The 52,276-nt window shown below is 68.1% G+C and carries 53 protein-coding genes and 2 pseudogenes (1 of these 55 running past the window's edge); 37 read left to right on the plus strand and 18 right to left on the minus strand.

What is annotated here, in order from left to right; translation table 11 throughout:
* Positions 1-611 carry the 5' portion of a glycosyltransferase family 9 protein gene (locus J2728_RS20875; protein ID WP_310002100.1) on the minus strand. Its footprint begins 556 nt before the window's first position, so 611 of the gene's 1,167 nt are visible here — the first part of the coding sequence; the start codon lies at positions 609-611; its stop codon lies beyond the left edge, outside the window.
* 109 nt (positions 612-720) lie between these two features.
* Between J2728_RS20875 and ygfZ the strand changes: the two genes are divergently transcribed.
* A complete protein-coding gene (gene ygfZ, locus J2728_RS20880) occupies positions 721-1,515 on the plus strand; it encodes a CAF17-like 4Fe-4S cluster assembly/insertion protein YgfZ (RefSeq protein WP_310002101.1) in 795 nt (264 codons plus the stop codon).
* Here ygfZ and J2728_RS20885 read toward each other — a convergent pair.
* On the minus strand, positions 1,512-1,934 hold the full coding sequence (locus J2728_RS20885; protein WP_310002102.1) for a hypothetical protein: 423 nt from the start codon (positions 1,932-1,934) through the stop codon (positions 1,512-1,514). The genes ygfZ and J2728_RS20885 overlap by 4 nt on opposite strands.
* Positions 1,935-2,061: 127 nt before the next feature.
* Here J2728_RS20885 and J2728_RS20890 point away from each other — a divergent pair, with 127 nt between their 5' ends.
* Positions 2,062-2,655 (plus strand): DNA-3-methyladenine glycosylase I, encoded by a 594-nt coding sequence (locus J2728_RS20890; protein WP_310002104.1) that lies wholly within the window; start codon positions 2,062-2,064, stop codon positions 2,653-2,655.
* Between the two features lie 31 nt (positions 2,656-2,686).
* Here the strand turns inward: J2728_RS20890 and J2728_RS20895 are convergent, their stop codons facing one another.
* From J2728_RS20895 to J2728_RS20920, 6 genes are all read right to left on the minus strand, one after another.
* Complete coding sequence (locus J2728_RS20895; protein WP_310002105.1) at positions 2,687-4,066, minus strand: MFS transporter; 1,380 nt, start codon at positions 4,064-4,066, stop codon at positions 2,687-2,689.
* A 63-nt stretch (positions 4,067-4,129) separates the two neighbouring features.
* On the minus strand, positions 4,130-4,639 hold the full coding sequence (locus J2728_RS20900) for a helix-turn-helix transcriptional regulator (RefSeq protein ID WP_310002106.1): 510 nt from the start codon (positions 4,637-4,639) through the stop codon (positions 4,130-4,132).
* A 10-nt stretch (positions 4,640-4,649) separates the two neighbouring features.
* Positions 4,650-5,276, minus strand: coding sequence for a cytochrome b/b6 domain-containing protein (locus J2728_RS20905; protein WP_310002107.1), 627 nt, complete (start codon positions 5,274-5,276; stop codon positions 4,650-4,652).
* Complete coding sequence (locus tag J2728_RS20910; RefSeq protein ID WP_310002108.1) at positions 5,263-5,499, minus strand: hypothetical protein; 237 nt, start codon at positions 5,497-5,499, stop codon at positions 5,263-5,265. Before J2728_RS20910 ends, J2728_RS20905 begins: the two co-directional genes overlap by 14 nt.
* 98 nt (positions 5,500-5,597) lie before the next feature.
* Positions 5,598-6,182 (minus strand): hypothetical protein, encoded by a 585-nt coding sequence (locus tag J2728_RS20915; protein WP_310002110.1) that lies wholly within the window; start codon positions 6,180-6,182, stop codon positions 5,598-5,600.
* Between the two features lie 57 nt (positions 6,183-6,239).
* Positions 6,240-7,142, minus strand: coding sequence for a glycoside hydrolase family 16 protein (locus J2728_RS20920; RefSeq protein WP_310002111.1), 903 nt, complete (start codon positions 7,140-7,142; stop codon positions 6,240-6,242).
* 65 nt (positions 7,143-7,207) lie between these two features.
* On the opposite strand from J2728_RS20920, the gene J2728_RS20925 reads away from it, so the two are divergent.
* Positions 7,208-7,855 carry a ribonuclease HII gene (locus J2728_RS20925; protein ID WP_310002112.1) on the plus strand — a complete coding sequence of 216 codons (648 nt, stop codon included), beginning with the start codon at positions 7,208-7,210 and terminating at the stop codon, positions 7,853-7,855.
* Between the two features lie 167 nt (positions 7,856-8,022).
* Positions 8,023-9,099, plus strand: coding sequence for a site-specific DNA-methyltransferase (locus J2728_RS20930; RefSeq protein ID WP_310002113.1), 1,077 nt, complete (start codon positions 8,023-8,025; stop codon positions 9,097-9,099).
* 99 nt (positions 9,100-9,198) lie between these two features.
* Here the strand turns inward: J2728_RS20930 and mutY are convergent, their stop codons facing one another.
* Complete coding sequence (gene mutY, locus J2728_RS20935; protein WP_310002115.1) at positions 9,199-10,278, minus strand: A/G-specific adenine glycosylase; 1,080 nt, start codon at positions 10,276-10,278, stop codon at positions 9,199-9,201.
* A gap of 48 nt (positions 10,279-10,326) precedes the next feature.
* Here mutY and J2728_RS20940 point away from each other — a divergent pair, with 48 nt between their 5' ends.
* The 5 genes and pseudogenes from J2728_RS20940 to J2728_RS20960 all read left to right on the plus strand — a co-directional run.
* Positions 10,327-10,869: a DUF721 domain-containing protein gene (locus tag J2728_RS20940; protein WP_310002116.1), complete on the plus strand. Its 543-nt coding sequence runs from the start codon at positions 10,327-10,329 to the stop codon at positions 10,867-10,869.
* 136 nt (positions 10,870-11,005) lie between these two features.
* The gene (locus J2728_RS20945; protein ID WP_310002117.1) at positions 11,006-11,623 is read left to right on the plus strand and encodes a DsbA family protein; all 618 of its coding nucleotides are present in this window, start codon (positions 11,006-11,008) and stop codon (positions 11,621-11,623) included.
* Complete coding sequence (locus J2728_RS20950) at positions 11,623-12,246, plus strand: thioredoxin domain-containing protein (RefSeq protein WP_310002118.1); 624 nt, start codon at positions 11,623-11,625, stop codon at positions 12,244-12,246. The genes J2728_RS20945 and J2728_RS20950 overlap by 1 nt, the downstream gene beginning before the upstream one ends.
* Positions 12,247-12,264: 18 nt before the next feature.
* Positions 12,265-15,708 (plus strand): chromosome segregation protein SMC, encoded by a 3,444-nt coding sequence (gene smc / locus J2728_RS20955; protein WP_310002119.1) that lies wholly within the window; start codon positions 12,265-12,267, stop codon positions 15,706-15,708.
* Positions 15,680-15,846: pseudogene (locus J2728_RS20960) on the plus strand (hypothetical protein); the annotation flags it as partial. The gene smc and the pseudogene J2728_RS20960, both read left to right, overlap by 29 nt.
* Positions 15,847-15,852: 6 nt before the next feature.
* Here the strand turns inward: J2728_RS20960 and J2728_RS20965 are convergent.
* Positions 15,853-16,632, minus strand: a complete 780-nt coding sequence (locus J2728_RS20965; protein ID WP_310002120.1) for a TSUP family transporter — start codon at positions 16,630-16,632, stop codon at positions 15,853-15,855.
* Positions 16,633-16,699: 67 nt separating this feature from the next.
* Positions 16,700-17,089: a DUF6481 family protein gene (locus tag J2728_RS20970; protein WP_013077538.1), complete on the minus strand. Its 390-nt coding sequence runs from the start codon at positions 17,087-17,089 to the stop codon at positions 16,700-16,702.
* A gap of 359 nt (positions 17,090-17,448) precedes the next feature.
* Here J2728_RS20970 and J2728_RS20975 point away from each other — a divergent pair, with 359 nt between their 5' ends.
* The 5 genes from J2728_RS20975 to J2728_RS20995 all read left to right on the plus strand — a co-directional run bounded on the left by J2728_RS20975 (position 17,449) and on the right by J2728_RS20995 (position 20,056).
* Positions 17,449-17,832, plus strand: coding sequence for an AtpZ/AtpI family protein (locus tag J2728_RS20975; protein WP_310002121.1), 384 nt, complete (start codon positions 17,449-17,451; stop codon positions 17,830-17,832).
* Positions 17,833-17,837: 5 nt separating this feature from the next.
* Positions 17,838-18,599 carry a F0F1 ATP synthase subunit A gene (locus J2728_RS20980; RefSeq protein ID WP_310002122.1) on the plus strand — a complete coding sequence of 254 codons (762 nt, stop codon included), beginning with the start codon at positions 17,838-17,840 and terminating at the stop codon, positions 18,597-18,599.
* 47 nt (positions 18,600-18,646) lie between these two features.
* Entirely contained in the window at positions 18,647-18,871 is a 225-nt protein-coding gene (locus J2728_RS20985; RefSeq protein WP_004615714.1) for a F0F1 ATP synthase subunit C, read from the plus strand.
* 125 nt (positions 18,872-18,996) lie between these two features.
* Complete coding sequence (locus J2728_RS20990; RefSeq protein WP_310002123.1) at positions 18,997-19,536, plus strand: F0F1 ATP synthase subunit B family protein; 540 nt, start codon at positions 18,997-18,999, stop codon at positions 19,534-19,536.
* A 10-nt stretch (positions 19,537-19,546) separates the two neighbouring features.
* Positions 19,547-20,056: a F0F1 ATP synthase subunit B gene (locus J2728_RS20995; protein WP_310002125.1), complete on the plus strand. Its 510-nt coding sequence runs from the start codon at positions 19,547-19,549 to the stop codon at positions 20,054-20,056.
* A gap of 129 nt (positions 20,057-20,185) precedes the next feature.
* Here the strand turns inward: J2728_RS20995 and J2728_RS21000 are convergent, their stop codons facing one another.
* Entirely contained in the window at positions 20,186-21,277 is a 1,092-nt protein-coding gene (locus J2728_RS21000) for a glycosyltransferase family 4 protein (RefSeq protein ID WP_310002126.1), read from the minus strand.
* Positions 21,277-22,107, minus strand: a complete 831-nt coding sequence (locus J2728_RS21005; RefSeq protein ID WP_310002127.1) for a UDP-2,3-diacylglucosamine diphosphatase — start codon at positions 22,105-22,107, stop codon at positions 21,277-21,279. Before J2728_RS21005 ends, J2728_RS21000 begins: the two co-directional genes overlap by 1 nt.
* A gap of 274 nt (positions 22,108-22,381) precedes the next feature.
* Between J2728_RS21005 and J2728_RS21010 the strand changes: the two genes are divergently transcribed.
* Together J2728_RS21010 and J2728_RS21015 are read left to right on the plus strand one after the other, a co-directional pair.
* Positions 22,382-23,011 carry a TetR/AcrR family transcriptional regulator gene (locus J2728_RS21010; protein WP_310002128.1) on the plus strand — a complete coding sequence of 210 codons (630 nt, stop codon included), beginning with the start codon at positions 22,382-22,384 and terminating at the stop codon, positions 23,009-23,011.
* 53 nt (positions 23,012-23,064) lie between these two features.
* A complete protein-coding gene (locus tag J2728_RS21015) occupies positions 23,065-23,220 on the plus strand; it encodes a hypothetical protein (RefSeq protein WP_310002129.1) in 156 nt (51 codons plus the stop codon).
* Here J2728_RS21015 and J2728_RS21020 read toward each other — a convergent pair.
* On the minus strand, positions 23,217-24,317 hold the full coding sequence (locus J2728_RS21020) for a pyridoxal phosphate-dependent aminotransferase (protein ID WP_310002130.1): 1,101 nt from the start codon (positions 24,315-24,317) through the stop codon (positions 23,217-23,219). The genes J2728_RS21015 and J2728_RS21020 overlap by 4 nt on opposite strands.
* Before the next feature lie 63 nt (positions 24,318-24,380).
* Positions 24,381-24,848: an Lrp/AsnC family transcriptional regulator gene (locus J2728_RS21025; RefSeq protein WP_310002131.1), complete on the minus strand. Its 468-nt coding sequence runs from the start codon at positions 24,846-24,848 to the stop codon at positions 24,381-24,383.
* Between the two features lie 122 nt (positions 24,849-24,970).
* Here J2728_RS21025 and J2728_RS21030 point away from each other — a divergent pair, with 122 nt between their 5' ends.
* The 5 genes from J2728_RS21030 to J2728_RS21050 all read left to right on the plus strand — a co-directional run bounded on the left by J2728_RS21030 (position 24,971) and on the right by J2728_RS21050 (position 30,830).
* Positions 24,971-25,228 carry a DUF6356 family protein gene (locus tag J2728_RS21030; RefSeq protein WP_310002132.1) on the plus strand — a complete coding sequence of 86 codons (258 nt, stop codon included), beginning with the start codon at positions 24,971-24,973 and terminating at the stop codon, positions 25,226-25,228.
* Entirely contained in the window at positions 25,225-26,226 is a 1,002-nt protein-coding gene (locus J2728_RS21035) for a putative sulfate exporter family transporter (RefSeq protein WP_310002133.1), read from the plus strand. The genes J2728_RS21030 and J2728_RS21035 overlap by 4 nt, the downstream gene beginning before the upstream one ends.
* A 66-nt stretch (positions 26,227-26,292) precedes the next feature.
* Positions 26,293-27,723, plus strand: coding sequence for an amino acid permease (locus J2728_RS21040; RefSeq protein WP_310002134.1), 1,431 nt, complete (start codon positions 26,293-26,295; stop codon positions 27,721-27,723).
* A 105-nt stretch (positions 27,724-27,828) separates the two neighbouring features.
* Positions 27,829-28,977: an acyl-CoA dehydrogenase family protein gene (locus J2728_RS21045; RefSeq protein ID WP_310002135.1), complete on the plus strand. Its 1,149-nt coding sequence runs from the start codon at positions 27,829-27,831 to the stop codon at positions 28,975-28,977.
* A 197-nt stretch (positions 28,978-29,174) separates the two neighbouring features.
* Entirely contained in the window at positions 29,175-30,830 is a 1,656-nt protein-coding gene (locus tag J2728_RS21050) for a globin-coupled sensor protein (RefSeq protein ID WP_310002136.1), read from the plus strand.
* 149 nt (positions 30,831-30,979) lie between these two features.
* Here J2728_RS21050 and J2728_RS21055 read toward each other — a convergent pair whose 3' ends face one another.
* Positions 30,980-31,291, minus strand: a complete 312-nt coding sequence (locus tag J2728_RS21055; RefSeq protein WP_013080820.1) for a hypothetical protein — start codon at positions 31,289-31,291, stop codon at positions 30,980-30,982.
* Positions 31,292-31,591: 300 nt separating this feature from the next.
* Here J2728_RS21055 and J2728_RS21060 point away from each other — a divergent pair.
* The 13 genes and pseudogenes from J2728_RS21060 to J2728_RS21120 all read left to right on the plus strand — a co-directional run bounded on the left by J2728_RS21060 (position 31,592) and on the right by J2728_RS21120 (position 44,526).
* Positions 31,592-33,609, plus strand: a pseudogene (locus J2728_RS21060) (methyl-accepting chemotaxis protein).
* Positions 33,609-33,893: an STAS domain-containing protein gene (locus J2728_RS21065; RefSeq protein WP_310002137.1), complete on the plus strand. Its 285-nt coding sequence runs from the start codon at positions 33,609-33,611 to the stop codon at positions 33,891-33,893. The pseudogene J2728_RS21060 and the gene J2728_RS21065 overlap by 1 nt, the downstream one beginning before the upstream one ends.
* A complete protein-coding gene (locus J2728_RS21070) occupies positions 33,890-34,255 on the plus strand; it encodes a response regulator (protein ID WP_013080817.1) in 366 nt (121 codons plus the stop codon). The genes J2728_RS21065 and J2728_RS21070 overlap by 4 nt, the downstream gene beginning before the upstream one ends.
* A 67-nt stretch (positions 34,256-34,322) precedes the next feature.
* Positions 34,323-36,641 (plus strand): chemotaxis protein CheA, encoded by a 2,319-nt coding sequence (locus J2728_RS21075; protein ID WP_310002138.1) that lies wholly within the window; start codon positions 34,323-34,325, stop codon positions 36,639-36,641.
* A gap of 3 nt (positions 36,642-36,644) precedes the next feature.
* On the plus strand, positions 36,645-37,112 hold the full coding sequence (locus J2728_RS21080; RefSeq protein ID WP_310002139.1) for a chemotaxis protein CheW: 468 nt from the start codon (positions 36,645-36,647) through the stop codon (positions 37,110-37,112).
* Positions 37,112-37,984, plus strand: coding sequence for a CheR family methyltransferase (locus tag J2728_RS21085; RefSeq protein ID WP_310002140.1), 873 nt, complete (start codon positions 37,112-37,114; stop codon positions 37,982-37,984). The genes J2728_RS21080 and J2728_RS21085 overlap by 1 nt, the downstream gene beginning before the upstream one ends.
* On the plus strand, positions 37,984-39,012 hold the full coding sequence (locus J2728_RS21090) for a protein-glutamate methylesterase/protein-glutamine glutaminase (protein WP_310002141.1): 1,029 nt from the start codon (positions 37,984-37,986) through the stop codon (positions 39,010-39,012). The genes J2728_RS21085 and J2728_RS21090 overlap by 1 nt, the downstream gene beginning before the upstream one ends.
* A gap of 4 nt (positions 39,013-39,016) precedes the next feature.
* Positions 39,017-39,406 carry a response regulator gene (locus J2728_RS21095; RefSeq protein WP_007675655.1) on the plus strand — a complete coding sequence of 130 codons (390 nt, stop codon included), beginning with the start codon at positions 39,017-39,019 and terminating at the stop codon, positions 39,404-39,406.
* On the plus strand, positions 39,403-39,972 hold the full coding sequence (locus J2728_RS21100) for a chemotaxis protein CheD (protein ID WP_310002142.1): 570 nt from the start codon (positions 39,403-39,405) through the stop codon (positions 39,970-39,972). The genes J2728_RS21095 and J2728_RS21100 overlap by 4 nt, the downstream gene beginning before the upstream one ends.
* 4 nt (positions 39,973-39,976) lie before the next feature.
* On the plus strand, positions 39,977-40,357 hold the full coding sequence (locus J2728_RS21105; protein WP_310002144.1) for a chemotaxis protein CheU: 381 nt from the start codon (positions 39,977-39,979) through the stop codon (positions 40,355-40,357).
* 5 nt (positions 40,358-40,362) lie between these two features.
* Positions 40,363-40,965 (plus strand): response regulator, encoded by a 603-nt coding sequence (locus J2728_RS21110; protein ID WP_310002145.1) that lies wholly within the window; start codon positions 40,363-40,365, stop codon positions 40,963-40,965.
* Positions 40,962-41,432 carry a chemotaxis protein CheE gene (locus J2728_RS21115; RefSeq protein WP_310002146.1) on the plus strand — a complete coding sequence of 157 codons (471 nt, stop codon included), beginning with the start codon at positions 40,962-40,964 and terminating at the stop codon, positions 41,430-41,432. Before J2728_RS21110 ends, J2728_RS21115 begins: the two co-directional genes overlap by 4 nt.
* A 265-nt stretch (positions 41,433-41,697) precedes the next feature.
* On the plus strand, positions 41,698-44,526 hold the full coding sequence (locus tag J2728_RS21120) for a TonB-dependent receptor (RefSeq protein ID WP_310002147.1): 2,829 nt from the start codon (positions 41,698-41,700) through the stop codon (positions 44,524-44,526).
* A 68-nt stretch (positions 44,527-44,594) separates the two neighbouring features.
* Here the strand turns inward: J2728_RS21120 and nagA are convergent, their stop codons facing one another.
* On the minus strand, positions 44,595-45,731 hold the full coding sequence (nagA, locus tag J2728_RS21125; RefSeq protein WP_310002148.1) for an N-acetylglucosamine-6-phosphate deacetylase: 1,137 nt from the start codon (positions 45,729-45,731) through the stop codon (positions 44,595-44,597).
* Positions 45,731-46,474 (minus strand): GntR family transcriptional regulator, encoded by a 744-nt coding sequence (locus tag J2728_RS21130; RefSeq protein ID WP_310002149.1) that lies wholly within the window; start codon positions 46,472-46,474, stop codon positions 45,731-45,733. The genes nagA and J2728_RS21130 overlap by 1 nt, the downstream gene beginning before the upstream one ends.
* 254 nt (positions 46,475-46,728) lie before the next feature.
* Between J2728_RS21130 and J2728_RS21135 the strand changes: the two genes are divergently transcribed.
* The 3 genes from J2728_RS21135 to J2728_RS21145 all read left to right on the plus strand — a co-directional run.
* The gene (locus J2728_RS21135; protein ID WP_310002151.1) at positions 46,729-49,395 is read left to right on the plus strand and encodes a TonB-dependent receptor; all 2,667 of its coding nucleotides are present in this window, start codon (positions 46,729-46,731) and stop codon (positions 49,393-49,395) included.
* A gap of 146 nt (positions 49,396-49,541) precedes the next feature.
* Positions 49,542-51,821 (plus strand): beta-N-acetylhexosaminidase, encoded by a 2,280-nt coding sequence (locus J2728_RS21140; RefSeq protein ID WP_310002152.1) that lies wholly within the window; start codon positions 49,542-49,544, stop codon positions 51,819-51,821.
* Between the two features lie 22 nt (positions 51,822-51,843).
* A partial coding sequence (locus J2728_RS21145; RefSeq protein ID WP_310002153.1) for a PTS sugar transporter subunit IIA occupies positions 51,844-52,276 on the plus strand: 433 nt, incomplete at its 3' end.

Genomic DNA, 52,276 nt, shown 5'->3' on the forward strand with positions numbered 1-52,276 from the left:
ATGCGGGTGTCTTCCGGCCCGCCCAGGATCAGCAGCCGGCCGCCAGCCAGCGGACCGTCCTTGTCCAGCAGCTGGGCGGCGGTCTGGGCGAAGCGCTCGATCGGCCAGACCTTGCCGATCCAGTTGGCGGCGGGGCCCACGGCCAGGATCGGACCGCCGGCGCCGAGCAGCTCGTCGGCCAAGGCCTCGACCTCGGGCGTGATGTAGAGATAGGGCGCGGGCGGCTCGCCCTCGAGCTTCAGGACGCGGGCGGTCTCGACCACCTTGTGCACCGGCTCGCCGGGTGTCTTCTTCCAGATCGCCCGCTTGTCGCGGCGTAGGAAAAGGGCGGTGGCCGAGCCTCGCAGGTCGACGACCAGGCCCCACTTCTTGTGGCGCACCTGGTTCCAGAGCTTGAACCAGTGGCCCTTGCCCTTGCCCTTCTCCATCACGATCACGCGGTCCAGGCCCGGCACGTGCGCGAACAAGGGCGCGGCCAGAGGGCCGGCGACGATGGTGAAGCGCGCGTTGGGGATTTGATCGGAGAGAAGTTTGATCAGGCCGGACGAAAGCACCGCGTCACCGATGCGGGTCGCCGTGATGAAGAGAATCGGGAAGGCCCGCTGTGTCATCGGTCCATCTATAGGGCCGTCGGCGAGTCGGCGCATCCCACGTTAACACTTCAGCTTTCCGCGAAGGTCGGGACTGGCGCGAGCGTCGCCTCGGCGCCACATCTGCGGCATGAGCAGTCCCGTTGTCGCCCGCCTGACCTCCCGCGCCGTCATCGCCGTCTCCGGCCCCGACTGGAGAAGCTTCCTGCAGGGCTTGCTGACCCAGGACGTCGAGACCCTGGCCCCGGGCGAGCTGCGGTTCGCGGGCCTGCTGACCCCGCAGGGCAAGCTGCTTCACGACCTGTTCGTGGCGGGAACCGGGGACGGCGCGCTGCTGGACGTCCAGGCCGACCAGCGCGACGCCCTGCTGCAGCGCCTCTCCATGTACCGCCTGCGCGCCAAGGTGATGCTGGAGGCCAGCGATCGCCCGGTGCTGGCGGTGTTCGGCGGCGAGGTCGCGGGCGAAGGCCTCTATGCCGATCCGCGCCTGCCGGCCCTGGGCGCTCGCGCCTATGACGATCGCGCCGCCACCGCCGATGAGGACGCCTATGACGCCCATCGTCTGGCCCTGGGCGCCCCCGGCCCTGGCGACTGGGGCCAGGAGAAGACCTATCCGATCGAGGCCAATTTCGACCTGCTGGCCGGGATCGACTTCAAGAAGGGCTGCTTCGTCGGCCAGGAGACGACCAGCCGCATGAAGCGGCGCGGGACGATCAAGAACCGCATGCTGCCGATCACCTTCGACGGCCCGCCACCGGCCTTCGGGGCCGAGGTGCTGGCGGGCGAACTGCGGGCGGGCGAGGTGCTGGGCGGGCGCGACGGCCGGGCGCTGGCCTTGCTGCGCCTGGACCGCATCGACGGCGCCGATCTGACGGTCGAAGGTCGGCCGGTCGCGGTGGACCGGCCGACCTGGATGGCGCTCTAGCGACAGCGGCGGTAGCGGTCCGGCGAGGCGCCCGGACCACCGCGCCAACCGGGCGGGTTCTCCCAGTTCGTGCCGGGGCCGCCACGGGGACCGGGCGGGTTGTTGTCATTGTCCAGCCAGCACCGGGCGGCCTGGTTCCACCAGCCGTAGCGCGGGTGATAGTAGCCGTAGGCCGGGTGGTAGTAGTAGCCGCCGCGATAGATGAACTCGATCCGCTGGCCATGCCAGTGGTAGTAGCGCCGGTCCGGCGAGGCGCCGGGGCCGCCGCGCCAGCCGGGCGGATTCTCCCAGTTCGTGCCAGGTCCGCCGCGCGGCCCAGGCGGGTTGCCGTCATGGTCGTGGCGCTGAGCCAGCACCGGCGTCGCGACGGCCACGGCGCCCGCCATCGCGAGCACGGCCAAGGTCTTGAGGCGCTTCATGGGCGTCTCCTTCAGATGGTCTAGTCCCTCGGACTATTGAACGCGACGGCGCGGCCAATCCGTCGCGAGTCCAGCAATGTTCCTGAAAAGTTCTGGTCAATCGCCGTCGTTATGCTAGCGTCACCACATGACCGAACCGATCCGATGCACCTGGCGCGGCATGAACGGCGACCCGTTCTACGAGGCCTATCACGACCGCGAATGGGGCGTGCCCGAGTGGGACAGCCGCGCCCTGTGGGAAAAACTGGTGCTGGACGGTTTCCAGGCCGGCCTGTCGTGGATCACCATCCTGCGCAAGCGCGAGGCCTTCCGCGCGGCCTTCGCGGATTTCGATCCGGAGAAGGTCGCCCGCTTCGATGAGACCGACCGCGCCCGGCTGATGGCCGACGCCGGCATCATCCGCTCGAACGGCAAGATCGACGCGGCGATTTCGGGCGCGCGGATCTATCTCGACATGCGCGAGCGCGGCGAGGATCTATCGACCTTCCTGTGGGACATCGTGGGCGGCGCGCCGATCCAGAACGCCTGGGAGAGCGGCGCGCAGGTCCCGGCCCAGACTCCGCTGGCCGTCGACATGGCCAAGGCGCTGAAGGCGAAGGGCTTCAAGTTCTGCGGCCCGGTGATCGTCTACGCCTTCATGCAGGCCACGGGCATGGTCAACGACCACTTCGTGACGTGCTTCCGTCATGAGGAATGCAAGGCGCTGGGACACCGCCATTGACCGGGCGGCGGCGGCGAAACCACCGGGAGGACTAGGCTGCCCCGGCGGCCTGACCTTGGGCGTATGCCGCCGACAGCCGCCGATAGGCGCTGGAGCCGAAGGCCAGCAGCGTCACGACGACGCCGATCACGCCCGACACGGTGAAGACCAAGGCGATGCCGCGGTCCGCGCCGCGTCCGAACCAGTCGCCGATGGCCATCGCGCCCGCGCCGTTCGTCATGAACGGGATCACGACGAACTGGGTCAACGGCCCGATCAGGAAGGCCGTCAGCGGCGAGGCGGCCTGCTCGACCGACTGGGCGAAGCCGAACACCCGGCCCTGACGCTCCAGGGGCACCACCTTCTGCAGCGTTGTTTGCTCGGCCGCCTCGGCGTAGGGGCCCAGCGCCATCCACACAAGGCAACCAAGGGTCAGCAGCACGATGGACGGCTTCAGCGTGAAGACGCAGCAGGCCGCCCAGGCGGCCAGATTGACCAGCAGCAGGGTCCGCAGCGGGTTCGCCCCCAGCCCCGTGCGGCTGATCGCGATCCCGCTGGCGATGAAGGCCACCGACAGGGCTCCGAACAGCAGTCCCCAGGTCTGGACCGAGACTAGTGACAGCCCATAGGCGTCCAGCAGCGCCATGAACACGCCGCCCAGGAAGTTGTTGAAGCAGGCGAAGAAGATCAGGGCGAACAGCCCCGGCACGGCGGCGATCACGCGAATCGTGCCGGCCAGATCGACGGTCCGGGGGGCCGCGGGCGCGTCATGGGCGGGCTCGGCGCGCGGCTCGTCCACCGACACGGTCGCCAGATCGACCAGGGCGATGGCGGTAAACGCGAGGCCGAAGATCAGGGCGTACAGCATGCCGCCCCAGGCGACCAGGAAGCCGCTGATCACCGACGTCACCAGAAAGCCGACCCCGCTGACCATGCCCACCAGGCCGTTGGCGCGGTCACGGCGATCCTCCGGGATCAGGATCGTGACGAGGGTCGGCAAGGCGATCGCGCGGACATTGCCGGCGATCACGCCAAGCATCGTGAAGCCGATCAGCGCCCACAGCCAAGGGGCGTCCACCCGGGCGAAGGCCCCCTCCGGCGCCAGCCGCTGGACCACGAACGCCAGGCTGTAGAAGCCCAGCGAGACGAGGCTCGACCCCAGCATGGCGACCTTCTTCCGGTGATGATCGACCAGGCTTCCGAACCAGATGCCGCATGCCGCCGTCAGCACCAGATTGAGGCCGGCGACCATTCCGGTGGCGAAGACCGACTTCGTCTCCAGATAGACGTAGAAGGTCACCGCGAACCACATCGTGAAGTTCGTGATGTTGGCGACCAGGTTGTTGGCCAGCAAGCGATGGAACGGGGTCACGAACGGCGTCTCGGTGAAGGGACCGGGACCCTGCCAGCCGGCGCCGACGGACGCAATCATCGGCCGGCCCGCTGACACCGGCTGATGGCCGCGCCCCGTTCGACGGATGAACCGGCCCGTCGCCTAGGGAGCGCTGGGCCTGGAGCCCGTCTCCACCAGCTCTTCCATGAACAGCGCCATCAGCGCCGATTGCGAGCGCACGCCGGCCTTGGCGTAGACGCGGGTCAGCTGAGCGCGGACGGTGCCGGCGGCGGCGCCGCGCAGGGCGGCGATCTCGGCGACGTCGCAGCCCTTGAGCGCGAAGAGGGCCACATCCGCCTCGGCCGCCGTCAGCCGCCAGTCCGAAAAGCGCAGGCGGGCGAGGTCGGCGAGCGCGCCCTTGGCGGCGGCCACGGCGGCCTCGTCCTGGCGCGCGCGCAGAACCAGCCACCGCGCCTGGGCCGCGCCGAACAGCACGCCGGCCAGCAAGGCCAGCGCCGCGCCGCCCTCGGCCAACAGGTGCGAGCCCATGCCGGCGACGCGCACGTCGCCGGTGAAATCGACCAGGAAGAACAGGGTGGCGGCGAGTTGAAGGATCACGATGATCGCGATCATCGTGATCCTGCGTTCCAGAGCTCGCCGCCGCTTGATCATCCAGGAAGACTTACCGCCGCCCCGGAAGCATCGCCAAGACAATCCGCCGACCGCCGCGCCGTGTCTCGAACACCACGCCCGCGATATGCAGGAGGATCAGGACGTAGAGCAGGTTGACGGCGGTCTCGTGCACCTCGGTCAGCGGCCCCTCCTCATGCTCTTCGCCGCCCTCGCGGCTCTCCCCCTCCTCGTGCTCTTCGCGCTCGAGGCGCTCGGCGGTCGCGGCGGGCGGCGCGGCGCCCGGCTCGGCTTGGGGCTTGGCCGGCGCGCTGGCCATCAGCACGCCCGTGACGACGATGACCGCCAGCACGCTCCAGATCGCATAGACCATCAGAGCGCCCAGCGGATTGTGCGAGGCGTGCTCGCTACGCTTGCCCGCCGCGATTTCGCGGATATGCACCAGGGCGCGGGCGGGGCTGGGCGGAAAGGCCGAGAAGCGCGCCTCGGCCGGACCGATGACGCCCCAGATCAGGCGTAGGGCCAGGGTGCCGGCCAGGGCGTAGCCGACCCAGACGTGCGCCGTCGATCCTTCCTCGGTGATCAGGGCGTTGGCGAGGACCGCCGCCACGATGGTCCAGTGGGTCAGCTTGACCACCGGGTCCCAGCGACGAGGCGGGACGGCCTCAGTCGCGGTCATGACGTCGATCCTTGTCGTGCTTGTCGCCTTCCGCCTTATCGTCGCGGTCTTCGGATGCGTGGCGCGTCTCGTGATCCTTCGTCTTGGCCGGCGGAGGCTTGGTGGCCTTCACCGACGGCGCAGCGGCCTTGGGCGGCGCCGGCTTCGCCTCGTCCGCCCAGGCGGGCGCGGCGAAGGACAGGATCAGAAGGCTGGCCCCGAGGGCGGCTGAGCGGCTGGTCATTGGCGGTTCTCCCGTGCTGATGACGGAAGAAAACCTGAGCCGGGTCCGACGACACGACCATCGGCGGGCGGCTTACGCGGCCCGCCATAAGCCGCCGCTTACGACGCCCGCGCCTCGGAGACCTGGCAGGTCCAGCTGTCCCAGGGACCGGAAGCTTGGCCAAGATTGATCGCGGCGAAGATCATCTTGCCGCCAGGGGGAATGGTTCCGGACGCGACGCCAGAGACCGTTCCGGCCTTCGCGCGCCCCTTGGTCATCCGGCAGGAGAGGCGCGGGTCGGCGATCGGCAGGCCCGAGACGTTGGTGGCGCCGCCGGTCAGCAGCACGTCGCCGGCCTTGTTCCGGAAGGCCTGAACGCCATCCAGGATCAGGAAATGTTCGGGGCGCGCGCGGACCTGGGCGGGGTCGGGCAAGGCGCGCACGGCGGGCGCGAGCCTGGGCCGCGGCGGCGGGGCCTCGGCCTTGGGACGCGAGACCGCGATCAGAGCGCCGCCGCCCAGGAAGACGACCAGGAACATCGCCAAGGCGCGCCCCGAGGTCGCGACCAGCGCCCAGCGCGCCTGAGGGCGAAACACGAAGACAAAGGCCGCGACGGAGGCCAGAAGCCAAAGAATGGGCAGGGCGCTGGTCACGAACCGCATCAACGAAAGTCCCTTCAGGCCACGCTTGGCCAAGTGAGGCATGGAGAGCGGGGCTCCGCGCCTTTTGCAAGCCCCGAGCTCCAGGCCCGCCCCGCTATTCTAGCGCTGGCTGACCCGAACCCAGTCGACTTCCATCGTCGCCGGCAAGGCCGCCTCGTCGACGCCCTTGGCGTTGACGCTTTCCGGCCAGTTCCCGCCGAACGCGAGGTTGAGGATCAGGTGGAAGGGGCGGTCGAACGGGGATGGGCCGGCTTCGGCGTCGTCGCGCTTCCAGTCCTGGGGCGTGACCCGGGCGTACTCCTGGCCGTCGACGAACCAGGCGATCGCCTCGGGCGTCCACTCGACCGCATAGACGTGGAAGCCGTCCGCCGAGGGCGGCATGACCGTGTTTCCGCCCGCGCGCCGGCGCGCGCCGGCGCCGTCGCCGGCGAAATGGATGGTCCCGAACACGCGGTTCTCGCGGCCGCCCTCGCACGCGCCGTCGACCGGCTCGCAGGGCGCTCCCAGGTTCACCGTCTCCAGGATGTCGATCTCGCCCGACCTTGGCCAGCCGCCGTAGGTCGACAGCTCCGGCATCATCCAGATCGCGGGCCACACGCCCTGGCCGCCGGGAACCCGCGCCCGCGCCTCGATCCGCCCGTAGAGCCAGTTGGCCTTGCCTTGGGTGAGGATCTTTCCCGAGGCGTAGTCGCCGGTCTTCATGGGCCCCGTGGGGCCCGCCCAGGGGTTGGCCAACCCCTTGGTCTTGCGCTTGACCACCGTCAGGCGCAGCACGCCGTCCTTGACCGAGATGGTCTCGGGACTGGCGGCGTAGCACTGGCGCTCCTCGTTGCCGCCGCCGCCGCAGTCGGTGGCCGGGGTCCAGCGGGTCTCGTCCAGCCTGTCGCCGTCGAATTCGTCGGCCCAGACCTGTCGCCAGCCGTCCGCCTGGGCGAGGACAGCGGTCGGCGCGAGGACGACGAGGAGAGCCAGGACGGCGGCGGTCGATCGGAAGGCGCGCATGCGGCCAGCCTAGTCCGGCCCGCCGGACATTCCCATCCCGCCCGAACCGGCATAAAGACCAGATCATGCGGCCCGGACCCGACATGATGCTTGAGATGGCCTGCGGACAGGGGCCTGTCTGCGGGGTGGACGAGGCTGGGCGCGGGCCCTGGGCCGGTCCGGTCAGCGCCGCGGCGGTGATCCTGGATCCCGACCGGGTGCCCAAGGGCCTCAACGATTCAAAGAAGCTCTCGGCCAAGGCCCGCGCGGCCCTGGAGGAGGAGATCAAGGCCGTCGCGATCGCCTGGTGCGTCGACATGGCCTCGATCGAGGAGATCGCCGAGTACAACATCCTTCACGCCACCGGCCGGGCGATGTGCCGGGCCATCGAGGGCCTGTCGGTGACCCCCGCCATCGCCCTGGTGGACGGCAACTACCGCTTCCCGCTGCCGTGCGAGATCAAGACGGTGGTCAAGGGCGACTCGCTGTCCTGCTCGATCGCCGCCGCCTCGATCCTGGCCAAGGAGGCCCGCGACCGGCTGATGATCGAGATGGACGCGGTCTATCCCGGCTACGGCTTCGCCAGCCACAAGGGCTATCACGCGCGGATCCACGTCGAGGGACTGGTCAAGCTGGGCCCCTCGCCGATCCACCGCCTGGGCTGGGCGCCGGTGAAGGCCGCGCTGGCGGGCGAACTGAACCTGCGGCTGCCGTTCGAGGACGCGGCCGAGTAGCGCGCTTTCCGATAAGTGTGAGCGGTTATCGGATCGAAAAGCGCGCTCATATTCAAAGCTAGAGCCCCGAGGGCTCTAGCTTCGTTTACGTCTCGCTAACCACGTCCATACACACCGCGTTTACTAGAAAGACTCATGATTCCGTTCTCTTTCTTGAGGACGCGGACATGACCTTCGGGCCGGAAACCATCATCCTGGGCGACTGCATCGAGCAGATGAACGCCCTGCCGGAGAAGTCGGTCGACCTGATCTTCGCCGATCCGCCCTACAATCTTCAGCTGGGCGGGGACCTGCTGCGTCCCGACAACTCCAAGGTCGACGCGGTCGACGACCATTGGGACCAGTTCGAGAGCTTCGCCGCCTACGACAAGTTCACCCGCGAGTGGCTGAAGGCCGCCCGCCGTGTTCTCAAGGATGATGGGGCGATCTGGGTGATCGGCAGCTACCACAACATCTTCCGCGTCGGCGTCGCCGTACAGGACCTGGGCTTCTGGATCCTGAACGACATCGTCTGGCGCAAGTCCAACCCCATGCCCAACTTCAAGGGCACCCGCTTCGCCAACGCTCACGAGACCCTGATCTGGGCCTCCAAGAGCCAGAACGCCAAGCGCTACACCTTCAACTACGACGCCCTGAAGATGGCCAATGACGAGGTGCAGATGCGCTCGGACTGGACCATCCCGCTGTGCACCGGCGAGGAGCGGATCAAGGGCGCGGACGGCAACAAGGCCCACCCGACCCAGAAACCGGAAGCCTTGCTCTACCGGGTGATCCTGTCGACCACCAAGCCGGGCGACGTGATCCTGGATCCCTTCTTCGGCGTCGGCACCACGGGCGCGGCCGCCAAGCGCCTGGGCCGCAAGTTCATCGGCATCGAGCGCGAGGCCGAGTATCTGAGCCACGCCAAGGAGCGCATCGCCAAGGTCGTTCCAATCAACCCCAATGACCTTGAGGTCATGGGCTCTAAGAGGGCCGAGCCGCGCGTGCCATTCGGCACCATCGTCGAGGCCGGCCTGCTCTCGCCCGGCGACACCCTCTACTGCGCCAAGGGCGAGCGGATCGCCAAGGTGCGCCCGGACGGTTCGATCACGGTCGGCGACCTTTCGGGCTCGATTCACAAGATCGGCGCCCTGGTCCAGTCGGCCCCGGCCTGCAACGGCTGGACCTATTGGCACTTCAAGACCGACAAGGGCTTGGCCCCGATCGATGTGCTGCGCGCCCAGGTCCGCGCGGGGATGAACTAGACCATGCTGGAGAGCAGGGCGTCGGCGTAGGTCGACGGCCAGGCGGCCCGAGAGGGTCGCCTGGCTGATCCGCGCGCGGATCGCCTCCACGTCGGGTCGCTAGAGCAGCCGCTCGGCCGCTCGCGCCGCCTTCAGGAACACGCTGGGCAACGCGCCGAGGCCCTCGCGCCGGGTCCAGACGAAGTCACCGCCGTCAGCGTCCCCATTTCCCGCCCCGTCGGCCGCGAACACCCGCAGCGTCAGCGAGAAGTGCGTGAAGACGTGCTCGACCGCGCCGAGGTCCCGCCACGCGCCGGCGACCGGCGCGGCGGCCCTCGCGTCTGTGTCGTCATAGGGGGCGGCCCGCCACTCCGAGGTCGGCAGGCCCAGCATCCCGCCCAACAGCCCTTTCGGCGGTCGGCGGACCAGCGCCACCGCGTCGCCGCGCGTCAGCACGTAGGCGACGCCATGCCGTCGCGGGCGGTCGGCCTTCTTCGTCTTCCTCGGATAGGTCTCCGGCGCGCCGGTCTTGAAGGCCTCGCACCAGGCCGAGACGGGACAGAGGTCGCACAGCGGCCCCTTCGGCTTGCAGACCGTGGCGCCCAGGTCCATCAGCGCCTGGGCCCAGTCGCCGGGGCGCTCGTCGGAGACGAGCTCGCCGGCCAGGGCCTTCAACTCCGGCTTGGCGTCGGGCAGCGGCGTCTCGACGGCGAACAGGCGCGACATCACCCGCTCGACATTGCCGTCGACGACATTGGCGGCGCGGTCGAAGGCGATCGCCGCCACCGCCGCGGCGGTATAGGCGCCGACGCCGGGCAGGGCGCGCAAGCCCTCCTCGGTGTCCGGAAAGACGCCGCCGTGCTGGTTGGCGACGGCCCGGGCGCAGGCCAGGAGGTTGCGGGCGCGGGCGTAGTAGCCCAAGCCCGCCCAGGCCGCCATCAACTCGCCGTCGTCCACGGCCGCCAGGTCCAAGACCGTGGGCCAGCGCTGGGTGAAGCTCAGAAAGTAAGGGGCCGCGTGCGGCACGGTGGTCTGCTGCAGCATCACCTCCGACAGCCAGACGCGGTAGGGGTCGGACCGCGCGCCCGCGCGGCGATCGCTCGGCGAGACCCGCCAGGCCAGTGTCCGCGCCTGACGGTCGTACCAGGCCAGCAGGCTCGAGCGGAGGGCGGCGCGATCAAGAGAGACGCTGGCTTTCATCGTCCCTTCGCCTACCGCAAGCGGGGCGCCTCGTGCTAGCTTTCCGTTATGGCCCGCCGTCCCTTGCCCTCGCCGGAAGAAGCGCTCGCGATCCTTCGCCAGAAGCGGACAAAGCCCCAGCGCCGCCCGCCGCCGCCCGCCGGCAAGAGTCTGGCGCCGCTGCTGAAGGATCTGGAGACCCGCTTCGGCCAGGGTCCCGCCGCGCTACAGACGCGCTGGCGCGAGATCGTCGGCGACACCCTGGCGAGACGCACCGAGCCCGTCCGCGTCATCAAGGGCCGCAATGGCGAAGGCGGCGCGCTGGAGCTGCGGGTCGATGGGCCCATGGCCTCGCTGATCCAGCACCAGGCGCCGCAGATCACCGCCCGGTTGGACATGTTGCTGGGCAAGGGCGTCGTCACCCGCCTGCGCATTGTCCAGGGCCCGGTCAAGGCGGCCGCCGCGCCTGTCTCCCAGCGTCCGCGCCGCAAGCCGCCGCTGGACGCGGCCTTGGAGAAAGAGCTCGCCGACAGCCTGGCCGAACAGCCCGACGGCGGGCTGAAACAGGCGCTGCTGAAGCTGGGCCGCGGGGTCCTCTCCTCGAACCGCTGAGCCCACGCGCGGCAGCGGTCCAGACCATTGACAAGCGCCGCGTGGTCGCGCTCTTGCCGTAGTCCGCGTCCAGCCCTTTTCCCTTCGAAACGAGAATCGGGCTTAAGTTTCCAACCGACCGCCGAAGGGCCATTTGATGCGTTCGCTGATCAGCAGAGTCACCCTTGTCGCCGCGCTCGCCGCCGGCCTCGCCAGCTGCGGTCCCAAGGGCGAGACCGTCACCGCCGACGACATGACCCAGGGCAATCCCAACGCCAAGGTCACCGTCGTCGAGTACGCCTCGGCCTCGTGCAGCCACTGCGCCGAATGGAACGAGGATGTATATCCGGCCTTCAAGGCCAAATACATCGACACCGGCAAGGTCAACTACGTCTATCGCGAGATTCTGACCCCGCCGCAGGAAGTGGCGGCCGCTTCGTTCCTGATGGCCCGGTGCGCTGGCAAGGATAAGTACTTCCAGGTCGTGGACTCGGTCTATCGCGCCCAGCACCAGATGTTCCAGACGGGCCAGTTCCGCGAAGGCCTGCTGAGCGTCGCCCAGTCGGCCGGCATGAGCGAAGAGCAGTTCAACGCCTGCGTGAGCGACGAGAAGGCGCTGAAGGCGCTGAACGACCGCGTCGAAAAGTACAGCAAGGAAGCCAAGATCCAGGGCACCCCGACCTTCGTCGTCAACGGCAAGAAGGTCGGTTCGGAAGAGGGCGGCGCGCGCACCCTGGCCGAGCTGGACGCGGCCATCGCGGAAGCCTCGAAGTAATGACGCTGGACCGGCGCGCGCTGTTGATCTCGGGGCTGGCCGCCCCCGGCCTCGCGCTTGGGGGCGCGCCGGCCGTCGCGCGCGCCGCGCCCCTGCCGCCCGTCCCGGGCGAGATGACGCTGGGCTCGCCTACCGCGCCGGTGCAGCTCGTGGCCTACGCCTCGGCCAGCTGCCCGCACTGCGCCCACTGGTGGACGCAGGTCCTGCCGCTGGTCCGCGAGCGCTTCGTCGACACCGGCAAGGTGCGGTTCGTGTTCCGCGAGTTCCTGACCCCGCCAACCGAGTTCGCGGCCGCCGGGTTCATCCTGGCGCGCCGGATTCCGGGCAAGTACTTCGAGGTCCTGACCACCGTCTTCCAGCGCCAGGAAGAGATCTATCGCAGCGAGAAGCTGTGGGAGGGCCTGCAGGCGATCGGCAAGCAATACGGCCTGACCGACGCCCAGTTCGCCGCCGCGATGAACGACCAGGCCGCGCTGAAAGGGGTCAATGACCGCTTCTTCCGGGCGCTGAACCAGGAGAACATCGAGGTCACCCCGACCTTCTTCGTCAACGGCGCGCCGATCGAGGGCGACACGGGCTTCGACGCCCTGGCGAAGGCCTTCGCCGTCGCGGCGAAGGGCTAAGGCCAGGGGGACCGCCTCGTGCAGTTCCAGCGCCTTCGCCTTTCGGGCTTCAAGTCCTTCGTCGAGCCGACCGAGTTTCGGATCGAGCCGGGCCTGACCGGCATCGTCGGCCCCAACGGTTGTGGCAAGTCCAACCTGCTGGAAGCCTTGCGTTGGGTGATGGGCGCCAACTCCGCCAAGGCCATGCGCGCCGGCGGCATGGACGACGTGATCTTCGCTGGCAGCGGCGCGCGCCCGCCGCGCAATCACGCAGACGTCGCCCTGACCATCGACAACGCCGACCGTACGGCGCCGGCCCAGTTCAACGACGACCCGGTGCTGGAGGTCGTGCGCCGCATCGATCGCGGCTCGGGTTCGACCTACAAGATCAACGGCCGCGAGGTGCGGGCGCGCGACGTCCAGCTGCTGTTCGCCGACGCCTCGACCGGCGCCAACTCGCCCGCCCTGGTCCGCCAGGGCCAGATCAGCGAGCTGATCGGCGCCAAGCCGCAGAACCGCCGCCGCATCCTGGAAGAGGCCGCCGGGGTCTCGGGCCTGCACACCCGCCGGCACGAGGCCGAGCTGCGCCTGCGCGCGGCCGAGAGCAACCTCGCACGTCTGGACGACGTGGCCCGCGAGCTGGAGACGGCGCTGAACCGCCTCAAGCGCGAGGCCCGCCAGGCCGAGAAGTACAAGCGCCTGTCGGCCGAGATCCGCGCCGTGCAGGGGGCGGTGCTCTACACCCGCTGGACGGAGGCCCGCGACACGCTGGAGCGCACCCAGCGCGAGGCGACCGAGGCCGCGCGCCTCGTCGAGGAGACCGCCCGCGCCAGCGCGGCCGCTCAGGTCGCCATCACCGACGCCGAGGCCGCCATGCCGCCGCTGCGGGAAGAGGCGACCATCGCCCAGGCGATCCTGGGCCAACTGGCCATCCAGAAGGACCGGGCCGAGCGCGAGGCCGAGGCCGCCGCCGCCGAGTTCGAGCGCCTGAAGAACGACCTGGCCCGCATCGAGGCCGACCGGGCCCGCGAACAGCAGGCCAAGGACGACGCCGCCGTCGCTCTAGCCCGCATCGACGCCGAACTGGAGGAAGTCCGCGCCCTGGTCGCCGCCGCGCCCGAGCGGGGCCCCGAGCTAGAGGCCGCCGCCAAGGCCGCCGAGACGGCCCGCGCCGCCGCCGAGACCGAGGTCGAGCAACTCGCCGCCCGGGTGGCCGCCGAGGAGGCGCAGTTCCGCGCCGCCGCCGCGCGACTCTCCGAGGCCGACGCCCGCGCCAGCCGCACCAACCGCGCCCTCGACCAGGCCAAGGCCGAGCGCGCCGCCATCGGTCCCGAGGTCGATCCGGCCGCCGCCGACGCCCGCCAACGCTTCGCCAACGCCGAGGCCGCCCTGGCCGCCGCCCGCGCGGCGCTGGAGGAGGCCGAGGCCGAGCGCGTCAAGGCCGCCGAGCAGGAGGCCCTGGCCCGCCAACTGGCCCGTGGGGTCGAAGACCAGCTCGGCCGCCTGCGCACCGAGGCCCGAGGCTTGGCTCAACTCACCGCCCCACGCGCCAAGAGCGGCCACGCCCCGGCGCTCGACAGCGTCTCGCCTGACAAGGGCTATGGCGCGGCGCTGGCGGCGGCGCTCGGCGATGACCTCGACGCCGCGCTCGATTCCAAGGCGCCGTCCTACTGGGGCGGGGCCCAGGTCTCGTCGCCGCCGTGGCCCGAGGGCGCTCAGCCCCTGGTCCCGCTGGTCAAGGCGCCGCCCGAGCTGATCGCCCGCCTCTCGCACGTGGCCGTGGTCGCCCGCGCCGACGGCGACCGGCTGCAAAAGGACCTCAAGCCCGGCATGCGCCTGGTGTCGATGGAAGGCGATCTCTGGCGCTGGGACGGCTTCGTCGCTCGCGCCGATGCGCCCAAGCCCGCCGCCGTACGGCTGGAGCAGCGGACGCGCCTGGCCGAGGTCGAGGCCGAGATCGACGTTCTGGCGCCGCGCGCCGAGGCCACGGCCGCCGCCCTGAAGACCGCCGCCGATCGCATGCGCGCGGTCGAGGACCTGCTGCGCGACAAGCGGCGCGGTCCGCCCGACGCCGAGCGCTTGCTGAACAGCGCCCGGGAGCAAGTCGCCAAGTTCGAGCGCGAGCAGGCGCTCCGCGCCGCCCGCGCTCAGTCTCTGGACGACACCATTGCTCGCTTCGAGACCGAGAGGGCCGAGGTCGACGCGGCCTTGGCCCAGGCCCGCGAAGCTCACGCCGCCGCCCAGACCTCGGGCGACCTGCAACCTCGGCTCGCTCAGGCCCGTCAGGACGCCGCCAAGGCCCGCGAGGCGGCCAGCGCCGCCCGCACGGCCCTCGACGTCGAGACCCGCGAACGCGCCGGCCGCCAGCGCCGGCTGGAGAGCCTGGAGCGTGACCGGACCGACTGGGCCAAGCGCGCGGAGACCGCCGGCAAGCGCGCCGAGGCGCTGGAGAGCGATCGCGTCAAGGCCGCCGCCGCCCTGGAGGCCGCCCGCGAGGCGCCCGACGTCTTGCGGGAAAAGCTGTTGGCCTTGCTCGACGAGTTCGCCGCCGCCGAGGCCCGCCGCGCCAAGGCCAGCGACGCCCTGGAGACGGCCGAGACCAACCGCATCAACGCCGACCGCGCGGCTCGGGCCGCCGAACAGGCCGCCGGCGAGGCCCGCGAGAAGCGGGCGGCGCTCGTTGCTCACCTGGACGGCGCTCGCCAGCGCTACGCCGAGGTCGCCACCGCGATCCGCGAGCAGGCCCGCATGGAGCCCGAGGAACTGGGCCGCCACGTCGCCGGCGAGGCCGTGGCCGTGCCCAAGGACGCCGCCGGGGTCGAGGCCCACCTCTTCGCCCTCGAGCGCGAGCGCGACGCGATCGGCCCCGTGAACCTGCGGGCCGAGGAGGAGGCCCAGGAATACGCCGGTCGCCTGGAGATCATGCGCACCGAGCGCGCCGACCTTTCGGGCGCGGTGACCAAGCTGCGGGCCGGCATCGAGGAGCTGAACGCCGAGGGCCGAGAGCGCCTGCTGGCCGCGTTCGACGTGATCAACGCCAACTTCCAGACCCTCTTCCAGGCCCTGTTCGGCGGCGGCCAGGCCGAGCTGAAGCTGATCGAGAGCGACGATCCGCTGGAAGCCGGTCTCGAGATCTACGCTTGCCCGCCCGGCAAGCGCCTGGCCAGCATGAGCCTGATGAGCGGCGGCGAGCAGGCCCTGACCGCCAGCGCCCTGATCTTCGGCGTGTTCCTGGCCAATCCGGCCCCGATCTGCGTGCTGGACGAGGTGGACGCGCCTCTGGATGACGCCAATGTCGACCGCTACTGCAACATGCTCGACGAGATGCGCCGGCGCACCCAGACGCGCTTCATCGCCATCACGCACAACCCGGTGACCATGAGCCGCATGGACCGCCTGTTCGGCGTCACCATGGCCGAGCGGGGGGTGAGCCAGCTGGTCAGCGTGGACCTCAGCACGGCCGAGAAGCTGGTGGCGGCTTAGGGCCGAGCGCCCCCTCCGTCTCGTCGCGTATCCGCGCCGATCCACCTCCCCCGCTACGCGAGGGAGGATGAAACTTCCTCCTCACCCGTGGAACGGGGGAGGTGGCGCGATGCGAAGCATCGTGACGGAGGGGGCGCTCTCGCCTCAGAACCCGATGGCTTGCCGAATGGGATTGGCCGGATCGGCCAGCAGCTTCACCGCCATCGCGCAAGAGATCACCACCAGGAGCGGCCGGATCAGCTTCGGTCCGAACCGCATCGCCAGCCGCGAGCCCACCTGCGCTCCGATGAACGCCCCGACGGCCATGGCCAGGCCCACCGGCCAGACGACCACGCCCTTCAACGCGAACAGGGTCAGGCTGCCGACGTTGCTGGCGGCGTTGGCCAACTTGGTGTGGGCGGTGGCCTTGAGGACGCCGTAGCCCAGCAGGGTGACGATCGCGACCATGTAGAAGGCGCCAGCGCCCGGGCCGAAGATGCCGTCGTAGAAGCCGACGAACGGCGTGACGAAACAGGCGAACGGGATCAGCGCCATGCGCGGGGTGACGTCCTCGCTCTTCAGCGCGCGCGAGAAGCCAAAATAGAGGGCGATGGCGATCAGCAGCACCGGCACGATCGCTCGCAGCAGCTGGGGCGACAGCAGGCTGGCGCACAGCGCGCCGCACAGGCCCGCGATGGCGGCGGCCAGAGCGACAGGCCAGGCGGTCTTCCAGTCGATCAGGCCGCGCCGGGCGAAGGCGCTGGTCGAGGAGATGGCGCTGACCGCGCCCTGCAGTTTGTTGGTGCCCAGCGCCTGAACGGGCGAAAGCCCCGCCAGCAGCAGGGCCGGCAGGGTCACGAGCCCGCCGCCGCCGGCGATGGCGTCCAGCGCCCCGGCGAGGGCGGCGACCACGAACAGGCTGGCGATGACGTCGAGAGAAACCATGAGCGGCTCATGGTCCCGTTCGACGCCTCAGGCAAAGAAAAAGGGGCCCCGGAGGACCCCTTGATCACTAGCCCAGCAGGTGCGCCCACTGGTGAGCGCGCGACTGCTTGCTGTTGGTGGTCTTGCCCAGGGCGCGCAGTTCGTCGCGCTCCTTGGCCTTCTCTTCCTTCCGCACGCGCATCTCGGCGGCTTCCAGAGCCTTGCGCTCCTTCCGCTCGGCGCGCTTGGCGGCCATCAGCTCTTCCTGGCGGGCCAGGGCTTCGAGGCGGGCCTTTTCCTTGGCTTCGGCTCGGGCGGCGCGGACGGCTTCGAGTTCGGCGGCGCGTTGTTCCTCGCGCTTGTCGAAATCGGGGTCCTGGACGGTCGGCTTGGCCTTGAACTTAGCCAGCATGGCCTTCTTGGCTTCCTGCTGGGCGGAAATACGATCGGCGAATCCGGTGTTCTTCAGGTGCGACATGAATCTTCGTGTTATTTGGAGGCGGCGGCTCTAAAGCCCAGATCGACGAAAAAATCAATGCGTCATCGAGGCTGGCGGCTCCTTGCCTATGGGGAGCGGCGCTGAAAGAACGTTCGCTAGATAGGAACTCGTTCCCGATCCGAAAGAGGCTGCCCGCCCCTCGTCATGGAAAGATTGGGGTCGGTTTTGCCCGCCTGACGAAGGGGAAGGCGAAAACCTCAAATATTCCGGTCACTTGCCTTGCGAAGCGGTCACCTTGACGCACTGCGGCGAGGTCTATAGGTTCCGCGCCGATCAAGCCGGCCGGAACAGCGCTTTTTTATGGCGCGTCCTCGGCGCTTTCGGACCTGCCGCTTCCCATGCCCAAGGCCGACGAACCGAACGACAAGGCTCCGCAGAGCCTCGACGCTCGGCTCGCCGCATTTGAGGCGCGGAGGGCGGCGGAAAAGCCGGTGAAGGCTCGGTCCGAAAGAGCCCAGCAAGACGGCTACCGTCTGCTGGCGGACCTGATCGGGGGCGTTTTGGTGGGTATCGGCTTCGGCTGGCTGCTCGACCACTATGTCCACACGAGCCCCTGGGGCATGGTCGGCGGTCTGCTGATCGGCCTGGGGATCGCGATTTTCTCCATCGTCCGCAAGGCGATGAAACTGAGCGCGCAGGCGTCGGCCCCGTCTCCGGTTCCGGGGAAGGTCGACGGAGACACGGGAGACGGGCCAACCGTCCCCAAGCAGAAGAGAGACTAGGGCCGATGGCCGATCCGATGCACCAGTTCCAGATCCAGAAGATCGTGGAACTGCCCACCGTGACCGTTCCGGGCCTGGGCGCGATCGATCTTTCGATCACCAATTCCGTGGCCGCGATGATGTCGGCCGCCCTGCTGATCATCGGCTTCTACGGCCTCGCGGCCCGCAAGGCCGTTGTGCCGGGCCGCCTGCAGGCGGTGGGCGAGATGCTCTACGGCCTGGTCGACGGACTGGCGGAATCGATCATCGGCCACGACGGCAAGAAGTTCCTGCCGTTCATTTTCACGCTCTTCGCGTTCGTGCTGTTCATGAACATGCAGGGCATGTTCCTGGTCTTCACCGCGACCTCGCAGTTGGCCGTGACCCTGACGCTGGGCCTGATGGTCATCCTGACGGTGGTCGCCGTCGGCTTCGCCAAGAACGGCATCAAGTTCTTCAAGCTGTTCGCCCCGTCGGGCGTGCCGTGGCCGCTGTACTTCCTGCTGGTGCCGATCGAGATCCTGTCGTTCCTGATCCGTCCGATCACCCTGGGCCTTCGTCTGTTCGGCAACATGCTGGGCGGCCACGTCGTGCTGAAGATTTTCGCCGGCTTCGTGATCGCCCTGGGCGGTCTCGGCGTGCTGGGCTGGGCCGGTTCGGCCCTGGCCCTGACCTCGGTCGTCGCCCTGACGGCCCTAGAGTTCATGGTGGCCTTCCTCCAGGCCTTCGTGTTCGCGGTGCTCGCATGCGTCTACATCAACGACGTCGTGCACCTCGACAGCCACTGATCAACCTTTAGTCTTTCAACCAATACCCTTCTCAAGGAGTCTCAATCATGGACGCTGCTGCTGCTAAGTACATCGGCGCTGGTCTGGCCATGCTCGGCATGATCGGCGCGGGCGTTGGCCTGGGCGTGATGTTCGGCAACTACTTCCAAGGCGCCCTGCGCAACCCGACGGCCGCCGCTCAAGAGCGCCCGATGCTGTTCCTGGGCATGGCCCTGACGGAAGCCCTGGGCATCTTCGCCCTGGTTATCGCCTTCCTGATCCTGTTCTCGTAATCCGATCCCTGGAGCGCGGCGCTTCATCGGAAGCGACGCGCTCCAGTTTCTGTTTTCTCGCGCTTCCTGGAGCGGGCCGGATCACGGTCCGCTCCAAGCGCAATAGCTGAGAGGCGCCTTCGCCCATGGCGACGGAACATCACGGCACGACCGAGACGACGGAAGCCCCCAAGGGCCACGAAGGCGGCGGCGGTCTTCCGCAGCTGCAGTTCGAGCACTGGGGCGGTCAGATCGTCTGGCTCCTGCTCATCTTCGCCGTGCTCTACGCGGTGCTGTCCAAGGGCCTCCTGCCCCGCGTCAGCGGCGCGATCGAGGAACGCGGCGCCAAGATCGCCGGCGACATCGCCGACGCCCGTCGCTTGAAGGACGAGGCCGAGGCCCAGGCCCGCGCGGCCGCCGCCGAGGTGGCCGAGGCGCGCGCCAAGGCCCAGAAGACCGCCGCCGACGCGAAGGCCAAGGCTTCGGCCGAAGCCGCCGAGCGTCAGGCCAAGGAAGAGGCCGTCCTGGCCGAGAAGCTGGCCGCCGCCGAGGCTTCGATCCAGACCGCTCGCGACCAGGCCATGAGCCAGGTCCGCGTGGTGGCTCAGGACACCGCCGGCGCGATCGTCGAAAAGCTGACCGGCAAGGCGGCCACCGCCGCCGAGCTCAAGTCGGCTCTGGCCTAGGGGACTGAAGATGGAACACGAATCCCTGTTCAGCCTCTCGAACCCGGAATTCTGGGTTCTGGTCGCCCTGGTCGTCTTCTTCGGCCTGCTGTTCGCGCTGAAGGTCCTGCCGGGCGCGCTGTTCGGCGCGCTCGACAGCTACTCGGCCAAGATCAAGGCCGAGCTCGACGAAGCCCAGCAGCTGCGGGAAGAGGCGCAAGCCCTGCTCGCGGACGTGAAGGCCCAGCGCGAGGAAGCCGAGCGCCAAGCCGTGGCCATGCTGGACGCCGCCAAGGCCGACGCCAAGCGTCTGGCCGAGGAAGCCAAGGAAAAGCTCGAGGAGCAGATCAAGCGCCGCGCCGAGATGGCCGAACGCAAGATCGCCCAGGCCGAGGCTCAAGCCGCCGCCGACGTCAAGGCCGCCGCGGTGGATCTGGCCGCCCAGGCCGCCGAGGCCGTCCTGGCCGCCCGCCTCGTCGGCGCCAAGACCGACCCGCTGGCGGACGCCGCCATCGGCCAGATGGGCGCCAAGCTGCAATAGCCGCTGGCGACATCGGATAGACAAAAGGAAGGGCGCGGATCGTAAGGTCCGCGCCCTTCTTGTTTCCAGCTCGATCGCTTCGCCGAAGCATGGCCGCCGCAGCGGCTCGTCGGGGGCGGATGGCGGGGGCTAGGCCGCGGTCTTCTTGCGCAGGCGCGCCAGGCGGCGCAGGCGGCGCCAGAAGCGGGTCTTCTCGGGCTCGGGATAGGGCTGGAGGTTGCGGAAGAACTCCTCGGCGCAGGATCGCCACGAGAACTTCTCGGCGAACTTGCGCACCACCGTCCGGTCCAGCTCCAGGCAGGCCAGGCACGCTTCCTTCAGGCCGTCGGTCTGGCCCGGCGCCAGGACGCCGGCGTTGGAGCCAGGGATGATGTCGACGGGACCCGGGGCCGAGAAGGCCGCCACCGGAACGCCGGCGGCCATGGCCTCCAGGATCACCAGGCCGAAGGTGTCGGTCAGGGACGGGAAGCAGAAGACGTCCGCGCCGGCGAAGTAGCGGCCCAGCTCCTCGCCGAACTTGGCGCCTAGGAACTTCACCTCGGGATACTTCTCGGCCAGCTCCTCGCGCTGGGGACCGTCGCCGATGACGACCTTGGTGCCCGGCAGATCGAGGCTGGCGAAGGCCTCGATGTTCTTCTCGACGGCCACGCGGCCGACATTGAGGAAGATCGGGCGGGCCAGGCCCTCGAAGATGTCGGGATCCTCGGGCGTGCGCGGCTTGAAGATGTCGGTGTCGACGCCGCGCGACCAGGGCGACAGGTTGCGGAAGCCGTGCTTGGCCAGCTCGTCGCGCATGGTGGGCGTGGCCACCATCAGACGGCCCGACGGCTTATGGAACCAGCGCATGTAGGTGTAGCCGGCCGCCAGCGGCAGCGGCAGGCGGGCCGAAACGTATTCGGGGAACTTGGTATGGTAGCTGGTCGTGAACGGCAGCTTCCATTCCAGGCAGATGCGACGGGCGGCCAGGCCGATCGGCCCCTCGGTGGCGATGTGGATCGCCTCGGGCTCGAACAGCTTGAAGCGCTCCTGCACCGGCTCGTAGGCGCCGATGGCCAGCTTGATTTCCGGATAGGTCGGCAGCGGGAAGGTCGGGAACTGGTCGGGGCTGACGACGTCGACGACGTGGCCCATGGCGCGCAGTTCGTCGACCACCCGGGTCAGGGTGCGAACCACGCCGTTGACTTGCGGTTCCCAGGCATCGGTAGCAAGCAGTATTCGCATCAGGCGACGGCGGGCTCCGGCAAGGCGTCGTCGGCCGGCGTCGGCAGCTTGCGGCCGCGGTCGATCACCGACCACGAGCGCACCTTCGCCCACTCCACGATTTCCAGGTGGCCATCGGCGTGCTCGGCCACGGCCGTGCAGCTTTCCACCCAGTCGCCGTCGTTGACATAGGCGATGCCGTCGATGTCGCGCATCTCGGCCTTGTGGATGTGACCACAGATCACGCCATCCACGCCCCGACGTCGCGCTTCGTCGGCCACAGCGGCCTCGAAGTTCTCGATGAACTGCAAAGCGTTCTTCACCTTGACCTTCAGATAGGCCGAAAAACTCCAGTAACCGAACCCCAGGCGGCGACGCGCGCGATTCACCAGAGTGTTCAGCATGAGGATGGTTCTATAGGACCAATCCCCGAGGAAGGCGAGCCACTTGGCGTGTTGGACGACGCCGTCGAATTCGTCGCCGTGGACGACCAGATAGCGCTTGCCGTCGGCCGCCTCGTGGATGATGTCGCGGGCCACGACGACGCCGCCGAAGTGGACGCCGCAGAACTCGCGCACCCGGTCGTCGTGGTTGCCGGGCACGTAGATGACCTCGGTGCCCTTGCGGGCCATGCGCAGGATCTTCTGGACCACGTCGTTGTGGGCCTGGGGCCAGTGCCAGCCGCTGCGCAGCTTCCAGCCGTCGATGATGTCGCCGACCAGATAGAGCTTGTCGCACTCGATATGGCGGATGAAGTCCAGCAGCAGCTCGGCTTGGCACCCTCGCGTGCCCAGATGCAGGTCGCTGATGAAAACGGAACGATAGCGGCGGACGGCGACGTCGGCGCTCATGGTCGTACCCCCGTTCGACACCGCAATATCGCTCCGTCCCCGGATCGGCGCGACGGCGGCCAACGGCAGGCGATTAAGCTGATTGCATGTCGCTTTGATGAAGCGGGGGCGAGGATCGATGCGGCGCGGTTCGCCCGCGCTTCCCCTGGGGCAGCCCGTCGATTGGTCAGTTTCGGCGCATTTGTCAAAAATCTAGGCGCGCGGGCGAGCCCTTCGGGGGGCTGGGACCGCTCTAGCTGTTGCGGCGCAGCATCGCCCGCACTAGATCACGCCGATGGACGCCGCCCGCCTCGCCAAGGACACGCCGAAATCGCAGAAGACCCGCGCGCGGATTCTGGATTGCGCGATGCATCTGTTCGCCGAGATCGGCTATCACGCGGCCACCAACCCGGCGGTCGCCGACGCCGCGGGCCTGACGCGCGGGGCCATGCTCTACCACTTCCCAACCCGCGAGGCCCTGGTCGAGGCCGCCGTGGCCCATATCCAGGCCGAGCGCTCGACTCTGTTTCGCGCCGCGGCCGACAGCCTGCCGCCGGGCGCCGACGTCACCGAGCACGCGATCGACAGCTACTGGGACCTGCTGCACAGCGTTCCGTTCCAGGCCTTCGCCGAGCTGGAGGCGGCCGGTCGCACCGATCCGGCCATCCAGGCCCTGCTGACGCCCGCCCAGGCCGAGTTCGACCGCGCCCAGGCCGGCGATCACTTCCTGAAGATTCTGCACGCGGGCGCCGGTCCCCGCTTCCAGGCCAGCCGCGACCTCGCCCGCTTCATGCTGGAAGGCCTGGCCCGCACGACCCTGACCTATGACAAGGACGGCCGGAAGGATCGTCTGCTGGCCGTGATCAAGCGCGCGACGCACATGCTGAACCGCAAGGGCGACATCCAGGACCTCTGGCCGGAATAGTCTTCGCGGGAGCCAAGTCGCTTCCCAGGGATTGGACGGTCAGGAGAACACCGATGACCGACCCCAATCCGACCCCGCCTCATCCCGACGATCCGGTTCCCCGCCCGGCGGGGCAGGAGGCGCCGCCGCCGCCCGAGCTGGACCCGAACCGCAAGACGAACGCCACCAGCGATCCGACGGCCGGTGATCCGGGCAACGGCGCGGACTAGGCCTTCAAGGCCTTCGGCAGCACGCTGGCGAAATAGTCCAGCTCGGCGGGGCTGGCGGTGCCGACGCGGATCCAGGTCGGGTGGCGCGGGCTGTCGAACACCCGCACCTCGACGCCCATCGCCGCCAGGGTCTTCTGGAAGGCGAGGTTCGGCTTGCCGCAGTCGACGAAGACATAGGTGCCGTGGGACGGCAGATACCTCAGGCCGTTGGCGTCGCAGATCGCGTAGATCTTCTCGCGGCAGCCTTCGAGGTAAGCCTTCGCGCCAGCGAGATAGGCCGGATCGCCATAGCAGGCGGCGGCCGCCGCGAGGCCTGGACGGCCCTTGTGCGTCGGGATCAGGCTCTTGAGAGTCCGGACCCGGTCGGCGCGGGCGGCGATGAAGCCGACGCGAAGGCCCGCCATGCCGTAGACCTTGGAGAAGGTGCGGGCGACGATCACGTCGTGGCCGGCGCGGACCAGGTCCATCATCGAGTTGCGGACCGGATCGGGGCTGATCTCGATATAGGCCTCGTCGACGAGCACGGGACAGGTCTTGGAGACCTCCACGCAGAAGGCGCGCAAGCGCTCGGCGTCCAGCAGCAGGCCCGTCGGGTTGTTGGGATTGCAGACATAGACGCAGCCCGCCTTCACGGCCTTGGCGCGCTCGGCGAGCGCTTGCAGGTCGATCTGCTGGTCGGTCGCGAGCTGGACCCACTCCAGGCTCGCGCCCTGGCGCTGGGCGTAGAGCAGGGGCGTGGCGTAGCTTGGTTGCGGCGAGACGACGGGGCCGGCCTTGGCGAAGGCCGTCGACAGAAGCGACAGCGCCTCCAGCGAGCCGTTGCACAGGCCCACCTGCTCGGGCTTCAGCCCATCAAGCCCGGCGATCAGCTTGACCAGCGGCGGTTCCAGTTCCCAGCCGTAATAGGGCGCTTCGGCCAGGGCCTTGGCGGCGGCCTCGCGGGCGGCGGGGGAGGGGCCGAACGGGTTCTCCGTGACGCCCAGATGCGCCTTGATCGCCGGCGGTGCGGTCGGGTCGACCGAGGTCTCGGCCGCCAGCGCCAGGCTCGGCGCCAGAGCCGCGCCACCGATCAGAAGTCCGCGCCGCGTCGCGTCCATGGTCGTTCTCCGTCAAAGATCGGGCCTAGTAGAGCGCGGTCCATGACAGGCTCAAGACAAGGCTCAGGCCGGGGCGACGGGAAGGGCGGTGGTGAACTTGATCTGCTCCATCGCGAAGCTGGACGACACGTCGCTGAGCGGCGCCGTGGCGATCAGACGCTTGTAGAAGCGGTCGTAGGCGGCGATGTCCTTGACCACCACCTTCAGCAGATAGTCGACCTCGCCGCTCATCCGGTAGAACTCGACCACCTCGGGCAGGGCCTTGGCGCCCGCCGCGAATAGGGTCAGCCACGCCTCATCGTGGCGGCCCGTCTTCACGGCCACGAAGACGGTGAGCGGCAGGTCCAGGGCCTCGCGGTCCAGCAGGGCGACCCGCGCGGTGATCACGCCCGAGTCCTGCAGTCGCTTGATCCGCTTCCAGCACGGCGTCTGGGTCAGGCCCACCCGCTCGGCGAGATCGGCGATCGGGACCGTGGCGTCCTCCTGCAGGATCGCCAGCAGGCGCCGATCGATATGATCGAGATCAATCATCTCCGCATTCCGCGTTGATCGAGAATGAAATTCTCTCTACGCCCCGTTTGGAGCGCAATCCAGTAATGCCTTTCCCCGAATCCTCGCCATCCTAGGAAACCTCGGCAAGTCGCGAGGTTTCGATGCTGGCGTCCTTCACCCGTCACCCCCGTTCGGTCGGCGAGAGCTATGGCCAGCACATGGGCGTGGCCTGGGGCTTCGGCTTCACCCTGATCGGCGCCGGTCTGGCCTGCCTCGTCCACGGCCTGCTGCCGTTCGCCTTCGAGCGGACGGGCAGCCGCACGGTGCGCCAGCTGAACGAGCGCCTCTCCAACCGCTGTGCTCGCGCCGACGCTCACTTCGCCGCCGCGCCCAGGGCGGGCGAGACCGTCCGCGGATGACGGCCGCCGCCCTTCGGCTGGAGGCTGGCAAGCTGGCGCCGGGGCTCGCCGCGGGCTTGGCCTTGGCCGTCTTCGCCAAGCTGCTGTCGCAGGGCCTTCACGCGCCCGCGCCGCTGATCGCCGTGGTGCTTGGCATGATGCTGGGCGCGTTGGGTCTGCAAGCCCAGTTGGGCGCGGGTCTCGACATCTTCGCCAAGCCGGGCCTGCGCCTGGGCGTCGCCATGATGGGCGCGCAGATCAGCTGGGCCGAGTTCGCCGCCTTGGGCGGTCCCGCCATCCTGGCCAGCGGCGTCGTCGTCCTGGGCGGTCTGGCCATCGGCGCGGCGGCGGGCCTCGCGCTGGGTCTGCCCTTCGCCGAAGCGCTGATCGCGGCCGCCGCCTGCTCGATCTGCGGCGCCTCGGCCGCGCTCGCCGCCTCGCAAGCCGCGCCGGCCAGTCCCGCCAACCAGCGGACGACCGCCCTGGTCATCGTCGGGGTGAACCTGCTCTCGACCGTGGCCATGCTGGCCTATCCGCCGCTGGCCCACGCCTTGGGCCTGAGCGCCCACCAGGCGGGCGTGTTCTTCGGCCTGTCGATCCACGATGTCGCCCAGGTCGCTGGAGCCGGCGCCTCGGTGTCGCCCGAGACCGCCAGCACCGCGGCGCTGGCCAAGCTGGCGCGGATCGTCTGGCTCGGACCGGCGGTGGTGCTGATCGGCCTTGTCCTGACCCGTAGTCCAGAAGGCGGGCGCGTCTCGGGCCTGCGGGCGCCGCCGGCCTTCGTGCTCGGTTTCGCGGCGCTGGCGGCGGCGCGCGGATTGAACCTGATCCCGCCCGTAATGGTCTCGACCCTGGCGGCCTGCTCCAGCTTCCTGCTGCTGGCGGGCGTCGGCGCGATCTCGGCGAAGCTGGGTCCCAAGGCCCTGCTTCAGGTCAAGCCGCGCCTGGCGGTGATGTTGGGAACGGTCACGGTCGCGGTCGCGGTCCTGGCCTACGCCCTGACGAGAATATTCTTCTAGAGATCAAGGCTTGGCGGAGCACGAAACCGACTCCATGGTCGCCTCCATGAGTCGGAGGGACCCCAAGTGAGCTTCTGGACGCGCCGAAAGGCCATCGACACCATCACCGCGGGACACGCGGACAGCCATCAACTGAAAAAGACCCTGAGCTGGCCGCATCTGATGGCCCTGGGCGTCGGCGCGATCGTCGGCACAGGCATCTACACCCTGACCGGCATCGGCGCTGGGCTGGCTGGTCCTGGCGTCATCCTGTCGTTCCTGATCGCCGGCGCGGTCTGCGCCTGCGCCGCCCTCTGCTACGCCGAGCTCTCGACGATGATGCCGGCGGCGGGCAGCGCCTACACCTACAGCTACGCGGCCATGGGCGAGCCGGTGGCCTGGTTCGTCGGCTGGAGCTTGATCCTCGAATACACGCTGGTCTGCGCGGCCGTCGCCGTGGGCTGGTCGGCCCACGCCCATGGCCTGTTCAAGGCCATGGGCTTTCCGGACGCCTTGCTGGCCGGACCGCATGCCGGCGGCCTGATCAACCTGCCGGCCGTGATCATCTCTATGGCGGTGGCGGGCCTGCTGGCGCTTGGCACCCGCGAGAGCGCGGTGGTCAACATGTTTCTGGTGGCGGTGAAGATCGCCGCTCTGGTCGTCTTCGTCGTCCTGTGTCTGCCGGCCTTCGACGCCAGCCACTTCACGCCGTTCATGCCCAATGGCTTCTCGGCCGCGCCCGGCCCCGACGGGGTGAAGATCGGCGTGATGGCGGCCGCCAGCCTGATCTTCTTCGCCTTTTACGGCTTCGACGCGGTGTCGACCGCCGCCGAGGAGACCAAGAACCCCAAGCGCGACCTGACCATTGGCATCGTCGGCTCGATGGCCGTCTGCACGGCGATCTACATGATCGTCGCCGCCGTCTCGATCGGCGCCTCGCGCGCCGAGGTGTTCTCCAAGAGCGAGGCGCCGCTGGTGTTCATCCTGGAGAGCCTTCAGCACCCCAAGATCGCTCAACTGGTGGCCTTGGCGGCGGTGATCGCCCTGCCGACCGTGATCCTGGCATTCATGTATGGCCAGAGCCGGATCTTCTTCGTCATGGCGCGCGACGGCCTGCTGCCCCGCGCGCTGTCGCGGGTGAACGCCAAGACCGGCACGCCGGTGATGATGACCCTGCTGACCGGGGCGCTCTCGGCGGTGCTGTCGGGCCTGCTGTCGCTGAAGGACATCGCCGAGCTGGCCAACGCCGGCACGCTGTGGGCCTTCATCGCCGTCGGCGCGTCGGTGATCGTGCTGCGCCTGCGCGAGCCCAATCGGCCGCGCGTCTTCTCCACGCCGATCTGGCAGGTCGTCGCGCCCGCCGGCATCCTGGGTTGCCTCTATCTGTTCATCAGCCTGCCGGTGAAGACCCAGGTCTACTTCTTCTACGCCCACCTGATCGGCGCGGCGATCTATCTGGCCTATGGCGTCCGCAAGAGCGTTCTGGCGCAGGCGGAGAAAGCTTCGAAAGGCGCGTAGGGGAAGGCTTCCATTCTCGGGCGCCATCGCTACAGTCCCGGTCAAAACAGATGTTTGACACGCTCTCGCGTCCAGCGAGGGCGCTGGACAATGGGAGAAACGCGCATGGCCCTCGACCTGGAGACCCGCGAGCAGCTGATCGACACGGTGGCTCGGTTCGTCGCCGAGCGGCTGCGTCCGATCGAGGCCAAGGTCGCCGAGGACGACGCCGTGCCCGCCGACGTCATCGAGGAGATGAAGGCGCTCGGCCTGTTCGGTCTCTCGATCCCGGAAGAATACGGCGGCCTGGGCCTTGGCATGGAGGACGAGGCGCTGGTGGCCATCGAGCTGGGCCGCGCCTCGCCCGCTTTCCGCTCGGTGTTCGGCACCAATGTCGGCATCGGCAGCCAGGGCCTCGTGATGTTCGGTGACGACACCCAGAAGGCCAAGTGGCTGCCGGGCGTCGCGTCCGGCGAGGTGATCACCTCCTTCGCCTTGACCGAGCCCGAGGCCGGTTCGGACAGCGGCGCGGTGCGGACGCGCGCCACGCTGGACGGCGACGCCTACGTGCTGAGCGGGTCCAAGCGTTACATCACCAACGCCGGCAAGGCGTCGCTGTTCACGGTGATGGCCCGCACCAATCCCGACATGAAGGGCGGCGGCGGCGTATCCGCCTTTCTGGTCCCGCGTGATCTTCCTGGTCTCTCGGTCAGCAAGCCCGAGAAGAAGATGGGCCAACAGGGCGCTCACATCCACGATGTGACCTTCGACAATGTCCGGGTGCCGGTCGAGAACCGCCTCGGCGCCGAGGGCGAGGGCTTCAAGGTCGCCATGCAGGTGCTGGATCGCGGTCGTTTGCACATCGCCGCCGTCTGCGTGGGCGTGGCCGAACGCTTGATCGCCGACTGCGTGGCCTATGCTTCCGAGCGCAAGCAATTCGGCCAGCCGATCGCCAACTTCCAGCTGATCCAGGCGATGATCGCCGACAGCAAGACCGAGGCCCTGGCCGCGCGGGCTCTTGTGCTGGAGACGGCCCGCAAGCGCGACGCCGGGGTCGGGGTCACGCTGGAAGCCGCCGCCAGCAAGCTGTTCGCCTCGGAGATGGTCGGCAGGGTCGCCGACCGCGCGGTGCAAATCTTCGGGGGCGCGGGATATGTCGCCGACTATGGAATCGAACGTCTGTATCGGGACGTGCGCATCTTCCGGATTTACGAGGGCACGACCCAGATCCAGCAACTGATCGTCGCCAGAGAGACGCTGAAGCAAGGCGGCTGATCGGCTTTGGACGTGTGGCGGTTCGCCGCGGCGATCTGATCGCCAGGATGCGGCCGACGGTCGCATGGCGAGACGCGAATCTCTTGCCAAGCTTGGATTCGTGGTTGACCCACCCGAGAGTGGGTTGGGGCTTGCCATGTGGGATAGGGCGGCATCCTGACGCACGTCTGGCGCGAATATTTAAGGCGTCGTTAAGCATGCCGCCACGAGCCTTCCCGCTGCATCCAGCAGATGGAAACAAGGCCATGGGCCACGATTACGCGATCAATGAGCGAGTGGCGTTCATGGGGATCGACGACAAGGCCCGCGCGGCCTTGCGCGATCTGAGACCTGTCGTCGGCAAGGCGATCGTACCGGCCCTGGCGGCGTTCTACGCCAAGGTCGCGGCCGTCCCCGAGACGCGGAAGTTCTTCAAGGACGATCAGCACATGGCGGCCGCCAGCGGTCGCCAACAGGCGCACTGGGACGGGATCGTCCAGGCCGAGTTCAGCGAGGACTATGTCCGCGCCGTTCGCGCCATCGGCGAGACCCACGCCCGCATCGGGCTCGAGCCGCGTTGGTATATCGGCGGTTATGCGGTGGTCAGCGATCACCTGATCCGCTCGGTTCTGGAGTCGGTCTGGCCCAAGGGCTTCATCAGCAGAGGCGGCGCGGCCGAGGCCGGTGAAGCGCTAAGCGCCTTGATGAAGGCCGTCTTGCTGGACATGGACTTCGCCATTTCGATCTATCTCGAGACCATCGACAACGACCGCCGGCGACTTGAAGCCGAGCAGCGCGAGACCCAGGCCTGTCAGGCGCGGATGGTCGCCGCGCTCGGAGAAGCGCTGGATCGTCTCGCCAAGGGCGATTTGAGGTCGCGGCTCGATATCGAGGCCGCGGCCGAGTTCCAGAAGCTGAAGGACGACTTCAACAACGCGGTCAACCTGCTGGACCAGGCCATGGGCGGTGTCAGCGCGGCGACCGACGGCATCCGTTCCGGGACCGAGGAGATCAGCATCGCCGCCGATGATCTGGCGCGGCGTACCGAGCAACAGGCCGCGAGTCTGGAGCAGACCGCCGCGGCGCTGGACGAGATCACCCAGACCGTCCGACGCGCCGCCGACGGCGCCAACCAGGCTCAGGACGTGGTTGCCGGCGCCAAGGCCGAGGCCGAGCGCTCCGGCGCCGTCGTCGATCAGGCCGTGGCCGCCATGGGCGAGATCGAAACCAGCTCGCGCGAGATCGGCAATATCATCGGGGTGATCGACGAGATCGCCTTCCAGACCAACCTCCTGGCCCTGAACGCCGGCGTCGAGGCGGCTCGCGCCGGTGACGCCGGCAAGGGCTTCGCGGTCGTCGCGCAGGAAGTCCGGGCCCTGGCCCAGCGCTCCGCCGAGGCGGCCAAGGAGATCAAGGCCCTGATCGGCGCCTCCACCAAGCAGGTGGAGGCCGGGGTGGGCCTGGTGGGGCAGACGGGCGAGGCTTTGCAGGGCATTGTCGGCAAGGTCGCCGAGATCGACCAGCTGATCGTCCAGATCTCCGCCTCGTCGCACGATCAGGCCCGCGGCCTTTCGGAGGTCAACACGGCCGTCAACCAGATGGACCAGGTGACCCAGCAGAACGCAGCCATGGTGGAGCAGACCACGGCCGCCACCCACTCATTGAAGAGCCAGACCGCCGAGCTGGCCAGTCAGGTCGCGACCTTCTCGATCTCCGGCCGGTCCGCCGCGCCGGCCCCGCGGTTAGCGGCGCCGCGAGCGCCCGCGCCGCGCGCCGCGCCGGCTCAGCGTCCGGCGAGCCGCCCCGGCGCCTCGGCGCCGATCGCGCGAGGCGGCGCGGCGGCCGCCGCCAAGGAAGAATGGGAAGAATTCTAGAGGGAGAGCGGGCGCGCGGAATGGGCCGTCCCCGTTTCGCGTCAGGTCAGCGCGCAACAAGACGCCCTCGCCGAGCGATCGGCGAGGGCGTTCTGATTTCCAGCTTCGTGAGCGACGCCCGCGCGCCGGCTCTCCGATCTAGGCGACGCTTACGCGCCGCCCGGGAAGCGGAAGGGAACCTTCACGGTGCCGGTCTTGGCGCCCATCGGGAGCTTCTCGGCGATGCACATGGCGGCCTTGTCGAAGCCCTTGCCCGCGGCGCTATTGTCGACGACCTTGCAGTCGGACAGCTTGCCGTCGGCGGCATTGCACTCCAGCATCACCTGGGCGGCGTCGCGGGTGTTCGCGAATTGCTGCAGGCAACGACCCATCTGGTCTTCGAAGCCACCAGCGGCCGTGGCGGCTTGGGCGACAAAAAAGCTGCCGGCGATTCCCGCGGCAATAGCGATCGGATATTTCATCCCGCTGCTCCTAGTAGTGTTTCCACGTCCTGCGGACGATGCGCCAACTGGTCGCGGGAGCAAACTTTCATGGGGCGGTTAATATATTCTAAGTCTCATAAGAATATTCGAGATTTACTTCCAGGTAACCATGGCGTCTACAGCGCCGCGAGCCTTTGCTAGTCGAGGCGCTCCTTAGAATCGCGCTCGCGGACGCTGCGACCAAACGCCCATTTCGAGGCTTTCGGGCGCATTTATCTCGAATTCCTTTTAACCAAGTCAGAGTCTGTTAGGACTCTATCTGGATTATCTCCTCTCAGTTTGGCGACCCGTGGGCACGGGCCGTTGGTTGGAGGGGACCTACGATGAAACGACTTCGTCTCGTCGATCTGCCGTTGATCATTAAGATCGGCTTCGCGCCGGCTTTCGCGCTGCTCATGCTGGCCCTGATGGCCGGCGGAGCCATCATTGTTCAAAAGAGCCAGTCGGCCGCGCTGAAGCAGGTCGTCGAGAACGACATGCGCCAGAACATGGAGATCCAGAAGATTTCCAAGCGCATATCGAACATCAACGGCGAGCTGTTCGTCGTCATGACCCACAAGGCCGGCAATATCGACGTCGACAAGAACGACGCGCGCATGGCCGCCGTTCTGGCCGAGACGGACGCGGTCAAGAAGGATCTGGTCGCTCTGAAGAGCAAGCTGCCGGCCGACGAGCAGCCCAAGATCAACGAACTGATCAAGTCGCTCGAGGAATGCCGCAGCGCCATCGACACCGTCAGCGGTATGATCGGCGTCGACTTCGGCATGGCCGCCGGCTTCATCGCCCCGTTCGAAGAACAATACGCCAAGATGACGGGCGTGCTCGACCAGGTGGTCGCCGCCGCCAACTCGCGCGTGGCCAAGGAGACGGCCAAGCGTCAGGCCGAAGCCACCGCCGCGATGAGCATCACGATCATCCTGTCGCTGGTCACCCTGGCCGCCGTCGGCGCCCTGGCCTTCCTGACCGTGATGACGACCCGCAAGTCGATCAACGACATCGCCGGCGCCACCGACAAGCTCTCCAAGGGCGACAACAAGATCGACCTCGAGAAGCTGACGCGCGGCGACGAACTCGGCGCCATCGTTTCGGCCCTGAAGGTCTTCCGTGACAACCAGCTGCACCTTGAGCAGCTGCGCGCCGAGCAGGAGAAGTCGGCCGCCCTGACCGCGGACGAGCGCCGCGCCAAGGAAGCCGCCGCCGCCGCCGCCGCCCAGGAAAGCGCCCTCGTGGTCACCAGCCTGGCCGAGGGCCTGGAGAAGCTGGCCTCGGGCGACCTGACCTTCCGCGTCAGCGCCGAGTTCCCCGGCGATTATCGCAAGCTGAAGGACGACTTCAACGCCGCCATGGGCTCGCTGCAGGAGACGATGAAGGTCATCGCCGCCTCGACCGACGGCCTGCGCACCGGCGCCGACGAGATCGCCCACGCCTCCGACGACCTGTCGCGCCGCACCGAACAACAGGCCGCCAGCCTGGAAGAAACCGCCGCCGCCCTCGACCAACTGACCGCGACTGTTCGTCGCACGGCCTCGGGCGCCCGCCAGGCCTCGGACGTCGTCTCCACCACCCGTGGCGAAGCGACGCATTCCGGCCAGGTTGTGCATCAGGCAGTCTCCGCCATGGGGGAGATCGAGAAGAGCTCGGGCCAGATCAGCCAGATCATCGGCGTGATCGACGAGATCGCCTTCCAGACCAACCTTCTGGCCTTGAACGCCGGCGTCGAAGCGGCGCGGGCGGGCGAGGCGGGTCGCGGCTTCGCCGTCGTGGCTCAGGAAGTCCGCGCCCTGGCGCAACGTTCGGCCGAGGCCGCCAAGGAGATCAAGACCCTGATTTCCTCGTCGACCCAGCAAGTCAGCCAAGGCGTCAGCCTGGTCGGCCAGACCGGCGAAGCGCTGCAGCGGATCGTCACGAAGGTTGGTGAGATCGACGCCCTGGTCACCGAGATCGCGGCCTCCGCCGCGGAGCAGGCGACCGGTCTGAACGAAGTCAACACGGCCGTGAACCAGATGGACCAAGTCACTCAGCAGAACGCCGCCATGGTCGAACAGTCGACCGCCGCGACGCACTCGCTGAAGGGCGAGACCGCCGAACTGGTTCGCCTGATGGCCCGCTTCCAAGTGGGCGCGGCCGCCTCGTCCTATTCCCGCCCGGCCGTCGCCGACGCGGCTCAGCACGCTCCGGCGCGCAACCCGGTGGCCGAGCAGCAGGCCCGTCTGAACACCTTCGCCCGTCCGGGCCGGAGCAACGGTTCGGCGGCGGTCGCTCAAGCCCCCGTCACGGAAGGTTGGGAGGAATTCTAATGGCCGCCATCGCGCTGCCTGAAAATCTGGACCTGAAGGCCGCGGTCCCTCTGAAGGCCGCGCTCCTGGCTCGCCGCGGCGCGCCGATCGAGATCGAGGCCGACCAGGTGCGCCGTTTCGGCGGTCTGTGCCTGCAGGTCCTCCTGGCGGCCCGCAAGGCCTGGGACCAAGACGGTCAATCCTTTTCCATCAAGGGGCCTTCCGAGGCCTTCGTAGAAACCACCCGTCTGTTTGGCGCTGAAAAGGCGCTCCTGTCGGCGGAATTCCAAGGAGCTGAATCGTGACGCAGACGGTTCTTACGGTCGACGACTCCCGCACCATGAGGGACATGCTGCGCATGGCCCTGGCCGGCGCTGGCTTCAACGTGGTCGAGGCCGTCGACGGCGAGCATGGGCTCGAGGTCCTCTCGGCCCACCGTCCCGACGTGATCATCACCGACATCAACATGCCCAAGCTGGACGGCTTCGGTTTCATCGAGGCGGTGCGTGTCGACGACGACTATCGCGCCATCCCGATCCTGGTCCTGACCACCGAAAGCGACCCGGCCAAGAAGCAGCGGGCCCGCGAGGCCGGCGCGACGGGCTGGATCGTGAAGCCCTTCAACCCGGAAAAGCTGGTCGACGCCATCCGCCGCGTCGCCGCCTGATCGGGCGAGTACTCCGCTGCTTTGATTTGAATACCCGTTGCTAGACGCGAATTAGGACGTACGGGAAATGGACGAGCTAGAGGCCATCAAGGTCACTTTCTTCCAGGAATGCGAGGAGCTCCTCGCCGACCTCGAGGGCGGTCTCCTGGCCATGCAGGAAGGGTCCGGCGACCTCGAGACGGTCAACGCCGTGTTCCGCGCCGTCCACTCGATCAAGGGCGGCGCCGGCGCCTTCGGCCTTGAGCCGCTGGTGCGCTTCGCCCACGTGTTCGAGACCCTGCTGGACTCCGTGCGCTCCGGCGCCGTGCCCAGCACGATCGAACTGGCCGCGGTCCTGCTGCGCGCCTCCGACATCCTGGCCGACCACGTCAGCGCCGCGCGCGGCCTGGGCGATGTCGATATGGCCGCCTCGGCCGCCATGGCCGCCGAACTGGCGCATTGGACCGATCCGGCCGCGAACCCGGCTCCGGCCGCCGCTGCCGCTCCGGTCGCCGATGCTCCCGCCGCCGAAGCGCCCGTCGAAGCTCCCGCGGCCCCCGCGGCGGCTGACGACGACGCGATGGAAGAGGATGACCTCGGCTTCGTCTTCGTGCCCCAGACCATCACGGTGGAGGCCCAGGCGGCCGACGCCGAACTGGCGCCCGAGCATGTCTGGACGGTCTCGATCCGTCCGAAGTCCGATCTCTACCGCAAGGCCAACGAGACGGCTCTGCTGCTGCGTGAGCTGAGCCGGCTCGGACCCATCAAGGCCACGTTGGACGACCGCCACCTGCCCCTGCTCGACGAGCTGGATCCGGAAGCGGCCTACGTGACCTGGAACGTCCGCGTCGAGACGGAAGAAGACGAGACCGCCATCCGCGAAGTCTTCGAATTCGTCGACGGCGACTGCGACCTCGACATCATTCGCGGCGAGGCCACGGTCGAGCAGCTGGCCGCCCTGATCAGCGGCGGCGACATCGCCGCCGCCGAGGTTCAGGCGCCCACCGCTCCCGAGCCGATGGCGGTCGAGGCGCCCCCGCCCGCGCCGCCCGCCGTCGAAGTTTCCGCGCCCGTCGAGGCCCCGCCTCCGGCGCCGGCGCCCGCTCCTGTCGCCGAAGCGCCGAAAGCCGCCGCGCCCGCCGCTGGCGCCGCGCCGGCCAAGGCCGCTCAAGTCGAAGTGCCCGGTCCGGGCCAGTCGGTTATCCGCGTCGACCCGGAACGGATCGATCGCCTGATCGACCTCGTCGGCGAGCTGGTCATCAATCAGGCCATGCTGGCGCAGCGCGTCGGCGAATATGGCATCGCCCCGTCCTCCAACCTGGCCATGGGCCTCGACGAGCTGGAACAGCTGACGCGCGAGATCCAGGACAGCGTCATGGCCATCCGCGCCCAGCCGGTGAAGTCGGTGTTCCAGCGCATGCCGCGCCTGGTCCGCGAAGTCGCCAACATGACCGGCAAGCAGGCTCGCCTGGTGATGGACGGTGAAAACACCGAGGTCGACAAGACGGTCATCGAGCGTCTGGCCGAACCGATCACCCACATGCTGCGCAACGCCATCGACCACGGGCTGGAAAGCCCCGATGAGCGCAAGGCCGCCGGCAAGAACCCCGAAGGCATGGTCCGCCTGGCCGCGCTGCATCGCAGCGGCCGGATCGTCATCGAGGTTTCCGACGACGGCAAGGGCATCAACCGCGAACGCGTCTTCTCGATCGCCGTCAAGAAGGGCCTGATCGCGCCCGACCTGCAGCTGACCGACGAAGAGATCGACAACCTGATCTTCCTGCCGGGCTTCTCGACCGCCGACAAGATTTCGGACGTGTCGGGCCGCGGCGTCGGCATGGACGTGGTCAAGCGCTCGGTCCAGGCCCTGGGCGGCCGGATCTCGATCACCTCGCGTCCGGGCCAGGGCTCGACCTTCACGCTGAGCCTGCCGCTGACCCTGGCCGTCTTGGACGGCATGGTGGTCGACGTCGCCGGCGAGACCCTGGTCGTGCCGCTGGCCGCCATCGTCGAAAGCCTGCGCCCGAAGCCGGAAGAGGTTCGTCCCTTGGGCCCGGTCGGTTCGGTGCTGGCCGTCCGCGACAGCTTCGTGCCGCTGATCGACGTTGGCCTGACGCTGGGCTACCGCGACGAGAGCCCCCATCCGACCGACGGCGTCGTGCTGCTGGTCGAGGGCGAGGACGGTTCGCGCGCGGCCCTGGTGGCCGACGCCATTCACGGGCAACGCCAGGTCGTCATCAAGTCGCTGGAACAGAACTACCAGCAGGTCGAGGGCGTCGCCGCCGCGACCATCCTGGGTGACGGCCGCGTGGCCCTGATCCTCGACGTCGACGCCACGATCGCCATGCGGCGTCGTGAAGGCGGCGCGCCTCGTCCCCCCGAACCCACCCTCATCGCCGCGGAGTAAGTCATGACAGACCATGCCACCGCCATCGGCGCTGAACGCCGAGAACTGATCTCCTTCCGCGTGGGCGACCAAGAGTACTGCGTCGACATCATGGCTGTCCGTGAGATCCGCGGCTGGAGCCCGGCGACGACGCTTCCCCAATCGCCCGGCTTCATGCGCGGCGTCATCAACCTGCGCGGCGCGGTGCTGCCGATCATGGACCTGGCTTGCCGCCTGGGCATGCCGGTGCTGGAGCCGACCGTCCGCAGCGTCTTCATCGTCGTGAAGGCGGCGGATCGCACCGTCGGCCTGCTGGTCGACGCGGTGTCGGACATCCTGTCGATCAACGACGACATGGTGCAGCCGACGCCGGACATGGCCTGCGACACGGTCCGCAACTTCGTGCGGGGCATTATCTCAATCGAGGGCCGGATGATCAGCGAAATCTCGCTGGACCGCATCCTGCCGGAACGGGAGGCGATGGCCGCCTGATGACCTCCGCAGCCCTTTCCGAACGCGACGCCCTCGTCGACGGCGAGTTCGCCTTCACCAACCAAGATTTCAAGCGCATCGCCGCCCTGCTCTACGATCTGGCGGGCATCAGCCTGCCCGACAGCAAGGCGACGCTGGTCTATTCGCGGCTGGCCAAGCGCCTGCGCGCCCTGGGCCTTCGCTCGTTCGCCGACTACTGCGCCTTCGTGGCCAGCGAGAAGGGCGGCGACGAGAGCCAGGAGATGCTTCGGGCGTTGACCACCAACGTGACGCGCTTCTTCCGCGAGCCTCACCACTTCGAGGACCTGCGCGTCAACGTGCTGGAGCCGATCGCCGACCAAGTGCGCGCCGGTCGTCGCCTGCGCCTGTGGTCCGCGGCCTCCTCGTCGGGCCAGGAGCCGTATTCGATGGCCTTCACCGTGCTGTCGGTGTGGCCGAACGCCGCGGACCTGGACATCCGGATCCTGGGCACGGACATCGACACCAACGTCCTGGCGACCGGCCGGGCCGCCGTCTACGACGAGAGCCTGCTGGAGGGCATCCCCGCGGCGACCCGGACCCAGTTCTTCGAGCGCGACGCCAGCGATCGCCGCGCCTGGCGGGTCTGCGAGGCCGCTCGCAGCCTCGTGGCCTTCCGGGAACTAAATCTCAACGGTCCGTCGTGGCCTATGAAAGGTCCGTTCGACGCCATCTTCTGTCGGAATGTCGTGATCTACTTCGATGAACCTACCCAGGAACGCGTCTGGAGCCGCTTCGCGCCGCTCGTCGCTCCTGGCGGCCGGCTCTATGTCGGCCACTCCGAGCGCGTTGGCGCTTCCGTGACCGCGTTCGAAAGCTGCGGTCTAACCGCCTACAGAAAGGTGGGCCGCTAATGGCTAAGATCCGTGTACTCGTCGTCGATGACTCCGCCACGATGCGGAGCCTGATTTCCGCCGCTTTGAACCGCGATCCCGAGATCGAGGTCGTCGGCGGGGCCGGCGACCCCTTCGAAGCCCGGGGGATGATCAAGACGCTGAACCCGGATGTCGTCACGCTCGACATCGAGATGCCGAACATGAACGGCATTGAGTTCCTCGAGAAGATCATGCGCCTGCGGCCGATGCCGGTGGTCATGGTCTCGACCCTGACCCAGGCCGGCGCGGAAATGACGCTGCGGGCCCTGGAACTGGGCGCGGTGGACTGCGTCGGCAAGCCGGCGGACGCGACGGGCACCCAGGAAGCCCTGGCCGAGATCGTCACCAAGGTGAAGACCGCGGCGCGCGCCTCGGTGCGCACCAAGGCCGACGCCGCGCCGGCTCGAGCGCCGCGCAAGGACTACGTGCCTTCGGGCGATCTGCTCGCGATTGGTTCTTCGACCGGCGGCGTCGAGGCGCTGCTGTCGATCCTGCAGCAGTTCCCCGAGACCTGCCCGCCGACCGTGATCACCCAGCATATGCCGGCGACTTTCACCGCCAGCTTCGCCGCCCGGCTCGATCGCGCCAGCGGCGCCAAGGTCACCGAAGCCTCGGACGGCGCCATGCTGGAGCCCGGCAAGGTCTACGTGGCCCCCGGCGGCGCGACGCACCTAGAAGTCGTTCGATCGGCGGGGCTGCGCTGCCGCCTGGTCCAGGGCGATCCGGTCAGCGGCCACCGCCCCTCGGTGGATGTGCTGTTCAACTCGGTCGCCCAGGCGGTCGGCGACAAGGCCGTCGGCGTGATCCTGACCGGCATGGGCCGCGATGGAGCCCAGGGCCTTCTGGCGATGCGCAAGGCCGGCGCGCGCACGCTCGGCCAGGACGAGGCCAGCTGCGTCGTCTACGGCATGCCTCGAGCCGCCTTCGAAATTGGCGCGGTGGAGAAACAGGTTTCCCTGTCCTCCATGGGCCAGTCCATTCTTGATCTGGCCTCGGCGAGGCGCTGAACCCATGCCACAAGCAAGCACCATCTCCGTTCTTGTCGTCGACGACCAGCTGACCATGCGGGCGCTGATCCGCAATGCTCTGCAACAGATCGGCTTCAAGGACATCCGTGAGGCGCCGGACGGCGAGGAGGCTCTGAAGAACCTCCTGGCCAAGCCGGCCAATCTGGTCATCTCGGACTTCAACATGCCGAAGATGGACGGTCTGGCGTTGCTCCGCGCGGTGCGCTCGCACCCGCCGATCCGCCAGACGGCCTTCGTCATGCTCACCGGTCGCGCCGACCGCGAACTGGTCCAGCGCGCGGTGCAGTTCGGCGTCAACAACTATTGCGTCAAGCCGTTCACCGTCCAGGGACTGCGCGACAAGATCGAACAGGTGTTCGGACAGCTGACATGACGCACCCCCATCCCTCCGAAGACACCGAGCGCGCGATCAAGGTTCACGTCACCCAGGGCGAGAGCCACGTGACGACCGACCCCAACGTGGTGATGACCACGGTGCTGGGCTCGTGCATCGCCGCCTGCATCCGCGACCCGCAGTCCGGCGTCGGCGGCATGAACCACTTCCTGCTGCCCGATTCCGGTGACGGACGTGGGACCGGCGGGGACGCGGTCCGCTACGGCGCCTACGCCATGGAACTGCTGATCAACGAGCTGCTGAAGAAGGGCGCTCGCCGCGAACGGCTCGAAGCCAAGATCTTCGGCGGCGCCAAGCTGTTCGACGGCCTCTCGGACGTCGGCGCCAGCAATTCCGCGTTCGCCGAGCGCTTCCTGCGCGACGAAGGCATTCCGATCGTCTCGTCCAGCACGGGCGGCGTCTCCGCGCGTCGGGTCGAGTTCTGGCCGGCCTCGGGCCGCGTCCGTCAGCGCCTGGTGGCCGTCGACAACGCGCCGCAGGACGTTCGTCGTCCCGCGCCCGCCCCGATGCCCGCCGCCTCCAGCGGCGACGTGGACCTGTTCTGATCGCATGCAACCTTCGCCGCTTCCGACTTCGACGACGGAAACCACCGAGCATCTCGCGATCGGTGAGCTTTCGCGTCGTCTGGCGGCGGAACTGGCGTCGGCCGCGGCGATCTGTCGGGACTGCGAGCACCTCGCCGGGGATCTCGCTCACGGCGGCGCCACGATCGAGAACTTGGCGAGGCTGCAGGCTCTCGACGAGCTGAGCCAGCGGCTGCACGGACTTTCGGAAGTGCTCGAGCGGATCGGTCATCACGCCTCCGGCGAATGGAGCATGTCGATCACGCCGGTCCTGAACGGTCTTGGGCTGTCGGATATGGCCCAGAGGCTGCGCGCCGAGGAGCAGACCGAGGAACGCCAGGTCGCTGGCGAGCTCGATTTCTTCTAGCGCCTATGAGCGACGCGCTTCTCCCCTCGACACGGATCAATCTCGAGCGGGCGACGGTGCTCGTGCTGGACGACAATGGTCCGTCGCTGGACATTCTGTCGCAGGTTGTCTCGGGCTTCGGCGTCAAGCAATTGCTCCGCGCCGAAAGCGTCGCCGATGCTCAGACCCTGGTCCGCACCAAGACCTTCGACCTGATCATCAGCGACGTGCAGATGCCGACCACGGACGGCATCGAGTTCATTCAATGGCTTCGGCGGGAAGGGGGCGAGACCAATCGCTACATTCCGGTCATCCTGGTCACCGGTCACACCCGCACATCGCAGATCTTCAAGGTGCGGGACGCCGGGGCGAACTTCATGGTGGCCAAGCCGATCACGCCCAAGGTGCTGCTGGAACGCATCTTCTGGGTGGCGCGCGAGGATCGCGCCTTCATCGAATGCGACACCTATGTCGGGCCCGATCGGCGCTTCAAGCATGAAGGGCCGCCTCCGGGCACGGACGGGCGGCGCAAGGACGACCTTCCGCCGGAGGTGGGCGAGGCGCAGACGCCCAACATGTCCGACGACGAAATCGCAAACCTGATGCGCCCAGCCAAGGTGCAGATATGAAAGTCCGCAAGTTTCGCCCCCCCAACCGCCTGACCGCGCTGATCAAGGAGCGCGGCGGGATCATGGCCAAGGACGCCATCGCCGCCGCCGAGGCCGGGGTGGAGAGCCTGCGCGAGTCGTCCATGGCCGCGCTCGACGAGGCCATCGCCGAGATCGAGCGCCGCTTCGGCAAGGATACGCCCGAGCGGGTCTCCGAGGCCTACGAGGGCCTCTACGTGCTCGGGTCGCGGATCATCGACGTCAGCGCCTTCGTGTCCGACGCGGGGATCGACAAGGCGGCGGTGTCGCTTTGCACCCTGGTCGACAGCTGCGAAGGCGCCGGCTATTGGCGCTGGGACGCGGTCGATGTCCATATCGACGCCCTCCGTCTTCTGCGGGCCCACGGCGCCCTGCTGCCCGTCGATCAGCGCGAGGCCATGCTTCAGGGCCTCTATCAAGTCAGCAACTACCGTCCCGAAGAGGCGTAAGGCCCGGGTTCTCCGAACGTTGCTATGTGTCGGAAACGCAACGGCGCGTCGCGTTCCGGGATCCGTGGCCATATTGCGGCCTTGTGGCGCGCGACAGCCTTTGTTAGCACTATGCCACCGGTGTCAAAAAACTAAGTTCACTACTGACACCGGTGACAAAAACTAAGACTTACCGGCTGGGGCTCGTTCGCGAGGGAAGGTCGCGAAGCGGAACAAAGGCCAGACAAGGGCGCAGGCGCCTATGGTCGACACGGGAGGAGGCTATATGTCCAAGAATCTCACGGGGCGCGCGCGCGCCCTTCGGTACGGCGTCTCGAGCGGCGCCCTGACCCTGACCCTGATGATGGCCGGCGGCGCGATGGCGCAGACCGCTCCGGCGGCGCAGGCCGCCGATCCGGCGGAGGCCGTGGTCGAGGAAGTCGTCGTCACTGGCTTCCGCAAGTCGCTGGACGCGGCTTTGAACGTCAAGCGCGACTCCGTTTCTTCGGTCGATGTGATCGTCGCCGAAGACATCGCGAAGTTCCCCGACCAGAACCTCGCTGAATCGCTGCAACGCGTGCCTGGCATCTCGATCGTCCGCGATGGCGGCGAGGGTCGCGCCATCACCGTCCGCGGCCTGGGCTCGCGTTTCACCCGTGTGCGCGTCAACGGCATGGAAGCGGTGGCCACGACGGCCGACGGCGCCAGCGCCAATCGCGAGCGCGGCTTCGACTTCAACGTCTTCGCCTCCGAGCTGTTCAGCTCGCTGGTCGTGCACAAGACCGCCGAGGCCTCGCTCGACGAAGGCTCGCTCGGCGCGGTGGTCGATCTGAACACCGGCAATCCCATGCGCGGCAAGGACGGCTTCACCATGGCCCTCAGCGCGCAGGGCCAGTACAACAGCCTCAGCAAGGACCTGGGTCCGCGCGTGGCGGGCCTGATCAACTACCGCGCCCCGAGCGGCTTCTGGGCCGCGTCGGTGTCGGCGGCCTATTCGCAACAGAACCAGATCGAGTCGACGAACAACACGGTTCGCTGGTCGCAAGCCCGCTTCAACCGCGTGGGAACGACCAACTGCTTCACCGCCCAGAATTCGGGCGGCAGCTACGTGCCGAGCGCTGCGTGCGACCAGGTCGCCCTGGCCTTCCACCCGCGCATTCCGCGCTATGGCGAGGTGAACCACGACCGTGAGCGCCTGGGCGTCACCGGCAGCCTGCAGTTCGCCCCGACCGATCGCACCAAGCTCTCGATCGACGGTCTCTATTCGAAGTACAGCGCCGTCCGGAACGAGAAGTGGGCCGAGGTCCTGTTCCGCTCGAACGAGCGCTCGATCAGCGTTCGCGACTATACGATCGACGGCGACAACAACCTGATCAAGGGCACGTTCGACAACGCCTGGGTCCGCCTGGAGCATTACGAGCGCAAGCTGGACACGACCTTCCACCAGCTCAGCGCCAACCTGACGCACGAGTTCTCGGACCGGTTCAAGATTCAAGGGCTGGCGGGCTTCTCGAAGTCGGACGCCGACATCCCGTACGAGACGACGATCATCTTCGACGATCGTGACGCGGCTGGTTACAGCTACGACTATACGAACATGAAGAAGCCGGTGCTGGCCTTCGGCACCAGCATCAGTGATCCGACGAATTTCCAGTTCGCGGAGTTCCGCGACCGCCCGTCGAACAACACCAACAAGTTCAAGACCTTCGGCCTGAACGGCGACTGGGCGATGACCGACGCCGTGACCCTGAAGGCCGGCGCCGTGTTCCGTCAGTTCGACCTCGACCTGCGTGAAGGGGCCCGCGACTCCAGCTATTGCGCGGCCTTCACCTGCGCGGCCGGGACCTATGGCGCGCCGGTCACCTCGGCGCTCACCACGAACTTCTCTCTGAAGGGCGCGGAAGCTCCCGCCGGCACGACCACCAGCTGGGCCGCGCCGAACCTCCAGGCCGCCACCGCGCTGATCAACCTGTACCAGCGCCCGCTGCTCGTTCAGGCCGGCAACACCCGCTCGGTCACCGAGAAGGACACCGGCGCCTTCGTGCAGATGGATGTGAAGAGCCGCATCGGCGATCTCGACTATGCGCTGAACGCTGGCGTTCGATACGTGAAGACCGAGCAGTCCTCGACCGGCCTCAACAGCGGCCAGAACCTGACCGTGGATCGCACCTACGACGACTGGCTGCCGGCGGCCAATCTGGTGCTCTATCCGATGGACAAGGTGATCGTCCGCGCCTCTGCCGCCAAGGTCATGACCCGTCCCAACCTCGGCAACCTGACGCCGGGTGGCTCGGTGGACGGTTTCAACTACCGCATCACCACCGGCAATCCGCAGCTGAAGCCCTATCGGGCCAAGGCCTATGACGCGGCGGTGGAATGGTACTTCGCCCGCGAGTCGATCTTCTCGGTCGCCTTGTTCAAGAAGGACATCGCGAGCTTCCCGCTCTCCACGTCGGTCCAAGGCACCTATGCGTCGACCGGCTTGCCGTTGTCGCTGATCCTGGCCAGCTCCCCGGCCGCCGCCAATCCCGAGGCGCGGCCCTGGACGATCGGCACGACGATCGACGGCAAGGGCGCTTCGCTAAAGGGCGTTGAGTTCGCGGTGCAGGGGCCGTTCAGCTTCCTGCCGGGCTTCTGGTCGAAGTTCGGCGGTATCGCCAACGTCACCCTGGTCGATTCCAACGTGAATTACCGGGTCAATGGCGCGGCCACCGTCGCCGATCCTCGCAATCCCACGACGAACGCACAGCTGTCGTTCCCGCAGCTCGTCGCTCGTGACGAGTCTTCGAGCCTGTTCGACCTGTCCAAGCGCGCCTTCAACGCGACGCTCTACTATGAGGGCGACAAGTTCAGCGCGCGCGCCTCGGTCGCCTATCGTAGCGGCTACACCGACGCCGCCAGCGACACCGGCAACGTGTTCGAGGGCTACAACAGCTCGGTCAACGTCGATGCGTCGATGCGCTTTCGCGTGACCGACCAAATGGAAGTCTCGTTGGAAGGCGTGAACCTGACGGACGAGTACCGCGACCGCTTCACCGACCTCGAAGCCAATCGCAACTACGAGTACAACCACTTCGGGCGGACCATCATGTTCGGGGTCCGCTATAAGATGTAGTCCCGCCGCGAGGCATGGACAGGAAGGCCGCCGGGTGACTGGCGGCCTTTTTCTTTGACGTCTTGGGTCTAGACGACGGAGCCGTCGATCCAGGTTTTCGCGACGTTGAGGTCGTCGTCTAGCAGGCAGAAGTCGGCGGCGAGGCCGGGGGCGATCCGGCCGCGCTGGTGGGCCAGGCCCAGGAACGCGGCGGGAGCGGCCGAGGCCATCATGACGGCGTCGGCCAGGGAGAGGTCGAGCGTCGCCACGGCGTTGCGGACGGCGGCGGCCATGTCGAGGTCCGAGCCGGCCAGGGTGCCGGCGTCGTCGACGCAGACGCCGTCGCGGACGGTGATCTCGCGGCCCTGCAGGATGAAGCGCTTGTCGACCATGCCCACCGTCGGCATGGCGTCGGTGACCAGCATGAACCGGTCCAGAGGCCGTGCGCGCAGGGCGATCTTCAGGGTGACCGGATCGACGTGGCGGCCATCGACGATGATCCCGGCCCAGACGCTCTGGTTCTCCAGCACCGCCCCGACGACGCCGGGCTCGCGGCTGGTCAGCGGCGACATGGCGTTGAAGAGGTGGGTGACGCCGCTCAGGCCATGATCGATGGCCTGACGCATGGTCTCGTAGCGGGCGTTGGTGTGGCCAGCGGCGACGATCACGCCAGCCTTCGAGAGGCGGGCGATGATCTCGGGCGTGGTCCGCTCGGGGGCCAGGGTCAGCAAGAGCTTGCCGCGCTTCAGCGAGGAGAGCAGGGCGATGGCGTCCTCGTCGATGACCCGGAACTTGGCCTCGTCGTGGATGCCCTTGCGCTTGGGGTTCAGGAAGGGCCCCTCGATATGGACGCCCAGCACGCCGGGCACGCCCCGCTCGATGGCGGCCTCGGTGGCCCGCAGGGCGACATCGACCACATCCAGGTCATCGCTGATCAGGGTCGGCAGGAAGCCGGTCGTGCCATAGGCGCGGTGGGCCGCGCCGATCGCGGCGATCGTCTCCACGGTGGGCGCGTCGTTGAACAGAACGCCCCCGCCGCCATTGACCTGGGTGTCGATATAGCCGGGGACCAGCAGGCCGCCGGCCAGGTCCTGGCGCTCGGCGTCCGCGGGGACCTCGGCCATCGGAACCAAGGCGGCGACCTTGCCGCCCTCGACGAGGACGGCGTGGCCGTCGACAACGCCGGCCGGCGTCAGCACCCGGCCATTGATAAGCGCGACCAACATCAGCTCAGGGCGTTCAGCTCGGCCACGAAGTCATAGGCGTCGCCGCGGTAGTAGGACTGGGTGACCTCCACCGCTCGGCCGTCCTTCAGAAAGCCGCGCCGTTCGATCAGCAGGCCCGCGTCCTTGGGCGGAACGCCCAGCAGATCGGCCTGTTCGGCGGCGAACAACACCGCCCGCAAGCGCTGCAGGGCGCGCACCGGCCTATGGCCGGTGGCCTCCAGCGCCTCGTAGAGCGAGACAGCCACCGCGTCGACCGAGGGCAGGGCGAAGGCGGCGATCGTCGTGTACTCCACCGCCATGGGCGACCCGTCGGCGTAGCGGATCCGGGCGAAGCGATAGACCGGCGTCCCCGGCGACAGGCCCAAGGTCAGCGACTCTTCGGGCGTGACCTGACCTTCGCTGCGGCTGATCCATTCGCTGCGCGGGACGCGCCCGCGCGCGATCATGTCCTCGGTGAAGGACGACAGCTTGGAGAAGCTCTTCTCGACTCGCGCGGCGACGAAGGTGCCCGCGCCCTGACGACGGGTCAGCAGGCCCTCGCTGACCAGACCGTCCAACGCCTTGCGCACGGTGATCCGCGAGATCTTGAACTCGTCGGCCAGGTCCCGTTCCGCCGGCAGGGCGTCGTCGGGGCCCAGCACCTTCTTGTGGATCGCCTCGCGCAGCGCGCGCTGCAGCTGCTTGTAGAGCGGGGCGTGATCGTCGGCGGCGCCGAGCCCGCCGATCCGTTCCGCGAATGTCATCGCCCAGCCCCCTCCGCGCAAATCGACGGCGCCCTCCGCCCGTCTTGGTAGCTTATGACCATTTTCATACCAATCACAACCTGGTCCGCAATTGGTTTCTTTTTGGCCTTGTCATCCGAAAAATTTCCGTCACAGTTCTCTCCCGAGGCCTGAGAAGTACCCATTTCTGCGGATCCTCCCAGAAAATTGGTACCAGATTGGGCTTGGGGTTCGGCTCCGGGTCCAAGGCCCGGCATAATGGGGAGAAGCCGAGTATGAAACGTTTCCACAAGTCCGTCCTGGCCGCGTCCGTCAGCGCCATGGCCGTCGTGGCCGCCGCGCCGGCCCTGGCGCAAGATAGCAACGCCGTCGATCAGGTGGTCGTCACCGGCATCCGCGCCTCGTTGTTGCAATCCATCGAATCCAAGCGCCGCGCCGACGCCATCATCGATGTCGTCACCGCCGAGGACGTCGGCAAGTTTCCGAGCGCCAACGTCGCCGAAGCCCTGACGATCGTCCCGGGCGTCACCGTGGACCGCGCCTTTGGTCAAGGCGAGAAGGTCAGCATTTTGGGCACCGATCCGGCGCTGAACCGCACCCTGCTCAACGGCCAGACCGTCGCCTCCGCTGACTGGTTCATTCTCGACTCCCCCGGCCGCACCTTCAACTATGCGCTCCTGGCCCCGCAGATCGTCGGCAAGGTCGACGTCTACAAGTCGCCCGAAGCGCGCATCGACGAAGGCAGCATCGGCGGCACCGTCATCGTCAACACCCGCAAGCCCCTGGACCTGAAGTCCGGTCTGATCGCTGGCGCGGTGAGCTATCTTTATAACGACCGCTCCAAGAAGGGCGACGCCCAAGGCTCGCTGCTGGTCAGCTGGAAGAACGCCGACCAGACCTTCGGCGCCAGCTTCTCGGTCCAGCGCGCCGAGGACCAGCTGCGCCGAGACGGCGTCGAGAGCTACGGCACCATCGCCGCCAACCAGTGGGCCGGCGGCAATCCCGACAATCCGGTCGACTCGCGCACCAAGGGCTGCACCGGCGCCTGCGCCACGACCCTGACCTCGAACCTGACGGCCCGTAGCCCGAACGCCTTCGGTGCCTCCTATTTCGAGCAGGACCGCACGCGGACGACCTACACCACGGCCCTGCAGTGGAAGCCGACCGACGCCCTGTCGTTCGAGTTCAACTGGCTGAAGATCAAGGCGGACTACGACAACACCAACCAGTCGATGTACGCCTTCCAGGGCAACACCTGGAACAGCCTGGGCGCCCTGACCGATCTCACCGTCAACAACGGCGTCGTCACCAAGGCTTCGTTCAACAACGCCCTCTCGGTGCTGGACGTCCAGTATCGCGAGGCCGAGCTCAAGTCCGACACCTACCACCTGAAAGGCGGCTATAAGGGCGAGGGCTGGGACCTCTCGGGCGAGATCGGCAAGTCGACCGCCGACGGCGGCACCAAGCGCCAGGTGTTCCTCGAGTTCCTCAACTGGGCCAACTACACCGTCGACATCAGCGGCGCGCCCAAGAGCGCTGGCAGCCTGACCTATACGACGAATGTGATGGGCAATCCGGCCGCCTTCGCGACCGATCCGGGCTGGAGCGGCAACCTGGTCTCCAAGCCGACCTCCGACGAGGAGAAGTACGCCCAGATCGATCTCGGCAAGGACTTCGACGGGGTCCTTCAGCGCGTGCAGGTCGGCTACAAGCGTCGTGAACACGAGACCGGCCAGCAATACGCGGGCATCGCCATCACCGGCGTCGCCGCGCCGGCCTCCCTGTTCAGCCCCAGCGAAGTCCCCAGCAACTATCTGAAGGGCTTTGACGGCGTCGGCGACCAGATGAAGAACCGTTTCCGGATCAGCGGTCCCTCGATGGTCGACTACGTCCAGAGCGGAAAGTGGCTGCCGGCGGGCGCGTCCCTGCCCCAGCCCTCGATCTTCGCGGCCGCCGAGTTCACGGCCGGCAACTGGAACATCCAGGAAGACATCGACGCCGCCTACGCCCAGGCCAATTTCAAGGCCGACAACATTCGCGGCAATTTCGGCGTCCGCTATGTGAAGACCTCGGTGAACAGCGCCGGCTATGTCTGCAAGCCGGGCGCGCCGTGCAACGCGGCCGCGGACTGGACCTGGCAGGTCACCAAGAAGAGCTACGACAACGTCCTGCCCAGCGTGAACATCATCGTCGACGCGCGCGAGGACCTCGTGTTCCGCTTCGCCGCGGCCCAGGTGATCGCTCGTCCGAACTACGCCGACATGACCAACTACTTCTGGCTGTCGGACGGCATCCTGACCGGCGGCGGCGGCAACCCGGCGCTGGAGCCCTACAAGTCGAGCAACGTCAACGCCTCGGCCGAGTGGTACTTCCAGCCCCAGGCCATCCTGTCGGCGGAAGTCTTCTACAAGGACATCTCGAACTACATCCTGCAGCGGACGCAGCCCGAGTCGTACTTCAACCAGTCGCAGGGCAAGGTCACGACCTATCAGATCAGCCGTCCGTTCAACGCGGGCTCGGCCGAGGTCAAGGGTGTGGCCCTGGCCTACCAGCAGACCTACGCCTACGGCTTTGGCCTGCTGGCCAACTACACCTACGCCGACGCCTCGGGCCAGGACGGCGCGCCGCTGCCCTACAGCTCGAAGAACCAGGTCAATGTCAGCCCCTTCTACGAGAACGGCCCGTTCTCGGCCCGGGCGACGTTCACCTGGCGGTCGAAGTACTTCACGGGCGTGGACCGCGGCGACAACATGTTCGTCCGCGCCTCCAAGACGCTGGACGTGACGGCGGGCTACGCGGTGACCAAGAACATCACCGCCTCGGTCTCGGCGCAGAACCTGCTGGACAGCGAGTACTACGCCTACGCCAACACCACGGCCCTGCCGCGCGGCGTCTACCGCACGGGCCGCAAACTCCAGGCCACGTTGAATGTGAGCTTCTAACGCGCCAGGGCGGGGGCTCGGGCGTCCCGAGCTTCCGTCCAGGCGCATTGATCCGATCCCCTCCTGACTGCAAGCATGGAGATTGGGCGGGGCGGTCCAGCCGCCTCGCCCCCTTTTTGCCGTCTTAAGTTTCCTCGCGAGGCCGCGTGATCCTGACCCCGCTTCACACCGTCGCCGTCTCGGTCCTCGCCCTGGCCGCTGCCCTCGCCACGCCGGCGGGCGCCGCCGATCTGACCCTCACCCCCGCGCCCGCCAAGGCGGTCCGCGCCGAGGGGACCTTCAAGCTTTCCGCCGCCACGCGCATCCACGTCGCCAAGGGCGATATCGAGGCCCGAGGCGTCGCCAACCAGCTCGCCGATCTGATCCGGCGCTCCCGCGGCTTCCGCCCCACCGTCGTCGAGGGCGCGCTCGCCGGCGGCGAGGCGGCGATCGTCCTCACGCGCGAGGGCCCTTCCGGCGAAGCCTACAAGCTCGACGTCTCGCCGAGCGGCGTGGCCATCGCCGCCGCCCAGCGCGCGGGCCTGTTCTATGGCGCCATGTCCCTGTGGCAGCTCGCGACGCCTAACGACTTGAAGGGCCCGGTCGCCATTCCCGCCGCCGCCATCGAGGACGCCCCGCGTTTCGCCTGGCGCGGCCTGATGGTCGACAGCGCCCGGCACTATCAGTCGATCGCCACGCTGAAGGCGACGCTCGACGCCATGGCGGCGCACAAGCTGAACACCTTCCACTGGCACCTGGTCGACGACCAGGGTTGGCGGCTGGAGATCAAGAAGTATCCGAAGCTGACACAGGTCGGCGCCTGGCGGACGGACCCCGGCGCGGCGCGCGCCTATCCGAAGTACGGCGGCTTCTACACGCAGGACCAGGTCCGCGACCTCGTCGCCTACGCCGCCGCCCGCAACATCACCATCGTCCCCGAGATCGAGACGCCCGGCCACGCCCTGGCGCCGATCGTCGCCTATCCGGAGCTTGGCTCGGCGCCGCCCGATGCGTCGAAGATGGGCGACTGGGGCGTCTTCCCCTGGCTCTACAACACCGACGACGCGACCTTCGCCTTCCTCGACGACGTGCTGAACGAGGTCATGGACCTCTTCCCCTCGACCTTCATCCACGTGGGCGGGGACGAGGCGATCAAGGACCAGTGGAAGGCCAGCCATAAGATCCAGGCCAAGATCAAGGAGCTGGGTCTCAAGGACGAGCACGAACTGCAGAGCTGGTTCATCCAGCGCGTCGGCAAGTCTCTGGAGAAGCGCGGCCGCCGCCTGATCGGCTGGGACGAGATCCTGGAAGGCGGCCTGGCGCCCAACGCCACGGTGATGTCGTGGCGCGGGATCGATGGGGCGATCGCCGCCGCCAAGGTCGGCCACGATACGGTGCTGTCGCCCCATCCAACGCTCTATCTCGACAACCGCCAGAGCACCTCGGCCGACGAGCCGACCGGCCGGGGCAAGGTGATCAGCCTGAAGGACGTTCACGCCTTCGATCCGGCGCCGGCCCAACTGACCGCCGACCAGCGCCGGCACATCCTCGGCGTCCAGGCCAATGTCTGGACCGAGCACATGCAGACCGACGCGCGGATGCAGGCCATGGCCTTCCCGCGCGCCGTGGCCCTGGCCGAGCGCGGCTGGACTCCGGAGGGCGGCGCCGACTGGAGCGATTTCGCCCGTCGCCTGCCCGCCGAGATGGCGCGGCTGAAGATCCTGGGCGTCGCCGCCAACACGGTCCCGTTCGAGCCGCAACCGACGCTGTCGGAAGGCGAAGGGGGCAAGACGCGGCTGGCGCTGTCCACGGGGCTCGGGCTCGGCGAAATCCGCTACACGCTCGACGGCAAGGCGCCGACCGTGGCCTCGACGCCTTACGCCGGCGCGCTGGACCTTCCGGCGGGAACAACGGTGAAGGCCCAGTCCTTCCTGGACGGCCAGGCCCTGGGCCGCGAGCGATCCTGGACCCTCGCGCCGTCCCTCCTTCGCACGCGCCTGAGCGCCCAGCTGAAGCTGTGCACGGACAAGGTGCCGCTGACCATGATCGACGACGCCCCGCGCGCCTTCGAGCAGCGGGCGATGATGTTCGTCGACATCCTCGATCCTTGTTGGATCTGGGAGGGCGCCGACCTGACCAAGGGCGCGATCCTCAGCGTGCGCGCCAGCCAGATTCCGTTCAACTTCCAGGTCGGCGCCGACCGTGACAGCATTCCGCGGCGCGCGCCCGCGACGCCGGGCGGCGAGCTGGAGGTGCGGGCCGGCTGCACGGGTGAGCGCATCGCCGCCATCCCGCTGGGCGACGCGGCGAAAAATCCCGGTCTGTCCACGATCGTCGGCCGTTTGCCCGCTCGTCCGGCTAAGGTCGATCTGTGCCTGAGCTTCACGGCCAAGAGCGTCGACCCCTTCTGGGCGATCGACCGCGTGACCCTGACGCCCGCGAAATAGTTTTCAAGAAGAGCCTAAGCCCGTGTCCAACCTCGTTCTCGCATCACCTTTGAAGGGCTGGATCGCGTCGTTGTCGGAGGTTCCGGACGCGGTGTTCGCGGGACGGATGCTGGGTGACGGGGTTGCGATCGATCCTTTGGGCGGGGAGTTGGTGGCGCCGTGCGACGGGGTTGTGGTGTCGGCGCATCGGGCGGGTCACGCGGTGACGCTGCGCTCGGCGTGCGGGGCCGAGATCCTGATGCATGTGGGCCTGGAGACGGTGGCGCTGGGCGGCGAGGGCTTCACGGCCCGCGTGCGCGAGGGCCAGGTGGTCAAGGCCGGGCAGCCGCTGATCAGCTTTGACCTGGATTTGCTGGCCCAGCGGGCCAAGAGCCTGATCACCCCGGTGGTCGTCACCAATCCCGAAGCCTTCGAGATCGTCCGCCGCGACCAGGACATGGCCGTGGAGGCCGGCG

Origin of the sequence: Caulobacter segnis, from assembly GCF_031454995.1 — a bacterium.
Taxonomy (GTDB): Bacteria; Pseudomonadota; Alphaproteobacteria; order Caulobacterales; family Caulobacteraceae; genus Caulobacter; species Caulobacter segnis_E.

Excerpts from the sequence above, each read along its gene's own strand:
- ygfZ (WP_310002101.1), top strand. The coding sequence starts at position 721 with ATGAGCAGTCCCGTTGTCGCCCGCCTGACCTCCCGCGCCGTCATCGCC.
- J2728_RS20885 (WP_310002102.1), bottom strand. The coding sequence starts at position 1,934 with ATGAAGCGCCTCAAGACCTTGGCCGTGCTCGCGATGGCGGGCGCCGTG.
- J2728_RS20890 (WP_310002104.1), top strand. The coding sequence starts at position 2,062 with ATGACCGAACCGATCCGATGCACCTGGCGCGGCATGAACGGCGACCCG.
- J2728_RS20895 (WP_310002105.1), bottom strand. The coding sequence starts at position 4,066 with ATGATTGCGTCCGTCGGCGCCGGCTGGCAGGGTCCCGGTCCCTTCACC.
- J2728_RS20900 (WP_310002106.1), bottom strand. The coding sequence starts at position 4,639 with ATGATCAAGCGGCGGCGAGCTCTGGAACGCAGGATCACGATGATCGCG.
- J2728_RS20905 (WP_310002107.1), bottom strand. The coding sequence starts at position 5,276 with ATGACCGCGACTGAGGCCGTCCCGCCTCGTCGCTGGGACCCGGTGGTC.
- J2728_RS20910 (WP_310002108.1), bottom strand. The coding sequence starts at position 5,499 with ATGACCAGCCGCTCAGCCGCCCTCGGGGCCAGCCTTCTGATCCTGTCC.
- J2728_RS20915 (WP_310002110.1), bottom strand. The coding sequence starts at position 6,182 with ATGCCTCACTTGGCCAAGCGTGGCCTGAAGGGACTTTCGTTGATGCGG.
- J2728_RS20920 (WP_310002111.1), bottom strand. The coding sequence starts at position 7,142 with ATGCGCGCCTTCCGATCGACCGCCGCCGTCCTGGCTCTCCTCGTCGTC.
- J2728_RS20925 (WP_310002112.1), top strand. The coding sequence starts at position 7,208 with ATGCGGCCCGGACCCGACATGATGCTTGAGATGGCCTGCGGACAGGGG.
- J2728_RS20930 (WP_310002113.1), top strand. The coding sequence starts at position 8,023 with ATGACCTTCGGGCCGGAAACCATCATCCTGGGCGACTGCATCGAGCAG.
- mutY (WP_310002115.1), bottom strand. The coding sequence starts at position 10,278 with ATGAAAGCCAGCGTCTCTCTTGATCGCGCCGCCCTCCGCTCGAGCCTG.
- J2728_RS20940 (WP_310002116.1), top strand. The coding sequence starts at position 10,327 with ATGGCCCGCCGTCCCTTGCCCTCGCCGGAAGAAGCGCTCGCGATCCTT.
- J2728_RS20945 (WP_310002117.1), top strand. The coding sequence starts at position 11,006 with ATGCGTTCGCTGATCAGCAGAGTCACCCTTGTCGCCGCGCTCGCCGCC.
- J2728_RS20950 (WP_310002118.1), top strand. The coding sequence starts at position 11,623 with ATGACGCTGGACCGGCGCGCGCTGTTGATCTCGGGGCTGGCCGCCCCC.
- J2728_RS20965 (WP_310002120.1), bottom strand. The coding sequence starts at position 16,632 with ATGGTTTCTCTCGACGTCATCGCCAGCCTGTTCGTGGTCGCCGCCCTC.
- J2728_RS20970 (WP_013077538.1), bottom strand. The coding sequence starts at position 17,089 with ATGTCGCACCTGAAGAACACCGGATTCGCCGATCGTATTTCCGCCCAG.
- J2728_RS20975 (WP_310002121.1), top strand. The coding sequence starts at position 17,449 with ATGCCCAAGGCCGACGAACCGAACGACAAGGCTCCGCAGAGCCTCGAC.
- J2728_RS20980 (WP_310002122.1), top strand. The coding sequence starts at position 17,838 with ATGGCCGATCCGATGCACCAGTTCCAGATCCAGAAGATCGTGGAACTG.
- J2728_RS20985 (WP_004615714.1), top strand. The coding sequence starts at position 18,647 with ATGGACGCTGCTGCTGCTAAGTACATCGGCGCTGGTCTGGCCATGCTC.
- J2728_RS20990 (WP_310002123.1), top strand. The coding sequence starts at position 18,997 with ATGGCGACGGAACATCACGGCACGACCGAGACGACGGAAGCCCCCAAG.
- J2728_RS20995 (WP_310002125.1), top strand. The coding sequence starts at position 19,547 with ATGGAACACGAATCCCTGTTCAGCCTCTCGAACCCGGAATTCTGGGTT.
- J2728_RS21000 (WP_310002126.1), bottom strand. The coding sequence starts at position 21,277 with ATGCGAATACTGCTTGCTACCGATGCCTGGGAACCGCAAGTCAACGGC.
- J2728_RS21005 (WP_310002127.1), bottom strand. The coding sequence starts at position 22,107 with ATGAGCGCCGACGTCGCCGTCCGCCGCTATCGTTCCGTTTTCATCAGC.
- J2728_RS21010 (WP_310002128.1), top strand. The coding sequence starts at position 22,382 with ATGGACGCCGCCCGCCTCGCCAAGGACACGCCGAAATCGCAGAAGACC.
- J2728_RS21015 (WP_310002129.1), top strand. The coding sequence starts at position 23,065 with ATGACCGACCCCAATCCGACCCCGCCTCATCCCGACGATCCGGTTCCC.
- J2728_RS21020 (WP_310002130.1), bottom strand. The coding sequence starts at position 24,317 with ATGGACGCGACGCGGCGCGGACTTCTGATCGGTGGCGCGGCTCTGGCG.
- J2728_RS21025 (WP_310002131.1), bottom strand. The coding sequence starts at position 24,848 with ATGATTGATCTCGATCATATCGATCGGCGCCTGCTGGCGATCCTGCAG.
- J2728_RS21030 (WP_310002132.1), top strand. The coding sequence starts at position 24,971 with ATGCTGGCGTCCTTCACCCGTCACCCCCGTTCGGTCGGCGAGAGCTAT.
- J2728_RS21035 (WP_310002133.1), top strand. The coding sequence starts at position 25,225 with ATGACGGCCGCCGCCCTTCGGCTGGAGGCTGGCAAGCTGGCGCCGGGG.
- J2728_RS21045 (WP_310002135.1), top strand. The coding sequence starts at position 27,829 with ATGGCCCTCGACCTGGAGACCCGCGAGCAGCTGATCGACACGGTGGCT.
- J2728_RS21050 (WP_310002136.1), top strand. The coding sequence starts at position 29,175 with ATGCCGCCACGAGCCTTCCCGCTGCATCCAGCAGATGGAAACAAGGCC.
- J2728_RS21055 (WP_013080820.1), bottom strand. The coding sequence starts at position 31,291 with ATGAAATATCCGATCGCTATTGCCGCGGGAATCGCCGGCAGCTTTTTT.
- J2728_RS21065 (WP_310002137.1), top strand. The coding sequence starts at position 33,609 with ATGGCCGCCATCGCGCTGCCTGAAAATCTGGACCTGAAGGCCGCGGTC.
- J2728_RS21075 (WP_310002138.1), top strand. The coding sequence starts at position 34,323 with ATGGACGAGCTAGAGGCCATCAAGGTCACTTTCTTCCAGGAATGCGAG.
- J2728_RS21080 (WP_310002139.1), top strand. The coding sequence starts at position 36,645 with ATGACAGACCATGCCACCGCCATCGGCGCTGAACGCCGAGAACTGATC.
- J2728_RS21085 (WP_310002140.1), top strand. The coding sequence starts at position 37,112 with ATGACCTCCGCAGCCCTTTCCGAACGCGACGCCCTCGTCGACGGCGAG.
- J2728_RS21090 (WP_310002141.1), top strand. The coding sequence starts at position 37,984 with ATGGCTAAGATCCGTGTACTCGTCGTCGATGACTCCGCCACGATGCGG.
- J2728_RS21095 (WP_007675655.1), top strand. The coding sequence starts at position 39,017 with ATGCCACAAGCAAGCACCATCTCCGTTCTTGTCGTCGACGACCAGCTG.
- J2728_RS21100 (WP_310002142.1), top strand. The coding sequence starts at position 39,403 with ATGACGCACCCCCATCCCTCCGAAGACACCGAGCGCGCGATCAAGGTT.
- J2728_RS21105 (WP_310002144.1), top strand. The coding sequence starts at position 39,977 with ATGCAACCTTCGCCGCTTCCGACTTCGACGACGGAAACCACCGAGCAT.
- J2728_RS21110 (WP_310002145.1), top strand. The coding sequence starts at position 40,363 with ATGAGCGACGCGCTTCTCCCCTCGACACGGATCAATCTCGAGCGGGCG.
- J2728_RS21115 (WP_310002146.1), top strand. The coding sequence starts at position 40,962 with ATGAAAGTCCGCAAGTTTCGCCCCCCCAACCGCCTGACCGCGCTGATC.
- J2728_RS21120 (WP_310002147.1), top strand. The coding sequence starts at position 41,698 with ATGTCCAAGAATCTCACGGGGCGCGCGCGCGCCCTTCGGTACGGCGTC.
- nagA (WP_310002148.1), bottom strand. The coding sequence starts at position 45,731 with ATGTTGGTCGCGCTTATCAATGGCCGGGTGCTGACGCCGGCCGGCGTT.
- J2728_RS21130 (WP_310002149.1), bottom strand. The coding sequence starts at position 46,474 with ATGACATTCGCGGAACGGATCGGCGGGCTCGGCGCCGCCGACGATCAC.
- J2728_RS21135 (WP_310002151.1), top strand. The coding sequence starts at position 46,729 with ATGAAACGTTTCCACAAGTCCGTCCTGGCCGCGTCCGTCAGCGCCATG.